The following is a 57,099-nucleotide window of genomic DNA, read 5'->3' as shown; positions in this document are numbered from 1 at the left end:
AATATTTCAAATGTTTTATGGTTCGCTACATCGTCATGTAAGGCACGTACTAGTGTTTGTGCCACATCATCTCTACTGATGTTTCCCTCTTGAGATAAATGTTCTGAAAGTACTATTTTACCTATACCTTTATTGTCTGTAAGGCTTCCTGGGCGTACTATAGCAAAGTTAAGTCCACTATTTTTTAAATGCATATCAGCATTATGCTTTGCTTGTAAATAATCTTTTAATTTTTCAGCCTTTTCTGGCTGATCAGCGCCCATAGAGCTTAGCATTACAAACTTCTTTACGTTGCTAGCTTTAGAAGCATCTACCAGTTTCTTAGCGCCCTCTTGATCTACCTCTACTACTTTTTTACCACCAGATCCGGCTGCAAATATTACTTTATCAATATTATTGGTGCTATTGCTTATATCTTGTTCTAAATCTCCTAAAATTACTTCAATATTTTTTGCTTTAAATTGTTCCATTTGAGATTCTTTACGAACCATGGCTACAGGATTAAAGTATTGAGATTGTGCTAATAAGTTTACTATTTTTTTTCCAGTGGTACCGTTGGCACCAGCTACTAATATATTTTCCATAACGTTATTTTAGAAGGTAAAAGTACAGGATGTATGGAAAGGAGCTTGCCGTAAACAAATACTTGTTTAATGCATTTAAGAGAATGTATTGCTTAGGGATTAAGCTAATTTAGCTTTGCTAGCTTTAGTTACAAAAGAAAGTTCTTTCTTGATCTTATGATTCTTATCTAAATAAATACCTGCAGTTGAAGTTTTGAAGGTATTGAAAGTAACTACAGTTTTAGTGATTGTAGTTGCTTTAACATCTTTTTTGTTGCTCGTGTTAGCTTGTGCGCTAAATCCGATAAATACAAATAATAAAGTTGTTAAAATAGATTTCATTTCATTCGATTTGGGATTACAAGAACGGGATTATCCTTCCTTATGTAGTTATCATTCGGTTAAAGGGTCTTTTTTTCGGTCACTGACAAAATGATAGATAAAGGGTGTAAAATGCTCGTTAACTGACATTTACATCGAAAACTCTTTATCGGGAGAATACGTCGTTTATCGGAAGCTTTTGACCTTGTTTACGACTAAGAATTTTTTCTGTTTTTTTAAGAACTAAAAAAGCAACTATTGCGTTAATCTTGTATCTAGTAGAAAACTAAATAAAAGTAAGAAGAAGAAAGATGAAGAATTTATTGAATTTATGTTTAGATGTTGTAGATGGTAATCCTATGGTTTTTATAGTATTGAGCGCTATAGTAGCATCGGTGTTATTGTATATAGAAATTAAAAATAACTACAAAAAAAGAGTAATCAATAAGAAACAATAACTAAAACGAGTCTTTACCATAAAGTATAAGGGTTCTAAACATTTTGTTTGGAACCTTTTTTTATGCGCCTACATTGGTCTGTTTTTGGTAATGCTTAAAGAAGTTAATCCAAATATTTCTAGATAATCGTAGTATTATCGGCAGCATAACTAGCATGACAGCGCAAATAATAAAGAAGGTGGGTAAAATAGCAATCCCAAATACTATATAAGATAGCACAAATGCTACGGAGGCAAAAGCGATGCCTACAGGGTAACTCACATACATTGCTCCAAAGAAAAACGAAGGCTCCATTTTATACTTTGTACTGCAATGACTGCAACGTTCATGCATTTTTAGTGTAGACATCACTTTAAACGGATTAGCTTCTTTGTACATGCTTTCTTCTTGGCATACAGGGCAGCTGCCTGTTAAGATGCTATATATTTTCGTTCCTTTTAAAATATTCATAGTAGTTATGATTTTTATGATAATAAAAAAGACATTTTTATTAATCAACTATTTAAAGCCTGTACATCCTAATTATTATACAAAATTAGTATATTTATCTTCTTTTTAAGTTAACTAAAATTACATATACTAGCACAATAAAGACATTTTTTGAAAACGTACCCTGTTTATGATATTCAGAATTTCAAGCGGAATTTAATTCAGGAAGGTCTTTACGTCAATACCTTTAGTAATCATTTAATTAATAATAGTTTTATAGAGCGCTCACATGGGCATAATTTTTATCTGCTCGTACTTTTTACCAAAGGTTCTGGAATTCATAAAATAGATTTTAATACGTTCACCATTACTCCAGGATGTATATATCTTATCCAACCGGGTCAAGTACATAGTTGGAAGTTGTCTAAGGACATAGAGGGCTACATCTTATTTTACACAAAGGATTTGTATAATCTGTATTTTGGAGCCAAGAGGATAGAAGAGTATCCATTTTATCAAGCCTCAAAAAATATCTCAGAGGTACGTTTAAACGAACCTGAAGTGCGTTCTCTTGAAGTCTATTTTAAACTTTTAGTCAAAGAGAATCTAGCATCGAATACCCGGAAATTAGATAAGCTTTTAAATCTAATTGATATTATCCATATTGAAATTTCCCGAAAGCATTTTCAGGAGAACAATGTAGACTTGCATTCTTACAATCATAAACTAGAACAATTTAATACGTTGTTAGAGCATTATTATAAAACAGAAAAAGCACCTTCTTTTTATGCTTCTAAAATGAATATGAGTCTAAAGCATTTAAATCGGATTTGTAACTATGTTTTAAATAAAACCGTCACTATTCTTATTGCTGAGAAAGTGGTTATTGAAAGCAAGCGTATGTTAACTTTTAGTACAAAATCTGTTGGAGAGATAGCCCAAGAGCTAGGCTTTGAAAATTATTCTTATTTCTCAAGATTATTTAAAAAATATACCCAAACCGTTCCTTCAAAATTTAGAGCACGCCTTAAGGCAGAAAACTAGTGGAATTATTTTTCTGCTGTTGTTTGCAGCGAATAATGTATCCAGTGGTATGCTGAGTCAAAAGTAGGTAATCGATCTTTAGAGTGCGTTTCAATTGCAGCAAGCGTATATGTTATATCATAAAAGAGGCGCATATTAGCTTTAAAACCCCAAGTTGAAATTGCTTTTCTCTACGTTATATTCTATTTGTTGTAATGCTCCGGGTACAGAAGTAACTGGCAGTTTGCAGCTGTTGTTGAGGCAGAAATAGATATAAGTTTTATCATTTTCAAAACGGTCTTTATAAATAGCAATATTCGATACTGTTTCAGAACCGATAACTAAAGTATTTACTAAAAATTTAGAATTTAACTCTTGGGTCAAACTAAGCGCATTAGAACCCACCACAGCAATTTCATAATAGGTAGCAAATAAGTGTAGGGCAAGGGAGCTCCATTTGGTATATCCTTCAAGATTTTCTTGTAAAAAATATAATAAGAAGCAATAGCAGTGCAGATGAGGTATTCTTGAATCTAAGTCAAAGGCATCAAAAATTATATAGAATGACCGATTTTTGCTATTCTACACCTCGCAGCAGTACTTTTTAGAAGTAAGATGCATCTCTTTTCTTAAGAATTGGTGGACTTAATTAGTAAGAAGAGGAACAGAAGCATGTGATAAGAGAGTCATCTAAGTACTTATATAAGTCCTAGACTAGAGGCTACATAAACCAAATGCGTGGTGTTTGTCGCATTAAAATAATCTTTCAATTTACTAATGTTTGCTTCAATAGAGCGCACACTATTTGGAGAAATGTCTTGTTCTTTTAATAGTGCACTTATTTCATGTTGGGTATATCCTTTGGCCAAATATGCTAAGAGTTGCTGCTCATAGCCATCCAAAGCTAAAACATTTTTCTGTTGCAATACGGCAGTAGCTATGGGGCAGGTATATTGTTCATGATTGGTGATGGCCTTAATACTTTTTTGAAGTTCACTAAGACCATTTAATCCTTTACAGACATAGGCATCAATTTGTTGGTCGGAGAATAAGGTAGTGATGGTATGATGATCATCTTCCACAGAAAAAACAACCACTTTTAAAGTAGGCTGTATGGCTTTTATGGCGGTAACAAGCTCTTGTCCGTTTTGGATGTTTTTCTTCGCCCTAGGATTTTCAAAAGACAAATCGGTAATCAAAAGATCATAAGGAGTCCCATCATTTAGTGCCTTTTTGAGCTTTAGAAGCGCATCATCGCAATATTGAGAATGGCCAATTTGGGCATAGCCCATATTTTGTAGGGTAGTGGTAACCCCTAAGTTATTACTGTCAATATCTTCAGAAACAAAAATTCTATCCAATTGCATATCCTTTTATTAAATAGCAAACGTCAGGGTTACGGTAACCCCTTCCTTTGGTTTGGATTCGAAATTAATACTTCCTTTTATACTAGCTATGCGGTTTTCCACATTCTTAAGGCCATTTCCTGAAATTTTTTCATTTTTATCAAATCCTATCCCATTATCTACATACTTTATTAATATCTCTTTGGCATTTTTTACACAGGTAATTGCTACAAAAGTAGCTTCACTATGTTTTTTCATATTTACGAGTAGTTCTTGCAATACTCTATAGAGTTCAATTTTTGTTTTAGGGGCTATATCATCCCAAAAACTCAAGGGTAATTCTTTGGTGATTAATTTTGTGCTGGCGGAACTGTAGGAATTTAGAAGTGCAAAAAATTCTTTTCCAAAATTTTTCCCGGTATCAATCGCCGTAAATTCTTTAGAAATATCTCTTACTCTTTGGTAAATACTATCTAGTCCATTTAAAATAAGAGCATTTTTAGTATCGGTAGGAGTAGGTGTGTCTTGTTGCACCTGCGTCATTAAATAGAAAATATCATTTCCTAGTTCATCATGTAATTTTTTAGATAGGCGTAGCTCCGTTTTGTATGATATTTCTAGCTGCTCTTTTTGTTTTTGATGGTTTTTGTAATAGATTACAAAACCAATAACACCTAAAAGAAATACGGCAGCAGCCAGCGCCAAAATTTTTTGTTTTTCTTTGATTGCTACTTGCGTTAGCAGCTTAAGATTTTCCTTCTCTAAGGCATCGTTATCATATTTGGTGGCCGCATAGATGGCGCGAATAGTTTGTCTAGATTTTTCTAATTGGTTTTGTAGTTGGGAATAGGTAATTGCTTCGTTAGAAATAGCTTGGCGCAAATCTCTTTTTAAAGGCAGAATTAGATCTAGAGCTTCTAGACTAGCTACCGGATTCTTTAATTTTTCAGCGTACGTATAGGCTTGTTGAGCATACCGCAAAGCTTTAGCTTTTTTAGTATCAAAATAAAATTCGGCTAAATGAATGTAGCTAGAGAACAAGCCGCTAGCGGAATTCAAAGAAGTCCGGATTCTTAAAGATTCTAAAAGCAGGGTTTCACTTTCGAGGTTATTGGCCTCTTCTAGCCATTTAAAATGGCCCATATTACAAATAGCTCTAGAAAATTCAAAGAGGTTTTTATCCGCTGTTTCTTGGGCAATGCTATCTAAAATATGAATACTTGCGCTGTATTCTTTTTTTTCGGCTAAGATATTAGCTCTAGTAATAGTAATGATATGAATACTAGAGGGTAAAATTTCGGCCTTTGGGTTATTTTTTAGGATGTTAAAAGCTTTAGTATTCCAACGGAGGGCCTCTTCGGGGTGTCCTAATTCTTTTTGAGCCACGGCAATGGTTTGGTAAAGTCCAATCGTAGTTTCTAGCTCCTCAGTATTTTCTAAATAATTTAATCCGTCAATGGCTGTGATCATTGCACCCGTATAATCTCCTAAGCTTTTTTGAATGTTTGCCATACCCAGTAAACGATCTCCTGCAACGACGGTATCTTTTAAGGCTAAATTATAAGTGTAAGACTTATCATAATAAAAATAGGAAGAATCTAACTGGTTTAATTTGTCAAAATAAAAAGCTTGGCGCCAATACGCATTGTCAATAGTACTGGTATCAGACTTTGTTTTGGCCGCTTGTAATAATTTCTTTGAATATTGAATAGCATTGGCGTACTCTTTCTTTTTTGTAAAAGCGCCAATTTGTTTTTTGATAATTTTTAAAGAATCGGGAGTTGATTGTTTTTTATTCATAGAAGAATTCGCAGCAAAAACGGAGTGTTGACTCACGAATAGAAGCAGATAAAAAAGGGATACAATAAACTTGTAATTCATCTTTCGAAAATACAAAAAGTGTTTACATAGTAAGGCTCTTTTTAAGGAGGAAATAAATAATTGTACTTCTTACATTTCTCTGTGTTCTTAAATGCACTATTTTTTTAGTAGTAGGTATACTAAGCTGGTTCTGTTTTCGTTTTTTTTCTGAATGGGTTGGCGAGTATTTTCTGTCCATTGTTTTACATAAACCTAGAAACAACCAAAACAAATAATAAGTACATCAATTATGAGAAAAACATATTACATTTTAGGCCTTTTTTGTGCATCAATTTTAGCGGTAAGTTGTTCCGATGATTCGGTCAGCGAAGAGTTTGAGGAAGCCAATGGTGATGTGGTACAAAAGTTAATTAAAACAGTAAACCTAAATTCTAGTGAGAATATGGAAGATGAGGGAATGCTCGAATTTTCTTATACGGCAGACGGCGCTTTAAGTAGTGTATCTAATGGTGAAGGTTCTAGTGACTTTCTTTATGATGGTGATGAATTGGTAAATGTTACTGGCGAAGAAGATGTTAATTTATCTATAGAAAAGCTGTATGAATCTCCTTATGATGCTTTTGAAACTGGGAATGTTCTAGAGTATGACGCCAACGGAAATCCTAAAATCATTGAATTTTTTGAAGAGGATTACGATTGGGAGACCGATTCGTACCTTTCTTATGTATATACTGCTGAGATAACCTATGATGAGGCTCAAAATCCTTTCTTCTATACTTTAGAAGCTGGTGGTATAATTGATGTATTGGATGGTATACAATTAAACTTTAGTATGAGTCCTCAGTCTTCTGAGATTATAAAAGCAAGAATGCTTTTTCCTGTAAATAATCCGTCTAAGATTGTATATAAAAATGAAGACGGAGAAGTAGAATATACCATTACGGCCAGTTATGTATATGATGCAGATAACTATGCAACTTCAGGAGTTATTTCTTCTTCATCTGATAGAGAGCCTGATGCTTCTTATACTGTTCAGTTTACCTATGTTGAGTAGGTTTAACCAAAAGAAATAGGATAAAAAAAAAGAGCTGTATGACCTAGTCATCCAGCTCTTTTTTTATGAAAAATATAGAAAGCAGGATGAACTACCATTGCATTCATCCTACTTTCTTAGTTGGTTTATTATGTCCTAATTAGGGATACTGATTAATTATCACCATCCTCTTCTTCTGCATCCGGATCTTTTACAATAACCCCATCATCACCTTCTGTGGCGTTGAGGTTTTCATAGACCGTATCTTGGTCTGCAGTAGTTGTAGCATCACAAGAAATTAAAGATAGGTTGGCACTTAGTATTACGATTAAAAAAGTTATTTTTTTCATTTTATTAGTTTTAAAAATTTGACATAAGGGTGGCTGTTCGGAGTATTCCGAATGTTATTTGCACCACATTGTAAAAGGTGTTGGGAGTACTCCTCTTTTATTGGTTGGGAAGTGAAAAACACCTGTCGAAACTTTTAGTTACTTCCCAATAAACTATTGGTTTGTTCTAGGTGTTTTCCTAATGATGAAAGGGCGGTTATCATGAATAGCCTCTCAATCACAAGGCAAAGTAAGGGCTTAGGTTTTCTACGGAATGGAGAGAGGATGGAAAGTGTATGGAAAAGAATTTCCAGCAGGTTTTTTCCATATAATTTCCAAAAATGTAGTAGTTTTAGGGTACAACCAGACCAACCAAAATGTCCAAAAAATTAATAACCCTTGTATTTAAAAAAGTAGAGGTAGACTCATGCTCTTCAGTTAAAACTAGGATGGCCCAGTATCTCTCAAACGAACTTGATAAAGTCAATAAATTTCAAATTAGTGAAAGAACTCTTCGCGATAACTATACAAGATTTGTAGAAAAAGATGAGGAAAATCTTGAGCCTATCAAACCTCAAGTAATTGAATATTTATGTAACTATTTAGGTTATAAAAACTATGCGGAATTTGTTACGGCTCATCCGTCTGAACTTGATGAGCCAAAGGTTATAGAAGAGCCGATTATAACGAAAGACCCAGAGCCAGAAATATCCGATTCCGGAAGGAGTACTTCAGTTGGTTTTTTTAATCAGGGGAGTAACAAAATAGTTTCGTTACTATCGGTTGTTGTGATAAGTGCATTAACCTATTTCGGTTTTGTAAAAGAAGAGCAGAATTGTATGGTATGGCAAGAAGATCATTATGAGAAATCGGCATGTACAGGAGTAGCCCATGAGGAGCCATATCAGGAATTAGTATTTCTTAATTTTAGAAAAATAAATGATCTTCAAGAGGTAAAAAGTAGGCGTGAGAAACACCAAGAACTTTGGTATGTTAAAAAAGGAGGAGAAGTAGAATTTTTTACCTACTATCATGCACATCCTATTTATCATAAAGGATTGCATAAAGTAACAGACTACATGTATAAAACCCATGTTTTAGATAAGTTGAAGGAGTAAAGTTAGTTAGGCGTTCCACGAAGATTTCACTCGTAAAGCCAATAGGCTACGCCGCCATGATGAGAGCAAGCGCCTCTGCCTGTAGCTGTAGAAGAAGTACCATCATTACAAATAGCGCCTACTCTAATCGTTGTAGTCGCTGCCTTTTTATAACGTTTGGTTGTAACGGGTTGGGAGATTCCTAATTCGGCTTCTATACTATTACGAGAAGCCTTAAAGCGGTAGGTGGTGGGGACTTCAGGAGTAGAATACGTTTTGTTGGAGTAAATTTCTGTAGGAGCTGTACGTTGTTCCTCAACAGGATCTTGCTTTTGACTGTAGATGAGCAGGCCTAATAATGCTAGCGCAATACTAGTCTTAGGATATTTTCTAACAATACCAATCACAATGCCTAGAAATAAAAGTTTAAGAATCCATTCCATGTGCTGGTAGCGGTGTTAGAAAAGCTTGGTGCTTCAAAGTTCCTAACAAACATAGAATCATAAAACAAAATAACCTTGCGGTTTTCCGCAGGGCATAAAAATTAGGTGATTATATAATGCTATTTAGCTAGAATAGCTATTGACATTTGGTCTTGGGAATTAAAAATTCAACGGGAAGTCTACACGCTTTATTATTTTCTATCACTATTTATAATTTATGGTGTTGATCCATTTAGGTAGGTTGTATTAATAGCGCAAGCAAGCACGTGGCTCTGATTAATGGTTTGCTGCATTGCACTGTGTTCGTCATTGCGAGGCACTTTTGCCGAAGCAATCTGTTGCTTGTTTGATGAGATCTTCCCAATCAGGATTTTCTTTTTCTATCAAGGCTATTTTTTTTGCTCTACTGCCTGCTTTTAATTGTTTCTCTCTAGCAATGGCTGCTCCTATGTCTTGAAAGGCTTCATAGTACACCAATTTGTTTGTGTTATATCGCGCTGAAAACGACTTTGAATAAAACTTTGTTTTATGCCGTTCTATACGCTGTAGCAAATTACTAGTTACCCCAACGTACAGTGTGGTATTGTTTTTATTAGCGAGTATGTATACAAAACCTGGTTTCATAAGGTCATTGCGAAGGGGGACGACACGGCAATTTACGGAAGCAATCTGCCTAATTCATATTCTTAAATAACAGCTTGATTTATTCCATTGTATTGCGCTAGCATAAACCTATCTTCTGAATATTCGTTAATCATAGACGTCGTAATTTATTTAACCGGGTTTGGTAGGCTTGTCTGTAATTTCGCTTCGTTTTTTCATCTAAAAAAGAAGCTTCAATTAATTTTAATACCGCATCACTTTTAGCCGTTAAAGACTTAAATACGTTATCTATTTGTTTTTTTGAAATCCCTGCTTGTTCGCCTAAGACATAAAACTGTTCTGTAACTTTACCTTGTTTTAAATTAGGTGGTAATAAATCATCTTCTAAAGCAAAATCTTTATCGTCTATATGCAATCTACTGTTTAGTAAATCGTAAGCCGGACTTAATTTAAAATCGCCTAAAGGTGTTTCTATCAGTGAGAAGTTTTTAAAATGCGCATCGCCATTAGAAAACAAATAATTAAAAAGAATAAGCTTAAATAGTTTAATAGATTCTACAGCATAGGCCGGAACGTACTTTTTTAAAATAGTAAACAGCTCTAAATAATTACCTCTATATTTAAAATCTTCGCCATGTGTTTGTGGTGTTCGTTGTGCTAAAGATGCAAAATCTTCTTGTGCCCATTTACGACCATCTTCTTTTACATCAAACCGTTTTGTAATATATGCAGGGTTACCATTTTTAAAGAAGATGAGTGCATTTTCGGCAGTTTCTATATTAAATACTTGTCTTGCTATTTGCATAGTTAGATGCTCGTTTGCGGGCATTTGATTGGCGTTTTTACCAACGTTTGGTATTGGTTTTAATATGTATTGTCCTTGTTCGTTTTCTTCGACTAAACGTAACTTGTTTTTTTCTAATAGGACCGAAAATTTTTCTTGCACACCAGAAATAGACATGCGTTTTCTGTTTTCTGTAAACAGCGCATCTGTAATGTCGTTGCTTGTTGGGGAATCGTAAGGTAAAAGAGGACTTACTTTTTTACCATTAAATACACGTCTTAAAGCGGTGTTACTATAAGAATTACTCTCTTTAGCAAGGGTACTTGGGCAAACTGTAATTTGTGGTATTGCCATTATTTGTCTAGTTTTTTAATAGTTACTGCACCAATAGTATCTTGTTTTGCTGTCGTTAACAAGATGCCAAAATGATCTTTGGTATCTATACGGTTTTGAAAACAAACCGTTTGCTTGTTAGAGCCTTCTGGTAACATATTATAAAAAAAAGAAAACAAATGTTTAGACGTATATTCTTGTTGTGTTTTAGGTAAGGTTAAACTAATTGCTGGTTTATTAATATCGTTAAACCAACTATCTTGATACGTAAATACAAAACTGGCATCGTCTAACTGTGTCAACATGCCTGCCTTTTCTTTTTTATATAGAACCTCAGCTTGTCTCATTATTTAAGTTCTTTAATCGTAAATGTTAATTCCATACCTAATGCATTACCCAATTTTTGTAACGTTTCTAGGGTTGGATTTCCTTTACCGCTTTCAAATTGTTTAAGCGTACGCAAACCTACTCCAGAAAGGTCTGCAAGCATTTCTTGTGTTACATCTAGATTGTCTCTACGTGTTTTTATAGCTTCTATTAAATCTTTTGAGTGCATTATATGGCTCTTTTTATATAAAAATATGCCTTTTTATAATTCAAACCTAGGGTAAGTGCTTTTTAACGCACTATTTGTGGTTTTTTGAATTTTTAGAATAATTAATTTGTTAAAAGTGCTTTTTATTGCACTATTATGTGTTTGAATATTTAAGAAATTTTTACTAAATGCTTAACAAACAATTCTATCATTTTTCTTCTATGCTGCTTACAATTACTCCAAATTCATTTATCATTATCAAAAATCTTTCACAAACGCTACCCTGATATCCTTATAAAGTTTAAGAATTTCAGTTAATAGCGACTAAAGTTCGGCTTCTGTTTTATATTTTGGAAGATTAAAATTTTCTCGAAAGCCAGTATGTAACTTTTCTGAAATAAAATCAAATCTATTGTAAAGTATCCAATCCTCATTACGGATTACATATAGACTAGGCTCAACAAGACCGTCATTTATAACTAATCCTAGATTTAGTTCAAATGCTTCATATTCATATTTTAAGGTAAAGAATTTATCTTTTGATACATATGAGAAATTTTCATCCAATTTTTTTAGAATAGCGAGATACCGCTTTGTATTCCTACCACGGAGTCTATTTTCATAATCATTATGATCCAGACAGATTTCTTTATATCTACTAACAAAGTTTATCTTATTTAAGATTAAATTTATATCCAATTTGCAAGGCTTTTCATTTAGATGATCTGATACTACTGTTTTCTGGAAGGTTATAGACGATAGCGCTAATTTTATTACCCCGTCATACCTTCTATAAAAACTTGTACATACTCTTTCATTTTAGATAAAATGCGTTCACCTATTTCACGTGCTTTTAAAATACTTGGTCTATTGTCTAAGCATTTAAAAACGTCATCTTTGATAGGTTCTTGTCCGCTATAGATATACGTGTCAATTAAGGCTTTAAACTGTGCTTTATCTAAATTCTCTTCGTCACAAAGTTTACCCAGTGCAAGTACTTTTTGCTCTTGCCAATCAGGATTTTCTTTTTCTATCAAGGCTATTTTTTTTGCTCTACTGCCGGCTTTTAATTGTTTCTCTCTGGCAATGGCAGCTCCTATGTCTTGAAAGGCTTCATAGTACACCAATTTGTTTGTGTTATACCGGGCAGAAAATGATTTTGGATAAAACTTTGATTTATGCCGTTCTATACGCTGTAGCAAATTACTAGTTACCCCAACATAGAGTGTGGTATTGTTTTTATTAGCGAGTATGTATATAAAACCTGGTTTCATAGTGTTATTGTGTTACGCTCACTATAAAGTTATACAAAAAATCCTTACTGCAATGGCTGTAAAATCTTCTGCGATTTTGGAGTTGCATCTTTTAGGGTATAAAATAAATTATAAACGCATCACCACTTTTACCTTATTAAACCCCCAATCACAATTTGTTGTTAATGTCTTGTAAACCTGATTTTTATCAGGTTTTAGGCTTGTTAGCCGTGCTACCTTTATGCTATATTATAGTTGAATTAAAACGTGTAAAAATGTCAAAAGAAACAATTAAAGCGTATTGTTTAGGAGGAGGACTAGGTTCATTGGCTGCTGCAGCTTTTATGATTAGAGATGGTGGAATGTTAGGTTCTCAAATTACAATTTTTGAAAAGCTCCCTTCCTTAGGTGGGTGTTTAGATGGGGCAAGGTTAGAAGATGGGAGTTATTCGCTTCGTGGGGGAAGAATGCTTACCACAGATGCCTACGAATGTTTTTGGGGCTTGTTTCAAGATATCCCTTCTATACATAATAAAGGCATATCTGTAAATGAGGAAACTATAGCCTTTAACAAAAAACATATAGCGCATTCTCAAGCGCGTTTGGTAGATAAGAACCGTCATATTGTAGATACGGCTACCATGAATTTTACCATGCATGACAGGTTGGAGTTTCTTACCTTATTAGAAGCATCCGAAGAAAAACTGGGAACATCGAAAATTACGGATTGGTTGTCTCCAGAATTTTTCACCACTAATTTTTGGTACATGTGGCAAACAACCTTTGCTTTTGAACCTTGGCATAGCGCGGTAGAGTTTAAGCGTTACTTACATCGGTTTATGAATGAGTTTCCAAGAATTAATACTTTGGCTGGCGTAAAAAGAACAGAATACAATCAGTATGACTCTTTGGTGCGCCCATTACAAGCATGGCTGCAAGAAAAAGGGGTTAATTTTGAATTAGCGACTACTGTTGATGATATAGCTGTTGAAGAAATAGATGGAAAAGTAACGGTGATATCAGTTAGCGTAATTGGGCCAAAAGGAGCCAAACAGGTAGCTGTTGCTCCAGATGATCTTGTTATTTTTCAAAATGGCTCTATGGTTGATGCTTCTAGTATTGGTTCTATGGAACAGGCTCCAGCGAAAATAACAAAAGCAGATAGTAAGGGGTGGACGCTTTGGGAGAAATTAGCGAAGGGGAGACCGGATTTTGGAAACCCAGCACCTTTTAATACGAGTATTCCAGAATCTTTCTGGGAATCATTTACTGTTACGTTTAAGACATCGGAGTTTTTTGATAAATTAGAAAAAATGTCAGGCAACAAAGCTGGTACCGGTGGTTTGGTAACGTTCAAAGATTCTAGTTGGTTAATGTCTGTGGTGTTATATAACCAGCCACATTTTATAGGGCAGCCAGATGATGTCTTTATCTTATGGGGGTATGCGCTATATGGAAACCGAGTAGGAGATTTTGTTCCTAAAACCATGATTGAATGCAATGGGCAGGAAATACTAACAGAACTAGCAGGCCACTTAAATTTTGATGACAGTGTCTTTGAAGGTGCTATTTGTGTGCCTTGTAGAATGCCATATATTACGTCTATGTTTATGCCACGAGCTACTAGTGATAGACCAAAACCAGTGCCAGCAAGTTCTAAAAATTTAGCTTTTGTAAGTCAGTTTGTAGAAATTCCGGATGATGTGGTCTTTACGGTAGAGTATTCGGTAAGAGCTGCACAAACGGCCGTATATCAACTATTAAATATTGATCGTGAAATTCCTAAAATCACGAAACATGATAAATCACCTAAAGTACTTTTAGATTCTGTGATCAAATCATTTGCATAGCGCTGTAGTAAATGAAGCGTTTAGGAAAACAAAAAAGCCACTTCTCATGAAGTGGCTTTTTTTAGTATAGAAACAAAACATAAAACTCATCCCAAAGCTTGTGCAGATGCTAAGTTCCTTTAAACATGTATTTTTCTACATAAACAATTTTTTTAGGATTGTAACTATTTGATATCCAGTTACACATGATTTTTAGCCAAGGATACAATTAATCGTTGAGGTATTATTCTATTGACATACCTTGTAGGAAAGTTAGATAAATAAGTACGTATTATTTGTTAGGAAAACTATTTGATATCAAAAGCGATTACAACAAAAACTAAAATTTTAATCCTTAAAAACACTTATTATGAAAGATTTGCAAGACGATGTGGTATTTACTGCATCATTAGACGGAATTAAATTATCTACAGATCAAATTAAACGTATTGATGATGGCATTAAAAATGTGATCATGACGGAATTAGCTCAAATAGATCATGGAGGAGATATAGTTATTAATAAAAAAATTGCTCTTAATCCTAAATTGAAAGGATTTAACGACCTGTTTAAGTATGGAATTTGGTTGGAAGATTTTGATAGATTTAGATCCAGAATTCAGAAATTCTAAATCTTAATTTTTTTTTAGCTCTAGGGGTAAATAGATGAATTATGAAAAAATCTAAAAATACTAAAGAAGAGAACTTATTATGTCCTAGTTATTTGGCAAAGCCAGGAGCACAGCTGTATGGTATTATAAACTCTGATGGATATATCGATTTTCTTAAACAACCAATAGCGGTCAATCAAACTTTTATAGCACAAGCAAATGAAGGTAGAAATCCTGAAAACCGGTTTCGTTTTGCTGGAAATTGCGCAAAATCTGGATGTAAACAGTGGACCGGTAAGGACTGCGGATTGGTTGGCAATATCATATCAATAGTAGCCAATGAAGTATCTAAAGAGTTGCAATTTTGTCCCATTAGAACAAAATGCCGATGGTATGCGCAAGAAGGTGAGCAGGCATGTGCCCAATGTAATGAAGTAGTAAGGAATATTGAAACTAAGCTTGTTTTAGAAGGAAGTTAAGATTCCACCATAAAAAGACACATTGAATTTTTAAAAGATCTAATTTTTAAAAACTTCGTCCAAAAACAGGTGTAAAATAAAAAACCACTTCATTTGAAGTGGTTTTTTCTAGTAGCGGGAACTGGACTCGAACCAGTGACCTTCGGGTTATGAGCCCGACGAGCTACCTACTGCTCTATCCCGCGATATGGGTTTCTGAAACGATCATTTTAGCTTTTAACTTTCAACTCATAACTGCTGACTGACGTATTTCAGGCTGCAAATATAGTTACTTTTTACGATTCACCAAACTTTATTTGAAATAAATATTAAAAATTTTAGATAGCCACTTTAAATAGGGTATTTGTGAGCTCCTTACTTAAAATCTTACTATTTTGTACGGGTTTTAAAAACCATTGGATTACAAAACATTTATTTATGGAAAACTACGGCTTACTCTCAATTTTACCACCCGTTATTGCAATTGTTTTAGCGCTCAAAACAAAACAAATATATATAGTTTTGCTTTTTGGTATTTGGTTTTCTTGGTTGATCATGAGCGATTGGAATGTGCTAACAGGAACATTGGCAACCATAGAGGGTATGGTAAATGTTTTTAAATCTGAAGGCAATACCAGAACCATAATGTTTAGTGCCCTTGTAGGGGCATTACTCTTATTTATTCAGTACTCCAAAGGGGTAGAAGGTTTTATAAACCAGTTGAATAAAGTGATTCATTTCTTTGAAAAAAAGCAAAAAGGCTATAGTAGAGTAGTAGTGCAGTTATTAGCATTGCTTACAGGCTTATTATTATTTGTAGAAACAAGCATTAGCTCATTAACGGTAGGAACACTGTACAGACCCGTTTTCGATAAACTAAAAATACCAAGAGAGAAGTTGGCATATATTGCCGATTCTAGTTCTGCCCCTTCCTCCATTTTAATTCCTTTTAATGCTTGGGGTGCTTTTATTATGGGTTTACTAGTGACGCAAGGTTTAGACAATCCTTTTGGTTTATTGCTCTCTTCTATAGCCTATAATTTTTATCCAATATTGGCTATTGCCATTGTCTTTGTGGTGATTTTAACCAAAAAAGATATTGGCCCGATGGCTAAGGCGGAGAAAAGAACAAGGGAAACAGGAAAGTTATTGAATGATAATTCTAAACCTATGCTTTCTAGTGAGGTAACTTCATTGGCGCCAAAAGAAGGTATAAAGGCAAGAGCGTATAATATGATTGTGCCCTTGGCAACCATGGTTTTTATGATGCCAATTAATTTAGTCTATACGGGTTGGAGTGCGGTAGAGAATGCTACTTCATTTTCCGATCATGTTTTCCAGGCCATTGGGAAAGGCTCAGGGTCATCGTCTGTGTTATATGCGGTACTTACGGCTATTCTAGTGGCTATGATCATGTATAGATCTCAAAAAATAATGAAGACAAAAGAAATGATTGACTTGGTCTTAAAAGGTATAAGTGAATTAATGCCCTTAGCATTACTAATGTTATTAGCCTTTGCTATTGGCGATGCCTGTAATCAATTAGGGACAGGAGCTTTTGTGGCAGATTGGTCAAAAGATTGGTTGTCACCAGAGTTTTTACCAGCAATTATTTTTGTAATTAGTTCATTTATAGCATTCTCTACAGGCACTTCATGGGGTACTTTTGCTATCATGATGGCTATTGCAGTGCCTATGGCAGAGGTACATGGTGCGCCATTAACGCTGGTAATAGCAGCAACTTTAGGAGGGGGTATTTTTGGAGACCACTGTTCTCCGATATCAGATACGTCTATTATTTCGTCTATGGCATCGGCCAGTGATCATATAGATCATGTGAATACGCAGTTGCCTTATGCCTTAATTGGTGGTGGAATTACCGTAGTTATGTACTTAATTTTAGGTTTTGTTATGAATTAAAGGCCTACAATAAGCTACCTTTGTACTTTTAAATGTTAAAATAGTAAGATGGCAGATCATAAAGCTGGTTTTGTAAATATTATTGGAAATCCTAATGTGGGGAAATCTACCTTGATGAATGCTTTTGTGGGCGAGAAATTATCCATTATCACCTCCAAAGCACAAACAACGAGACACCGTATTTTAGGGATAGTTAATGGGGATGATTTTCAAATGATTTTATCAGATACTCCGGGGATTATCAAACCTGCTTACGAGTTACAATCTTCTATGATGGATTTTGTAAAGTCGGCTTTCGAAGATGCAGATATTCTAATCTACATGGTAGAAATAGGGGAAAAGGCATTAAAAGATGAGCGTTTCTTTGATAAATTGAAGAATAGCAAAATTCCGGTACTTTTATTATTAAATAAGATTGATGTTTCTGAGCAAGGTATTTTAGAGGAGCAAGTGCAATATTGGCATGAGCAATTACCAACGGCAGAAATACACCCGATAAGTGCGTTACAGAATTTTAATGTCAAAGAAGTATTCCTTCGTATTTTAGAATTGCTACCGGTTTCTCCGGCGTTTTATCCTAAAGATCAATTAACAGATAAGCCAGAACGTTTCTTTGTCAACGAAACTATTAGAGAGAAAATATTACAGAACTACAAAAAAGAAATTCCATATTCAGTAGAAATAGATACAGAAGAATTTTTTGAGGATGATAAAATTATTAGAATGCGATCTGTTATTATGGTAGAGCGCGATTCTCAAAAAGGAATTATTATAGGTCATAAAGGTGCAGCCTTAAAAAGAGTGGGTGTGGAGTCTAGAAAAGATTTAGAGATTTTCTTTGATAAGCAAGTGCATTTAGAACTGTATGTAAAAGTAAATAAGAACTGGAGAAGCAATGCTAATCAGTTAAAACGTTTTGGTTACAATCAAGGCTAGGTTCTTAACCTTTGTTTGTTCTTTAGTTTACGCCTAAGTTACACAAAAGTTGCATTTTTGGTTGTTATACATAAACAACCAAAACAATGAAAAATTTTACTTTAATTGCTCTTTTTGGAGGGCTTTTACTAACTTCTTGTATTAAAGACCACGTAGGACATGGTGGTGATGCTGATATAGATGTATCTGCATTACAATTTACAAAAATTGGAGGATTCTCAAATGGCTCTGGAGACGAAGGGTTTTCGGAGATCAGTGCTTTTGATCCTAGCACTAAAAAATTATTTGTTGTAAATCCTGTGCAATCAGAAGTGTCCGTTTGGGATATATCGGTACCTTCTTCTGCGGTTAAATTAACATCAATTATCCTTACAGGAGTTCCAAATAGCGTTGCGGTTCATGATGGCGTGGTTGCGGTAGCGGTAGAAAATACTAATAAGCAATCCAATGGGACTATTCAAACCTATGATACTACTTCTCAAAACTTAATAACATCTTATACCGTTGGCGCGTTACCAGATATGGTAGCCTTTTCTCCTGATGGCGCCTATTTAATTTCTGCTAATGAAGGAGAGCCTAATGATGACTATACAGTAGACCCAGAAGGTTCTGTCTCTATCATTAATATTGAAAGAAATGAAATTAACACCTTATTTTTTACCTCCTTTAGTGCATCTGCAATAGGGAAAAATTTTCGAGTTTTCGGCCCTAATGCGAGTATCGCTCAAGATGTAGAGCCTGAGTATATCGCGGTGTCTGATGATAGCAAATACGCATACATTACCTTACAAGAAAATAACGGAATTGCGGTAGTAAATTTAGCAGCAAAAACAATTACCGATGTATTTGGATTAGGGACGAAAGATTTTTCTCTTCCAGAAAATACTATGGATGCGAGTAATAAAGATGATGTTTTGGGGAATTTTAAAAACTGGCCTGTATGGAGCTTCTATATGCCAGATGCCATTGCATTTGCAACCATTGATGAAATGGAATATATCATTACTGCTAATGAAGGAGACTCTAGAGATTATGATGGTTATTCTGAAGAAGAACGCGTAAAGGATTTGACCTTAGATCCAACAGCTTTTCCTAATGCTGCAGAATTACAATTAGATGAAAATTTAGGGCGATTAAAAATTACTACTGCCAATGGTGATCTTGATGGTGATGGCGATTTTGATGAAATTTATGGATATGGCGCTAGATCCTTTTCAATTTGGAATACATCAGGAACTTTGGTGTATGATAGTGCAGATGATATAGGACGTACTACATTGGATATCAACCCATCATTTTTCAATGCAGATGAAGGTGAAGCTGATGGCAGAAGTGATGATAAAGGTGCTGAGCCAGAATCGGTAACTACTTTAAAAATTGGAAATGCAACCTTGTTATTTGTTGGGTTAGAGAGATCTGGAGGTGTTATGGTTTATGATATTTCTAATCCTACGAGTCCGCAGTTTCTAGAATGGTTATTAGATACAAATGATATAGCTCCGGAAGGCTTGTTAGCTATAGCGGCAAAAGATAGCCCAACGGGCGAAAATCTATTAGTGGTAACCAATGAAGTTTCTAATACTGTTGCTATTTATGAGATTAAATAGAAGTAGATAAAATTTGTGTTATAATCCCTAAGTTCTAAAAAGCTTGGGGATTATTTATTTAGAGTCTCTTCCATTAGGTTATACAACTCCTGCATTTGTGGTCTTCCTTTTTGTTTGCCAATACGCCCAAAAGCATAAAAAGAAAACCATAGAACAATCATTAGTACCATTAAACCTACTTGAACTCCGTAGGGTTTGTGCAAGGCAAAACTAGAATAAGCCCAAATAGATATGGCTATAAATAGGAGTGCAATCCCAAAATGTAGGAACATAAAAAAAGTCCATAAGGTTGGGTTAGGACCAAAAACGCCATAGACCGTACAAGAGTTGTCTTTCTCGTTAGCGACAATTTCTAGATGGAGTTGTGGCGACCAGAAATGATGTTCCTTGGCTTTAAACTTCAGAAATAGGTGTTCATCTAAACGTTTGCATTGTATAGCGTGATGTTCTAAAGGACTGAAATTAGAAAGTAGCTGTTCTTTTTCTGAGTTCAATACCAATTGAAAACGAGGTCTTAAGACGATAGTGTTTGGAAGCGTTTTCACAGGTGCCTAGTTAATTTTTAAACGAGTTTGGGGCTAAATATATCTCAAATTTTCTAAGATCGTTACATTTTTCTTTTCCCTAATTTCACAGTAACAGCTATTTAGGTAGAGAAGATATCATTTTTCTTCAATAAATAATAGTACTTTTGCAGCAAAATTACGAAGTATGAGTGCTATTGTAGCCATTGTAGGAAGACCTAACGTAGGGAAATCAACTTTTTTTAACCGATTAATAAAGCGTAGAGAGGCTATTGTTGATGCGGTTAGTGGAGTTACACGTGACCGTCATTACGGCAAGAGTGACTGGAATGGAAGAGAATTCTCAGTAATAGATACTGGAGGATATGTAAAAGGAAGTGATGATGTTTTTGAAGCAGAAATTGATAAACAAGTAGAATTGGCTATCGATGAAGCAGATGTAATCATTTTTATGGTAGACGTAGAAACCGGAATTACCGGGATGGATGAAGACGTTGCTAATTTACTTCGTAAAGTTAAAAAGCCGGTTTTATTAGCGGTAAATAAAGTAGATAATAACAAACGTGCAGAAGATGCTGTAGAGTTTTATTCTCTTGGTTTAGGAGATTATTTTACTATTGCAAGTACTAATGGATCGGGAACAGGAGATTTATTAGATGCTTTAGTAGAAGTGCTTCCAGAAAAGGAACCAAACAGGGATGAAGATTTACCGAGATTTGCAGTAGTAGGGAGACCTAATGCAGGAAAATCATCTTTCATTAATGCATTAATTGGCGAAGAGCGGTATATTGTTACTGATGTTGCTGGTACGACTAGAGATAGTATTGATACTAAATACAACCGTTTTGGTTTTGAATTTAATCTTGTTGATACAGCAGGTATCCGTAGAAAGTCTAAGGTACATGAAGACCTAGAGTTTTACTCGGTAATGCGTTCTGTAAGAGCTATTGAGCATTCAGATGTGTGTATTCTAATTTTAGATGCAACACGTGGTTTTGATGGTCAGGTTCAGAATATTTTCTGGTTGGCACAACGTAACAATAAAGGAATTGTTGTTCTTGTGAATAAGTGGGATTTGGTAGAAGAGAAAGAGACCAATACCATGAAGCAATATACGCAAAAGATCAAAGAGGCTATGGAGCCTTTTGTAGATGTGCCTATTATTTTTATGTCGGTATTGACGAAGCAGCGTATTTTTAAAGCGATTGAAACGGCAGTACAAGTCTATGAAAATAGAAGCCGTAAGATTCAAACACGTAAGTTTAATGATATAATGCTACCGTTGATAGAAAACTATCCTCCGCCAGCATACAAAGGTAAATATGTGAAAATTAAGTTCTGTACGCAGTTACCGACACCATATCCGCAATTTGCATTTTTCTGCAACTTGCCACAATACGTTAGGGATCCGTACAAACGTTTCTTAGAGAATAAGCTTAGAGAAAGTTTTGATTTCTCTGGAGTGCCTATCTCTGTATTTATGCGTAAAAAGTAAGACACACAAAAGGATATAATATTAAAGAGGGCTAAATTCTATCATAGAATTTAGCCCTCTTTTTTAGGATTTAAAGCGTATTGCTATAGTATAAATAGCGTAATCGTTTTATTTTCAAGATCTATTTCACTAGTTGCACCACTTACAGAAATACTATCTATTTCGGTGTCTATTCCGCAGCACTCACTGCCCTCTCCGGTCTTTTCTATATCCATATTCATTGTGAAAAAAGCATCAGTCTTTAAATTAACGGTATAGCTTTTTTCTTGACTTTCTAAAATATCTATTGATAAATAGATACCTGGAGTTTCTTCAGTAGTAGTTACTGAAAAAGCGGCATTCATACTAGCTTCGTCAAAAATGGTAATATTAGAAGCGGTATAGGTCCCGTTGGCAATTAAATTAGCGCCAGATGCTTCGTCAATGATGATCATCTTAAAGTTGTTAGAAAAACAGCTTACGATACTGCAGTCTGTTGTAGTTGTCTCGCTACTGCTTTCACATTGCACAAGAAATAGGGATAAGAAAAGTACTGTTATTGATTTATACATAGTAGGGTTTTTAAAAAGATACAAATTATAAAGAATGGTTGCGTTTGTTAGGGAGGTTACCAACCACCAGAAGCGCCGCCTCCGCCAAAGCCTCCGCCACCGAAGCCTCCGCCAAAACCACCTCCGCCGCCAAAGCCACCACCGCCACCGAAACCTCCTCCGGAGCTATGGCCACCGCGACCCATATTACTCAGAATAATAGCATCCCAAATATCAAAACCTCCAGACCTTTTGCCGCCATTTCTGCCGCCGCCGTTTCCTTTACTTTTGTTAGAAAAGATGATAATGATAATGATGAATATTAAAAATGGGAATAAACTTTTAAAAGGAAAAGAGTTGGTGCTAAAGGTGCGGTCTTCTTGAAATTCTCCCGTAAGGATACCAAAAATAGCATCGGCACCTTTGTTAATGCCTCCGTAGTAATCGCCTGTTTTAAATTCAGGGATGATCACTTGTTCTATAATTCGTTTAGACATGGCGTCGGTAAGAGAGCCTTCTACGCCATAACCGGTGTTTATAGCCACCTTTCGGTCGTCTTTAGCGAGAATTAGTAATAGTCCATTATCTGTATCACCCTGACCAATACCCCATTTTTGCCCCCATTGTGCGCCCAGGTAATTAATATCTTCGCCTTTAGTGCTTCCAATAATTACCACTACAATCTGTGTAGAGGTACTGTCAGCATAACTTTTTAATTTGTGGGTAAGTGTGTTTTTCTGCGAAGCAGATAACAAATTTATATAATCATAAACCCCTTTTTGCTCGCTAGGCTTTTCTGGAATCGTAAACTGACCAAAAGCAAAGGAAGTTAGGAATAGAACTAAAATTAATATGTTACCCTTTAGAAACTTCATTGCTAAGTTCATTTGTGTCGTTGTGTTGCCATGGAAAATGAGTGTGAAGTTCTTTTCCGGCTTTTAAGATGCCATCAATGATACCTTGTTTGAAGTTTCCTTCTTTAAATTGTTGTTGAATGACATTTTTAGTGGAGTCCCAAAAATCTTCAGGCACTACCTTGTCAATTCCTTTATCTCCGCAAATGACAAACTTTTTATCATGCACGGCCACATAGATCAAAACGCCGTTAGCGTCTTTCGTATTGTCCATCTTTAAAACATGGAAAACTTCTTCGGCACGTTTAAAGTGATCTAAGGTAGTATGTGCTTCAATATGAACTCTAATCTCACCAGAAGTATTTTTTTCAGCTGCTATAATAGCCTGAACAATCTCTTGCTCTTCTTTTTCGGATAAAAATGCTTCTACTTTAGACATATTAGGTTCTAGTTAAAATCAAAATTTACATCTGGAGCATTTTCTGCACCTCTATTTGCTGAGAATAAGGATAGTTGTTGAAACCCTGCTAAAGAAGCAATAATATTTGTTGGTATTTTTGCAATCTTTATATTATACTCACCAGCTAAATCATTGAAGCGGTTACGCTCTACATTGATTCTATTTTCAGTACCCTCTATTTGTGATTGTAAGTCTAAGAAATTTTGGTTCGCTTTTAGTTCAGGGTAGCGCTCTACTACGACCATTAATTTACTTAAAGCACCTGTTAAACCACTTTGTGCTTGTTGAAAAGCGGCCATCTTATCAGGAGTCAAGTTATTCGCATCAATAGTTGTAGACGTGGCTTTAGATCTAGCTTCTATAACGTCTGTTAAGGTTCCTCTCTCAAAATCTGCAGCACCCTGCACCGTTTTAACTAGATTGCCAATTAGGTCACTACGTCTCTGATATGAGCTTTCTACGTTTGCCCATTGCTTGGTAGCTTGTCCTTTCATTTCTACAAGGGTATTGTTAGCGCTAACATACCACATTCCAAAAAGGGCAATTACAGCTACAATAACAATAATCCCGATCAGTCCTTTTTTCATCTTTACTATTTTTTGGTAAGTGTTATAATTGATTTTTTATTTTGACTAGTTCAGCTTTTATGCCTTCTAATTTACTAATGATGTCAAACGTTGATAGGGTCTGACTCTTGTTTTCTTTTAAATGAGTTTTGGCACCCTCTAAAGTAAAACCGCGTTCTTTTACCAAGTGATAAATTAACTGCAAATTTTTTACATCTTGTGGGGTGAATTTTCTGTTGCCCTTTGCATTTTTTTTAGGTTGAAGTACATCAAACTCTTTTTCCCAAAACCGAATCAACGATGTGTTGACATCAAAGGCCTTTGCAATTTCGCCAATACCGTAATATCTTTTTTCAGGAAGTTCTATATGCATTAGTCTAATGATTGGTTTTCTTGTGATGCTGTTCTCAACATGTTTGCGAATTCTTCCGCAGTTAAACTTCCGTAGTAGAAGTTAATGGGGTTAATACGTTGGTCATCTTTAAAAACTTCATAATGAAGGTGAGGCGCTTCTGAACGTCCTGTACTCCCAACAAAGCCAATAAGATCTCCGCGTTTTACCGTTTTACCTGCAGTAACATTGTATTTACTCATGTGCGCATATAAACTTACATACCCAAAACCATGATCAATACGAATATGGTTTCCGTATCCAGAAGAATTACTATCGGCACGGATCACTTTACCATCTCCAGTGGCATAGATAGGGGTTCCTTTAGGAGACGTAAAATCCATTCCCCAGTGCATTTTTCTTGCTTTTGTAAACGGATCCGAACGCCAACCGTATCCTGAGGCCATTCTTTTTAAATCTTCATTATTAATGGGTTGTATCGCAGGAATTGCCGCAAGCAGCTTTTCTTTCTCTTCCGCAAGTTTTGTAATCTCATCTAAAGATTTAGATTGGATGACCATTTGCTTTTGAATTATATCCATTCGTTTTGTAGAAGCAATAATCATTTCAGAATTATTAAACCCTTCTAATGATTTATATCGGTTTACCCCACCAAAACCAGCTCTTCGTTGCTCATCAGGGATAGGGTTAGCTTCAAAATAAACGCGGTAAATATTGTTGTCTCTATCTTCTATATTGGCCAACACCTGTTCTACCTGCTCCATTTTCTTATCTAAAAGCTCAAATTGCAAATCATAATTCCGCAACTCGCGCTGTAAAGACAATTCTTTAGGCGTATTGATAAAATTGGTATTCAATAATATGGTAAGGCCTAGCAGACCGAACAAAAAAGAACCTAGTAAAAACAGGCCTATATTCCTGTATCTTCTAGATTTTTTTGCTTCTATTTTGCGATACGATAAAGTATCTGGATCGTAATAATATTTTACTTTAGACATAAATGGATTTTATCCTATTTTTGTGCTTTCAATTTAACGTAACAAACAAATATAAAAATAGTTTTGTAGATTCCCTTAAATTTATCAAAAGCTTAAGTTTTTGTCATCATTTTCTTCTTTTTTAAAGGGAATTTAGGCAACTATGGGGTTAGATTTATAAGAATGTGCTAAAAGCATTAAACAATTACAGATGAAATCTCAAGAGATACGATCAAAATTTTTAGAATTTTTTAAGGACAAAGAACATAAAATAGTTGATTCTGCTCCTATGGTCATTAAAGATGACCCTACTTTAATGTTTACAAATGCTGGTATGAACCAGTTTAAAGAATTCTTTTTAGGAAATACAGTCCCTAAAGATACCCGTGTTACAGATACTCAAAAATGTTTGCGCGTTAGTGGTAAGCATAATGATTTGGAGGAAGTAGGGAAAGATACCTACCACCATACGATGTTTGAGATGTTGGGGAACTGGAGTTTTGGTGATTATTTTAAAGAAGAAGCCATTACGTGGGCTTGGGAATTTTTGACAGATGTTTGTAAGATTGATAAAACAAGTCTTTATGTAACCGTTTTTGAGGGGAGTAAAGATGCTGATAATTTAGAGGAAGATGCGGAAGCATTAGCGCTTTGGAAAAATATTGTACCAGAATCTCAAATTCTTTTTGGAAATAAAAAGGATAATTTTTGGGAAATGGGAGATCAAGGCCCTTGCGGACCTTGTTCAGAAATTCATGTAGATATTAGATCTGCTGAAGAAAAAGCTAAAGTTTCTGGTGCATCATTAGTAAATAATGATCACCCACAAGTAGTAGAGATTTGGAATTTGGTATTTATGCAATACAACCGTAGAGCAAATGGCCAATTAGAATCATTACCAGCAAAGCATGTAGATACAGGAATGGGCTTTGAACGTTTGTGCATGGTGATGCAAAACGTGCAATCTAACTATGATACCGATGTTTTTACACCAATCATCAGAGAGATAGAAGCTATTACCAATAATACTTACGGTAAGGATGAGAAGCTAGATATAGCAATACGTGTGATAGCAGATCATATCCGTGCGGTATCTTTTTCAATATCTGACGGGCAATTGCCAAGTAATACAGGAGCGGGGTACGTAATTCGTAGAATTTTACGTAGAGCTATTCGGTATGGCTTTACGTTCTTAGATACTAAAGAACCATTTATGTACCGTTTGGTAAATGTTCTTTGTGATAGTATGGGAGCTGCCTTTCCTGAACTTAAAAGTCAGAAACAACTTATTGAAAATGTTATTAAAGAAGAAGAACATTCTTTCTTGAAAACTTTAGATCAAGGGCTGGTACTTTTAGATTCTATTATTGCAAGCGCCGCAAGCGATACTATTGATGGTAGAAAAGCTTTTGAATTGTATGATACTTTTGGATTCCCAATAGATTTAACCGCATTAATTTTAAGTGAAAGAGGACTTCATTTAGATGAAAAAGGGTTTGAAGTTGCTATGGGAGAGCAGAAGAAGCGTTCGCGTTCTGCATCAGAAATATCGAAAGAAGATTGGACGGTGCTTTCTTCAGACTTAGAACAAGAGTTTATTGGATATGATGTCTTACAATCTAACGTAAAACTAGTAAAATATAGAAAGGTTACCTCTAAAAAAGATGGGGAGCAATATCAAATTGTATTTAACTTAACTCCTTTCTACGCAGAAGGTGGTGGACAAGTAGGAGATAAAGGATATTTAGAAGCGGCAAACGGAGACGTAATCTATATCCTAGATACAAAGAAAGAGAATAACGAAATTATTCACTTTGCTAAGAACCTTCCGAAAGATGTCAAAGAAACGTTTAAAGCGGTGGTTGATGAAAAGCAACGAAGAAGAACGGAAGCAAACCATACCGCAACACATTTATTACATCAAGCATTGCGTGAAATTTTAGGAACACATGTAGAACAAAAAGGTTCTGCGGTACATTCTAAATATTTACGCTTTGATTTTTCGCATTTCTCTAAAGTGACTGCCGAGGAGTTAACGGAAGTAGAGAATTTTGTGAATGCACGTATTGAAGGGAATTTACCATTGGAAGAAAGTAGAAATGTACCTATGCAAACGGCAGTGGAGCAAGGTGCTATGGCCTTGTTCGGAGAAAAATATGGTGATGCAGTAAGAACCATTCGCTTTGGAAAATCTATTGAGCTTTGCGGCGGTACGCATGTAAAAACTACAGCAGATATTTGGCATTTTAAAATTAAATCAGAAGGAGCTGTAGCCTCTGGGATTCGTAGAATTGAAGCGATAACTTCTGATGCGGTTAAAGATTTTTATACGGATAATAACAATACACTTTCTGAGGTTAAAGTTTTACTAAACAATAGTAAAGATCCTGTAAAGGCAGTGACTAGCTTACAAGAAGAAAATGCCAAACTAAAGAAAGAAGTAGAAGGTTTGTTGCGGGATAAGGCTAAGAATTTGAAAGGCGATTTGCTTACAGAAATTCAGAGCCTAGACGGAATTGATTTTCTGGCGAAGAAAGTAGATTTAGATGCTGCTGGAATCAAAGATTTGTCCTTTGAGCTAGGAAGCAACAAAGACAATTTATTCTTATTGTTAGCTGCTGAAAATGAGGGTAAAGCTTTATTATCTTGCTATATTTCAAAAGAGCTAGTAGAAAAGAAAGGCTTAAGTGCGGTAACTGTAGTACGTGAATTAGGGAAACTTATTCAAGGTGGTGGCGGTGGCCAAGCATTTTTTGCAACTGCTGGAGGCAAAAACCCAGGAGGGATTGCAGAAGCATTAGAGAAGGCAAAGAATTACGTAGCGTAATAGCGCATTCCGTTTTAACGTTCACTTAGAAACGAATATTGATAACAATAAAAGGCTTAGTGGTGTACCTTTGGGTAGGTACTAAGCCTTTTTTGATTTTTAAAAATGAAACTCCAAACTCAAATTCCCTTAACGAAAGCCAAGCATCAAATTGATTATAATAGTCAGTTGCTATTGTTAGGGTCTTGTTTTGTTGAAAATATTGGAGAAAAATTAACGTACTTTAAATATCGATCTGTTCAAAATCCTTTCGGTATCCTATTTCATCCATTAGCTATTGAAAAATTAATTTCTAGGGCGATAACGTATACAGCCTATACAGAAGATGAGGTATTTTATTTAAATGAGCGCTGGCAGTGTTATGATGCACATTCCGAATTATCAGCACCTACCAAAGAGGCCTTGTTGGCTAATTTAAATAATAACTTGGTTATCGTTAGGCAACAACTAGAAAAAGCATCGCACTTGATCATTACTTTAGGTACAGCTTGGGTGTACCGTGAGTTGCTTACAGATCGCGTAGTGGCGAACTGTCATAAAGTTCCTCAGGCATCGTTTCATAAAGAACTACTCTCAGTAATTGCTATTCAAGAAAGTCTAGAGCGTATTGTAGCGCTTGTAGCCAAAGTAAATAGTAAAGTTCAAGTCGTATTTACGGTATCACCGGTACGTCATTTAAAAGATGGCTTTGTAGCAAATCAGCAAAGTAAAGCGCACTTGATAACGGCTATTCATCAAGTAATACATACTTCAGGAGAAAAGAACGCTTATTTTCCTAGTTATGAACTCATGATGGATGAGCTTCGGGATTATCGTTTTTATGCCGAAGATATGATACACCCTAATGCTGTGGCAATACGTTATATTTGGGAGAAGTTTAATGAAGTTTGGGTTTCTGATGTAGCAAGCTCTGGGATGAAAGCGGTAGAAGCTATACAGAGAGGTTTAGTGCATAGACCTTTTAATCCGGAGTCAGAACAACATCAAAAGTTTTTAAAAGCCTTAGAAGGTAAAATTGCGCGTGTTCAGAAACAATATCCATTTATGAAATTTAGTCTATGAAAAACATCATTATAGGAGCTGTGGTTACATTGGCCTTGGTATTTATTTTTCGTTCTTGTTCCGATAGTTCAAAAGAAAAGTCTATTCTAAAAGAAAACTCCATGCTTATCCAGGAGTCTATCAAAAATGTATCAAAATTAGTGGTGACCGAGGGGCATTTTGCTGAGGTTTATAACTATAAAGATTCGCAACAACTTTTTGGACCCTTAATTACGGCGGAGAAAAAAGCATTGGTAGTGGTAAATGCAGATGTTACGGTTGCTTATGATTTAAGTAAGATAGATTTTGAAGTACAGGAAGAAACAAAAACGCTACTGATAAAAAGTATCCCTGAGCCAGAAATAAAGCTAAATCCAGATTTTGAGTATTATGATGTTACGGCAGATTATTTGAATCAGTTTAATGCCAATGATTATAATAAGATCAAGAAGAATGTACGTGCCTCTTTAATGAAAAAAGTAGAGAATTCTGCTTTAAAAACTAATGCGCAAAACAGGTTGTTAAGCGAACTCTCTAATTTCTATATCCTAACTAATTCGTTAGGGTGGACTTTAGAATATAAAGGAGAAACTGTAAATGGTAATTTACCAGATTTGATAAAAGGATAAATTATATCACCAAACTTTGATTCACCAATAATAGTCCGTCGTCTATTAAACGACCCACGCTAGGATTATTTTGTTTCACTTTTTCTAAATGCGCTAAAATTTCTGAGGCAAATTTCACGTCGTTATTAGATTTTGCTAATTCATACAGTTCTACAGAAAGTAACCAGTCCTTAGGGAAGTTATGTTTCACTTCTTGAAAAACTTTATTCCTAGAAATTGTTGTGTTTTTGCCTTCTCTAAATTCTCTAATTTGTTGGTAGTATGTCTCTAGTAAGATGCTTTTGTCGTTTTTAGTAGGCTTTATAGTGGTGTTGGTCACCTTGTGGGTAATCAAATCAAAACTAGCTAAATCTGCAGGGCCATTAAATGCAGAAGCAATATTTTCTCCTATGGCCATATGGTATAAGCCGAAATTAGGAGTAAACAAAATAGTATCACCGTAGGTCACGGTACAATTGTCAAAGGTGATTAGTATAATTTCTCCTCGTAAATTACGTGTCCCTGTGATAATTTCTCCTTGAACCTTTATGCCGCCTTCAAATTCTAGATGGATGGTTTGCCCTTCAAAAATGTTATAGGCTTTTAAATCCCTAGGACTCATATCTTCAATAGCAAGGTTAATACCTTTAAGTTTCCCTATAGGAGACCCAAAACCTTGAGCATGGTGTTTGGTGCTATGACCCACGAGTTCTTTTTCGCGGTACGACAGTGCTGTTTTGCCTTTGGTTTGAAAATAAACGGGTTTGTTTTCAAACTCAATAACCTGTTCAAAATTACCAGAAATCTGAATCCCGGTACTCAACTCAATAGTCCCTAAATCTTTTGAATTGATTAGTTTTTTAATTCCTGATAAACCTCCTTTTCGCAGCGCCATAGTATTAGCAAATTCTTCTAACACTTGACTTAGAAAGGCAAAATCTGGAGTCACAAAAAGTTGAGGTTGTGGTTTTGTGATATCAAAAGAAGTATGTGCTGCCTCTATAGAATAGGGAATTTTTTTAACATCATCTGTCATACACCAAGCACTTTCTCCGATAGAAGAAAGTAAGCCTGCCCCGTAAATTTTAGGATTGTCAACAGTACCAATTAAGCCATACTCCACCGTCCACCAGTGTAAATTACGGATCAGCGCAATCTCACTAGGTTCTCCCATGTTTTGTTGTAAGTCTTCAATTAGTTTTTCAGCAACATCAATCTCATTTTGTGGTGTGCCATGAGCTTCTTTGATAATAGAAAGATGGCGCACAGCTTCATACAATTCATAATCTTTAGCGCTAGAGATTGCTTTACAACCAATCTCTCCAAATCTTCTTAAGTATTCTGCGTATTCAGGATTAGCAATAATAGGCGCATGACCTGCTCCTTCATGGATAATATCTGGTGCAGGAGTGTATTCAATATGTTCTAACTGCCGAATATCTGAAGCAATGACAAGCACATTATATGCTTGAAACTCCATAAATGCAGAAGGCGGTATGAATCCGTCTACCGCAACGGCAGCCCAACCAATTTCCTGTAGAATACGGTTCATCCCATACATGTTAGGAATGTCATCAATAGAAATCCCTGTTTTGTTGAGTCCGTCTAAATAGGATTTATGGGCAACCTTACTTAAATAATCTACATTTTTTCGCATTACATAACGCCATACAGCCTGATTGATAGCGGTGTAGTCACTATAATCCTGTGGCTTTATAAATTGCCTTAAATGCACTGGTAGTTTATCTAAAATAGGGTTACTCTCGTAAGACATAATTCGTATTTATTTCGGATTAAAGATACAAAATATAGTACAGATAAGTAGGTGTGATTTTACTGTGGTTAGGGCATAAAAAAAAAGCAGAACATAGGTTCTGCTTTCACGGTAATTTATAAGGATAACTATTTTTTAATTAGAAGCCATTGGCGGGTAAGCTTTTAATATCTCAGTAACAAACTTCTGAATGCGTTCTTCTTTCTTTTCTATATTTTTGGTTTGGTATAATGCACCAACACCTTTTCCTTGCCATACCAATTGCTTGTCTTTGGCGTCAATAAGATCAATATATAAAGAGCCCTCTGTACGGGTACTTACTTGGTTGCCATACATATTTTGTCCTCCCCAGAAATAAGGATTCCAACCCCATCCAAAGCCACCGCCCCAGTAATTATTGTAAATATCTACTTGTTCTCTTTCTTTTGTAAAAATGCTTACCAATATATCTGGGTTCTCAGATTTAGAAAAACCTCTAGCAGTCATTTCAGCTTCAATAGCATATAGAATTCTTTTTTTATCTAAATCCGAAATCTGAGCTTTATCAACACTCGTTTTATAAAATGCGTATGTTTTATAGGTGTTAAAATCTGCTTTTTTATCATAATCTGCCATTACACGGACGGAACTGCAGGAACTTAGAATAAGAAGCGCAAAAATAGGCAGGGCTAAAATTTTAAATGTTTTCATAACAAATTTTATTATAGGGTTATTATTATATTCTGATTAGCATAAATATCAATAATCATGCCGAAAGATCCTGATTTAGTTATACTTATTGGTTTTAGAACTATAGCCATAAGGACAATGTCTGCAACCACTTTCGCAACAGTATCCTCGTTTTAAATGGTACTGGGCGGTAAAAACTTTGTATCCTTGCTCCGAAAGGTAAAAGTCACCTTCTTCTATGGGGATAATTTTTTTCATCATAATACATCCGATTCCTGTAAATTTAATTCTTCTTTGCGGATTATAGAATTTAAAATAATTTTTAACGTTAATTTTAATAGTAGCCTAAAAATAAGATTCAGTTCTGCTGCAACACACCTAAAAATAGTTGTGGCACGTTTTTAGCTTTGGTAAGGTATAGATTGTAATATTTAAGAATGATTTTAGTTTCAAGACTTTTTTTTGTGAAGAATTACGTAGGTTTAACACTTTGGCCTTTTATTATTCTAAAGGATGATGCGTTAAAGAAAGATGTAATTCTTATTAACCATGAAAAAATTCACCTAAAGCAGCAAACAGAATTATTGGTGGTATTTTTCTATGTGCTGTATCTCATGGAATGGAGCATCCGGTGTATCTGTTATCTTAACTCGTACAAGGCCTATAAGAATATAAGTTTTGAACGAGAGGCGTATGCCAATGAACGAAATTTAAATTATCCTACAGAACGCAAAGCATTCAGCTTTATTAAATATCTTTGAGTTTCTTAAAAATGAGTGGTGGTAAGTAGAAATCAAAAGGTAGAACTTCCAATTCTAAAGGACAAAAAAGTTACTCTTTACATGAAAAGGGAAGATCAACTCCATCCATTTATCTCGGGGAATAAATTTAGAAAACTTAAGTATAATATAGAAGCAGCTAAGAAGGCCGGATTAAAAACGATACTTACTTATGGGGGCGCCTATAGCAACCATATTGCCGCAACTGCATTTGCAGGGAAAGAATATGGCTTTAATACAATAGGGATTATCAGAGGAGAGGAACTAGCACAGAAATGGCAAGAGAATCCTACCTTAAGATTTGCCCATGCTAACGGTATGCAATTTAAATTTGTCACCAGAGAAGCTTATAGAGTTAAAGAAGAGGCGGGGGCTATTGGCTCTTTAGAAAAAGAGTTTGGACTATTTTATCGCATTCCCGAAGGTGGTACCAACCAATTTGCGGTGCAAGGCTGTGAAGAAATAGTACGTGCTGGCGATTCAGATTTTGATGTGGTCATCACTTGTGTAGGAACTGGAGGTACAATTTCAGGAATTATCAATTCTTCTAAGGATCATCAGGTTATAATAGGTTTTCCTGCCTTAAAAGGCGATTTTCTAAAAAAAGATATTTGTAAATTTACAGCGAAATCTAATTGGGATTTAGAAACAAATTATAATTTTGGAGGATATGGCAAGATTTCAAAAGAGTTAATTGTTTTTATTAATGATTTTAAAAAGAACACAGCCATCCCATTAGATCCTATTTATACAGGAAAAATGATGTTCGGAGTGGTGGATATGATTGCCAAGAACCACTTTAAAGAAGGCACTAAAATATTAGCCATCCATACGGGTGGTCTACAAGGTATTACCGGGATGAATAAAGTATTAAAGAATAAAAATTTACCATTACTAGAATTATGATAAAAAAGATAACACTTATCTTAGTACTCGTTTTTTTTGCAGCCTGTAAGTCACACAAAAGAACAGTCGCTACCACTAAAAAGCAAGGAGCATATACGAGCACAACAGACACGAAGGCGGCAGATGCTGCAGAAGCGGATAAGGATATCTACCTTCTTCCAGAAGATTCCGGAAAGTTTATAGACTTCCCTATTAGTTCTGTTCAAGAATATATTAATACATTTTCTGAAATAGCGCAATTTGAAATGAAGGCTTACGGAATTCCGGCTAGTATTACACTTGCTCAGGGTATTCTAGAAAGTGGTTATGGACGTAGTACTTTGGTGAAAAAGACCAATAACCATTTTGGAATTAAATGCCATACGGGCTGGGAAGGCGATTTTGATTATCATGATGATGATGAGAAAGGAGAATGCTTTAGAAAGTACAACCATCCTATGTATTCTTTTAGAGATCATAGTATATTCTTAACTTCTAGAGCGCGTTATTCCTTTCTTTTTGACTTAGATAATGATGATTATAGAGGTTGGGCACACGGATTAAAACAGGCTGGTTATGCTACAGATAGAAAGTATCCTAGTAAACTAATTTCATTTATTGAGCAATATGATTTGCACCAGTATGATAAGTTAGTTAATAATCAAGGATACGCCAGCAAGAAAGAACCAAAGACCTACGACTATAAAACACACGTAGTTCAGAAAGGCGATACCTTATATTCTATTTCTAGAAAGTATTTTGTATCCGTAGAAGAACTAATGAAAATAAATAAAATGAACTCTAGCAATTTAGCTATTGGTCAGCAACTGGTTGTAAAATCAGTAAAAAAATAAAGAACAACATGCTATATAAAAGAAGTAGTGAACTTTTTAATGAAGCCCAAGAATATATTCCTGGCGGTGTAAACTCTCCGGTAAGAGCTTTTAAAGCGGTAGGCGGAACACCAATTTTTGTAAAAGAAGCTAAAGGAGCTTATTTTACAGATGAAGATGGTAATAAATTTATAGATTACATCGCATCATGGGGTCCGTTAATATTAGGCCACGCTTATGAGCCTGTTATTAATGCAGTCATTGAAAAAGCTAAAAAAGGAACCTCTTTTGGGATGCCAACAGAAATAGAAACGGAATTGGCAAAATTAGCAGTTTCTATGGTGCCTAATATTGATAAAATTAGATTTGTAAATAGCGGTACAGAAGCATGTATGAGTGCGGTACGTTTGGCTAGAGGATATACAGGAAAAGATAAAATCATTAAATTTTCTGGTTGTTACCACGGGCATTCAGACTCTTTCTTAATTCAAGCGGGTAGTGGAGCCGTTACTTTTGGTAGTCCTAATAGTCCAGGGGTAACAGAAGGCACAGCAAAAGATACCTTATTGGCTAATTACAATGATCTAGAAAGTGTCCAAGCTTTAGTGGATGCTAATAAACGAGAAATTGCAGCGATAATTATTGAACCAATTGCGGGGAATATGGGATGCATTATTCCTCAAGAAGACTTTATGAAAGGCTTGAGAGCGCTGTGTACAAAAGAAGGTATTCTTTTAATTTTTGATGAGGTCATGACCGGCTTTAGATTGGCGAAAGGTGGTGCTCAAGAAGTGTTGGGGATTAATGCAGATATTGTAACCTTTGGAAAAGTTATTGGAGGTGGGCTTCCTGTAGGAGCTTTTGCTGCACGTAATGAAATTATGGCAAAATTAGCGCCAGACGGACCTGTATATCAAGCAGGAACATTAAGTGGTAATCCTTTAGCAATGAGTGCTGGTTTGGCAATGCTAACAGCTTTAAATACCAATCCTAATATCTTTAGAAGTCTTGCCGATAAAACAGCATACTTACACAAAGGATTAGAAAAGGTATTAAAAGATAACGGTATTAAACATCAGATCAATAGATTTGGTAGTATGATTTCTGTGCACTTTACTGCGACTCCTGTAGTAGATTTTGCTTCATCTGCAGAAGGCAATAATGAGACGTTCAAAAAATATTTTCATGGCATGTTACGTAACGGCATCTATTTACCGCCAAGTGCTTTTGAGAGTTATTTTTTAAATGACGCCTTATCTTATGAAGATTTAGATGCAACGATAAAAGCTTTAGAGAGTATCGTAGACGAATTGAAATAGAATACATACTATTTAGAATATAAAAAAAGAGAGGCAATTTGCCTCTCTTTTTTGTTTACAATCAGATAACTTATTCTTAAACTATAGTACCATTCTACTTCAGATTTATTTATAATCTTTGAATGTCTTGATGACGCGCTATTTAAATGCAACTATAGAAAATAATTGGATAAAAAAGTAACTACAATTTTTTTATCCGTTCACTATAGTTAATTTGGTTGGGATCAATTAAACCCAAAAATGAATGAAAGTATTATATGCAATTCAAGGAACCGGAAATGGCCATTTAAGTAGAGCTCGCGATATTATTCCAATTTTATTAAAGAAAGATATAGAGCTAGATCTTTTGTTGAGTGGTACACAGGCCGATATTGATATTCCGTATCCTGTTAAATACCAATTCCAAGGTTTAAGTTTTATTTTTGGAAAGAAGGGAGGGGTAGACCTATGGAAAACCTACATTAGAGCCAATTCAAGAAGACTTCAAAAAGAAATTAAGAGTTTGCCCATTGAAGACTATGATCTTATTATAAACGATTTTGAACCAGTTTCTGCTTGGGCATGCAAGCTAAAGAATAAACCCTGTATCAGTGTCAGTCATCAGGCCGCAGTTTTAATGAAGGGCAGTCCTAAGCCTCACAAGCCAGATCCGTTAGGGCATTTGATATTAAGACGCTATGCACCTACCACAAAACAATACGGGTTTCATTTTAGCAATTTTAATCCGAGTATTTATACGCCTGTTATTCGTCAAGATATTCGTAATGCTAAAGTTGAAGTAAGGAATCACTATACAGTGTACTTACCTTCCTATAGCGATGAAAAAATATTAAAAATGCTTTCAAAAGTGCCTGATGCTACTTGGGAAGTGTTTTCAAAACATAATAAGGAATTGGTAACTCGTGGGAATGTGACAATTAAGCCTATTACAAACGAGGCATTTATAGCAAGTATGGCTACGAGTTTAGGTGTATTGTGTGGAGCTGGCTTTGAAACGCCTGCAGAAGCACTATTCTTACGTAAAAAGCTTTTGGTAATCCCTATGAAAGGGCAATACGAACAACAGTGCAACGCTGCGGCTCTTAAAAAAATGGGAGTTCCTGTAATGCGTTCTTTAAAGACAAAACATTTAAGACGCATAAAAAAATGGATTGCCAATGACACGAGAGTAGTAGTTAACTATCCTGATCTCACAGAAGAAATAATAGATACTGTATTATCAGAGAATTTGAAGCCACGCTAATGAAGACTAAGAACAACACTTCAAAAAAAACTAAGTTCACAAGTAAAAAGTTCGGAGAAGATTTTGTTTGGGGAGTTTCTGTGGCGGCATATCAGATTGAAGGTGCTCATGATAAGCATGATAAAAGTCCTTCTATCTGGGATAGTTTTACAGATCAAATAGGCGTAATTCATAAAGGGGAAAACGGCAATACCGCCTGCGATTTTTATCATAAGTATAAGGAAGATATTTTGCTGATGAAAGCCATGAATATTCCTAATTTCAGATTTTCGCTCTCATGGTCTAGGTTATTGCCAATGGGTACCGGAGAAGTAAGTGAAAAAGGAATACAGTTTTATAATGAGGTGATAGATTTTTGCTTGGAGCAAAAGATTACTCCTTGGGTGACGCTTTATCATTGGGACCTTCCTCAGGTTTTACAAGACCAAGGAGGTTGGACTAATAGAGAAATAGTTTCATGGTTTGAGAATTTCACGAAGGTCTGTGCCACTCATTTTGGAGACCGTGTAAAACACTGGATGGTGTTGAATGAGCCGATGGTATTTACAGGGGCAGGTCATTTTCTAGGGGTGCATGCACCCGGACTTAAAGGCTTAAAAAATTTTTTGCCAGCTATTCATCATGCGGTATTGTGCCAAGCGGCAGGAGGTAAACTGCTAAAAGCATTGGTGCCCAATGCTGTAATTGGCACTACATTTAGCTGTTCTTATATTACTCCTATTGATAAGAAAAAGAAAAATGTTTTAGCAGCAGAAAAAGCAGATGCTTTACTAAATAGATTATTTATAGAGCCTTCACTAGGTTTAGGATATCCTTCAGCAGCGGCACCTGTTCTAAAAAAGCTAAATAAATACATACAGCCAGGAGATCTTGAGGATGCTGTTTTTGAGTTTGATTTTATCGGAATTCAGAACTACACCAGAGAGGTGGTAAAGCATAGTTATTTTGTGCCTTATTTAAGTGCAAAAATAATTGAAGCGAATAAGCGAAATGTACAGACTACCGTAATGAATTGGGAGGTTTATCCTAAGAGTATCTATAAAATGATTAAGAAGTTTAATGGATATGAAGGAGTGAAAAAAATTATTATAACAGAAAATGGGGCCGCCTTTGAAGATAATGTGGCCAATGGTTTTGTAAATGATATAGAACGAAGAAATTTTTTTAAGCAGTATTTGAGGCAAGTTTATAAAGCCAAGGAAAAAGGATTAAAGATAGATGGTTACTTTGTGTGGACTTTGATGGATAATTTTGAATGGGCAGAAGGATATAAACCGCGATTTGGACTTGTTCATATTGATTTCGATACTCAAAAAAGAATTATAAAATCTTCTGGAAAATGGTTTGCTAAGTTCCTAAAATCCTAAAAAATAAAAAGTCGATATTGCTATCGACTTTTACACTTAACTAAACGTACAAAAACGGCCTAATCATTATGTCTATCTTCATTGTTTTTGTGCCCTTTTTTTTCACCTTTTTGGTGTTTACCTTTTCTACCTTCTCTGTTACGATGATGAGCCATTTTTTCCCATTTCTCAAATTGCTCTTTGGTTAAAACAGATTTCATTTTCTTTTTTTGCTCAATTCTTTGGTCAAGCATTTTAGATTGCATTTCATAACGCTGATCAGAACTTAGGTTTTTAGTAGTCCCATTTTCTCTAGCTTTTTTACGTGCTTCCATCTTTTCTAGACGCTGCGTAGCATGCTCTAATTCTAATACATACACTTTTGCTTGCTGACTCTCAGTTAAATCTAAAGCTAATGTCATTTTTTTAGTAGACAATGTAGCCATTTGATCTGGAGTCATCTCACTCTTCATTTCTCTTTTCTGTGCAAAGGCATTTAATCCTATAAATAGCACAAGAACTCCTATTACTTTTTTCATATTTAAAAATTTAAATTACTTTACCTTTTGACTGATGCATTGTTAAATGGTTTAATAATTTACTTTTTTTTAACACAAAAGCCAATACTTTACGTATTGGCGGTCGTTTTTAATAGCTAATCTTTAGTTGGTTACATTTCAATTATCAGTTTGCTCTAGATCATCTGTATTTTTCATATCAGATAATTGCATAGTAGCAAAGTTATCATCACTAGACAATGAGTTGTTTTTGTTTTGTTCTTCTAGACTATAATATAGAATAGAACATAAGACAAATGCTAAAAAGAAAAGTAGGCTTTTAAGTTTCGGGGTCATAGTATCATTCGTTTATAGAATACAAATGTAAGAAAATACATACATATATTAAAAATATGTTGTGAGAACTGGTGTAATTGTAGGTCTAACTATCAATAGTTGTAGACAACTATGTATGGAGGTTAATTTAAGATCAAAAAAAAGGTGTGAATTTTAATTCACACCTTTTGTAATATTATCCATCAGTATTGGTTTTAATACTTATTCAAGGAAACTGTATTTTTTTGAGATATTTCTGTTTTAGAACTAGAGAAATCAGTACTTGTGCTTGATGAGCTGTCTGTTACTGTATAGACCAAACATGCAATGATTAATAGTGCGAAATATACGATGCTTTGAATTCTTTTTGTCATAATCTGGGGGTTTAAAGCGATACTCAAAACTAAGAAATTGTTCCCTTTATCGTTTTATCAATGTTGTCAAATGCAGATTTGTATAGGTCAAATCCGCATTTGAGTAGTTTAACATTTTTATTTAGGGTCTAAAATCTGATCAATACGTACTACAGCATCTTGTAAATGATATTTACTCATACTATCAGACGTTCTACCAATAGCCGCTTTTATAGCACGTTTTAAAATATTTAATTCGGCTCTAGCTACAGAACGTACATCTGATTGGCTTGTATTAAGCGGTGTAGATTTTACATACGGACTAGATCTTCGGCTTTGCGTTTGAGATTCAGCAGTCATTAAATACGCTAAACGATCAATATGTGCTTTCTGCAAGTTTCTGCGGTACGTATCAATTTTACTCCCTCTTGATAATTCTGACCAGATCCCTGTTCTAAGATCTTTCATCATAGTAGTTAAGGCATAAGCCTCTTTACGATTTATAGTTTCATTTTCTATGATGCGGGCAATTTTTCCAAGACTTAAAATGTTATCTAAAGTTCTAACCTGTATAGATCGTAAGCGTTCAATAGAACCAGAGTATTCTATTTTATTAAATATGTCTTGATCCAATAACCATTCTGGGGTGGTAAATAATTCTTTTTGAACAAATGCTAAACTATTTTTTTGACGCTCTTTAGCAACAGGCGTGTATACTGCTCCTTCTTGATCAAAAGTTTTATAATTCTCATAAACACCTCCTATATTATTAGAAACATGGCCCATATAACGGTTGTACTGTGAAAGTACTTGCTCATAAAGCGTACCTAAATCGTCATATTTTTTACCGTCTTCGGCAATCCAAGTGGCTAAATTTGGAACGATACGCTTTAAATTCGCAATACCATAGGTGCTCGCTTTAACAGCATCGTCTCCTAAATCTTCTGTTTGAGAACTTGGATCTACCACATCACCTGCTTGTTGGTGACCAAATCTATATAAAGGATCTCCTGCATGCGCTAAAATCCACTGATCTAGAACAGGCTTTTCTTCTTCAGCATTTTTATCTGAAATTGGTCGGTATCCCCAGCTAATTGCGTATTTATCATAAATACCTATCTCTGGCATTAATGCAACACCTTCATCGCCTGGTTGTGCTACATAATTAAAACGTGCATAATCCATAATAGAAGGTGCCGTGCCGTATTTTTTGGTAAATGTTGCAGAACGAAGAGAATCTACGGGGTATGCAACACTACTTCCCATGTTATGAGGTAACCCTAAAGTGTGTCCTACTTCATGAGAGGATACAAAACGAATTAATCTACCCATAACGTCATTCTTAAACCTAACGCTTCTAGCGTCTTCGTTAATGGCCGCAGTTTGTACAAAATACCAGTTACGTAATAAAGTCATTACATTATGATACCAATTGATGTCAGATTCTAAGATCTCGCCAGTTCTAGGATCACTCACGTGAGGACCGTTAGCATTAGGAATTGGAGAAGCTAAATACCGAACTACAGAATACCGAACATCTTCAGGAGACCATTCAGGATCTTCTTCTTTACTCGGTGGATCTTTAGCAATAATAGCATTTTTAAAACCTGCAGCTTCAAATGCTACTTGCCAATCTTCAATACCTTGCTTGATAAAAGGTACCCATTCTTTTGGTGTAGCACGGTCTATATAATATACAATTTGTTTTTTTGGTTCAACAAGTTCCCCATTTTTAAACTTTTCAAGATCTTCATCTTTTACTTCAAGTCTCCAACGGTCTAAGAAGGTTACAGTTTTACTTTCTTGAGCATCTAAACCATAATCTACTTGACCACGAGCAAACCAACCTACACGTTCGTCATAGTAACGTTTTTTCATAGGCTCTGCAGGTAGTAATATCATGGAGTTATTAATCTCAATAGAAATAGAACCTAAATCACCATTAGAAGGGGCAGCACTTGCTAAATATGTTTTTACATGTCTAGCTTCAATATTTAAAGGGTAACTTTTAACAGATTCTACATAACTTCTGTCATTATCTAAACGAGAAACTTTAAACCTTTTTCTGTAAATGTCAGGCATCCCTAAAGCATTTACATCTTTTTCAAATAAATCTCCTACTTCAATTACAGTAGCAGGGTTTATAGAATCTTTTTTAAGTGCTTTTATGTCAAAAGCGTATAATACGGGCTCAAAATTAGAGTTTACAACAGCCTCATGTACCGGTAAAGAATCTGCTGCAATAACATCATAAGAAACGACACGTAGTAATACTTTTTTATCATTCTTTTCCCAACGTAATACTTGAGTGTTAATTTTTCCGCCACCAAAACCAAGTCCATTGGCTGTTTTGGAGATGCGGCTCACCATTAACATTTCTTTGTTAAAAAGAGAATCTGGAATTTCATAAAAGAATTTACTATCAACTTCATGAACATCAAAAAGTCCTTTGTCAGTTTTAGCTTCTTTTGTGATTACTTTTTCATAAGCTTCAATGCCTCCTTTTTTAGGTTTGCCTTGATCGCTTTTTTGCTCTGATTTATTTTTTTTCTTTTTGAAAATTTGAGCTTCGGTTGTAGAGAAACAACCTACGAGAGCGAGAACAAGGAGTGCCCGCTTCATGAGAGTTTTGTACATTTTATATGATAGTTTAATTAGTCTTTCCCAAATAACGAAAATAAAAATTAAATTTTCGTTAACGATATCTTAATCTGATGAACCTAAATGTTAACAATAAACCACGTTATTATTTGACTTCTTGTCAATTAATTTAACTTGTTGTTGTTATATTGTTAATTATTCATGAAATGTGTAACATTTTAAGAATTAAAGCGTCTCTTTGGTATATTCAATAATATTTGCAAACAGCGTAAAAAGTTAGTTATTGGAATTAGTCGATTCAAAGCCCTTGATGTATCAGGGGCTTTGTTTCGTTTTAAAACCTATGGGAGTGGTTTCAGAGCAAAAAAAAAGGAAAGAGCCTTTTACGGTCTTTCCCTTTACTTATAAATAAAACTGAATTGTTATTCTTTTAGAGCAGCAATTAAATCAGTTTCTGTTTTGGTAACCTTTAATACGCCCATTTTTCCTAAAGCTTTTATGCTTTTATCCCAAGCTTTATTACTTAAATCTGCTTCAGCTTTGAGATTAGCTAACGGCATTTCTTGCTTCTTTTTTAAGATTTCGAAAATTATTTTTTCATTATCAGAAAGTTCCAAAGCTTTTTTCTCAGGTCTCATTTGTGGGAAGAATAAAACCTCTTGTATTGATGAATTATTAGTCATCAGCATTACCAAGCGGTCAATACCAATACCAATACCAGCTGTAGGAGGCATACCATATTCCAAGGCGCGAATAAAATCTTGATCTATAAACATAGCTTCATCATCTCCTTTAGCAGATAATTTCAATTGCTCTTCAAAACGTTCTCTTTGATCTATAGCATCGTTTAACTCTGAATAGCAATTTGCTAATTCTTTTCCATTTACCATTAACTCAAAACGCTCCGTAAGTGCAGGATTATCTCTATGCTGTTTGGTAAGCGGACTCATTTCCTTAGGGTAATCCGTGATAAATGTTGGTTGAATATATAAGTGCTCACATTTTTCTCCGAAGATTTCATCAATAAGTTTTCCTACCCCCATTGTTTCATCTACTTCCAATCCTAATTTTTTACCAACTTCTCTTAATTCTACTTCATCCATACCGGCAACATCATAGCCTGTATGCTCTTTTATAGCTTCAAGAATGGGTACTCTTGGGTACGGAGCTTTAAATTCTATTTCATTTTTACCCACAGTTACTTTTGAAGTATCATTAGCGTCTATAGCTACTTTCTCTAAAAGTTGCTCTGTCATATCCATCATCCAATTGTAATCTTTGTAAGCAACATAAAGTTCCATTACTGTAAATTCTGGATTATGGGTACGGTCCATACCTTCATTTCTAAAATCTTTAGAAAATTCATAGACCCCATCAAAACCACCAACAATTAGTCTTTTTAAATAAAGCTCATTCGCAATACGCAAGTATAACGGAATGTTTAACGCATTGTGGTGTGTTAAAAACGGGCGCGCAGATGCACCACCGGGAATGGGTTGTAGGATAGGTGTTTCTACTTCTAAATATTCACGGTCATTAAAAAACTGACGAATACTATTCGTGATTTTAGTTCTTTTAATGAAAGTTTGTTTTACAGACGGATTTACGATTAAATCTACGTAGCGCTGACGGTAACGTAATTCCGGATCATTAAATTCATCATGCACTTTACCATCAGGATCAACTTTAGGTAAAGGTAGCGGGCGTAAAGATTTACAAAGAATGGTAAAGTCTTTTACGAGTACCGTTTTTTCTCCAACTTGAGTGGTGAAAAGCTCTCCTTCGACACCAATGATATCACCTAAATCTGTTAATTTTTTAAAGATATCGTTGTATTTAGAATGATCATCTTCAGGGCAAATTTCATCTCTATTAAAATACAATTGCACGCGCCCTTCACTATCTTGTAAAGCGGCAAAAGAAGCTTTTCCTTGTATTTTTTTACGCATTAAACGACCGGCAACGATAACCTTTTTACCTTCTTTATAGTCAGTTTTAATACTTTTTGAAGTTGTATCTACTGGGTATAAAGCAGCAGGATAAGGATCAATACCTAATTCTCTTAATTTGGTTAATTTCTCTCTTCGGATTACCTCTTGTTCTGTGAGTTGCATTTTTCTACTTATTAAGGCTGCAAATATAGGTACAATGCTCCAATTCATCAATCTGAAAAAAAGTAAATGTTGCTAAATATCATTTTTATTAAAATACTGTAACATATATTTAGCTTTATCGTCTAATAGGTACATTCATCAATCAAAATCAATCAAAATGAGTATTTGGAGAGTTCTTTTAGCTATTTTTTTTCCACCCTTAGCTGTAATTGGTAAAGGCTGCGGTTCTATTATTATCGTTTTTTTATTAACCCTTTGTGGTTGGGTGCCAGGCGTTATTGCAGCTTTGGTGATCTTAAATAACCCTGATAATTAGTTTCGTATAATATAGGTCTTTGTATCTTTGTAGGCATGAATAAGCTTGTTATATATATAGATCTAGGGCTAAAAGATTATAAAGAAACTTGGGACTACCAAGAGATGCTTTTTAAGTCTATTATAGCGACTAAAATTAGAAATAGAAGAGAAGAATTAACACTTGAGACTACAAATTACCTTCTTTTTGTAGAGCATCCTCATGTCTATACTTTAGGAAAAAGTGGTGATATGGGTAATCTTCTTATTGATGAAGCTCAACTAGAAGCAAAAGGTGCTACCTTTTACAAGATAAATAGAGGAGGGGATATTACTTATCATGGTCCAGGACAAATTGTAGGGTATCCGATTTTAGACTTAGATAATTTTTTTACGGACATTCACAAGTACCTTCGTTTTCTAGAAGAAGTAGTTATTCTAACCTTGCAGGAGTATGGTCTCAAAGCGGAACGCTCTGAAGGAGAAACAGGGGTTTGGCTCGATGTAGGCACCCCTTTCGCACGTAAAATATGTGCTATGGGAGTTAGAGCTAGTAGGTGGGTAACCATGCATGGTTTTGCACTAAATGTAAATGCAGATTTAGGGTATTTTGATTTAATGATACCTTGTGGAATAAAAGATAAAGCAGTGACTTCTTTAAATGTAGAATTAGGGAAGAAAGAAGTAGCTATGGACGAGGTTAAAGAAAAGCTGTTAAAGCATTTTTCTGTTTTATTCGAGGCAGAATTTATAAAAGAAAAAACCGAGGCCTAGACCTCGGTTTTTTACTTCGTAATCACTTGTTAAACTTGGTTAATGTTGTAGTACTTATTAAATCTCCATTGCTCTTATAGCTTTCCTGTTTTACCATTCCTATACCTTCAGTAAGCCATAGTCTAGAGGGGTAGGTTCTTTTTATTCCCATTACTTGTGATTCATTCTCACTATAGATAACAAAGCATTCATAAGAACCAGAAATGGTAGTAATGTTTTCCTTTTTTTCAACTTTCCTGTTTATCATATTTACTATAGTTTTCATGTTCATTCCGGCCATGCTTATGTTCATAGTAACATTGGCATTGGTCAGTTCTTGACCAATACTCAATTCATTAGGGAGTTCTATGTCTGTACCCGTGAGTGCTACATCGATATCCATTTCGTGATATTGTTTTATCATATCTCCTGCCATTAGAGATTGGAAATCAATTTTAACTCCAGATCCTGTACACGTAATGTTATAGCTAGACTGTATAATTTCTTTACCTTTTTTATCACTTAAATTAATCGTCATTTCTGCTACAGTAGTATTTGCGCTGTTGCTTACTTTTGAAACCATATAATTGGCAGTACTTTCTATTTTACCTTTTTTATTGGTAGAAGTGTATTCAAAACTAGTACCTTCTTCTAGAGGGTAGTACCTACTACAGTTTATTTGGCTCACTACCTTCGGAATGTATAGAAGGCTAATAATTAGTACGATAAATAGATTTCTCATGATTTTCTATTCTAGTGTTTCTTTGAACAAGATAGAGCATGAAGTACGTAATAATGAGGTGATTTGTGTAGATGGAAGTAGAACTTGTGTAACTAGCTTCTTTTAAAAGATTAATTGATGCGATAAACAATTATAGAGTTTTCTTGATCTTTAGCGACAAATTCTAATTTTTTATCGTTATCCATATCTAATAAATCAATGGAAGAATTGCCAAATACAGGAAAGTTTTGAATAGAGTTTAGGTTGCTATCAAATAAATATATTTTTTGATTTTGCAAATCCGTTACACTCACATATAATTTCTTATTATTAAAAAATAGTTTGGGCTTTGAATATAAACCCAGTTCCAGCTCAATTTTTTTACCTTTTACCATTAATGTATTTTCATTCATTACGGCTAGGGTATTTGTAGAAGCGTCAATAGTATGGTCCTTAGAGAGTTTTAGATCTTTTTTATCAACATTTCCTTTCTCATCAATTTGGAGAAGTGTGCCTTTATCATCGGTAACTGTAAATTGATTTTCAAAATTATAAACCTCATTATCGGAGAAAGTTATTTTTTCCTTTACCGTAATTCGGTCTGCTCCCACGCGGCTAAGTATTCGTAGTGTCCCATCTTCTTGGGGAAATGTTATGTAATCCTTTTTGTTAAATCTAAAATGTTTAGGAGCTTTAGTAATGGTTTTTCCGGTGTCTTTAAAATAGAAGCCATCTACGCGTTTTCCAGAATTGTCGAACATGGCTATGTTGGATTTATTGGTAACGAGAAAGCGATAATTTCTAGTATTATCATAGTCAAAAACAGAAAGACTAGTTAATTGTGCATCTTCAAAAGTCATTGTGAAAGGGGCGACAGCTTCTCCGTTTCTATCTAGAATAAGGAATTGGTTATCTGTAGTAAAGGCAAATTGTAGGCGTCCGTTTTTATATAAATCTACTTGAGAAATTTCCCCTCTAATTTTACCTTCCAATTGTTTTTTCCATAAGACCTTTCCTTCTGTAGAAATCAAGTAAAGAATATTATTAACATCTTGAACTATAATTTCGTGTTTTTTGGTAAGATGGTTTTCTACAAATTGTGGTTCCGATTCGATGTTATGATCTAGTTGAACAGTGAACAATGGTGCTGTTAGGTTACTTTCAGTCTGTGTGGTTATTTTTTTTAATAAAATACTGGTATGAAAAAAATCTTTGTCAGAAACTAATTGACCTATGACAACATGATCATTGAAATCTATATTAGAAAGCTGTTCTGAGACATCTTCCTTTATATCATTTTGATGAAAATTAGAGAGTCCTTCGGATGAAGAGATGAATAGGATGTTAGACTCATCTGCAATCGTGTTTTTTACGCTATGGTACACTTCAGATTTATCAAATGTAGCTTCATTCTTATAGTTGCTAATCGTATTTTGTAAGGGCTCTAAGTTTTCTGAAAATATAATAATCTCTTCTAAAATAGTAGCATAGTTAGTTTCAAATTTAGGCAGAATTGCTTTAAAGCTTTCTAGGAACGATGTGTTGGTAAGCTTCAGGATTTCATTTCCTTGGTAATTTATAGTGTTGTTAGAGTTTTTGGTAAGAATCTCTACGAGATATTCGGCGTCTAGGGTTTGTAGTAATATTACCTTATCATTTGATAAACCAATGATCCCTAGTTCTTGTACGGCTTGAAATGTAGTATCTTTTTTAGGTAATGCCTCTAAATATTTTTGTTGATTTTTATAGTAGTTGTCAAAATTTTTGAAAGTGTAAGAGGTAATGTATTGTGCATTTATCGGGGCGTAGAATTGCGTGCTATTTAAAGCGGGACTAACATTAGCAAATAAAGATGCAAATTTAGTGTGGTTGCCTTCATTGCAGGTGCTAATTCCTGTTAGTTTTAACTCGTTTTGTTTAAGTATTGCATCTAGAGAAATCCAATCAGAGAAATCAGCTAAATCAAAAGTGCTCGTTTCCTTTAAAGAGGCTGTTAGGTTTTGGCAGTATTTAGTATTCAAAAATAAAACTGCAGCTTTACGATTACTACTAGAATCGTAAAGTTTTTTTAGTTTTGGATCCGTTTCTGGAAATTCTTTGGTCCTTATTAAGTTCTCAATCAATAATTGTGAAGAAGAAATAAAGGTATATTCTTCTACCTTATATATATAGGCAATTTGGTCTTCAAGGGTTGCTTTGGTGAAGGTGTAGTTCTCGTATGTTATTTCTTCTATTGTTTTATTGGGAATACTCTTTAGATCTAATAATGCTGAAGAGGTTTTGGTTTTAAAAAAATAATCTAGTTTTCCTTTTCCAACCTCAATGAAGCTAAGAATGCTTTCATTGCTAGGTTTTAGGTGCGATAAGAGTTGTAGGTAATCAAAACTTTCTGAAAAATGGGTTGTCTGTTGGTACTCCTTTAAAAAGGAGTTATTTTTTAATTCGCTTACAAAAAGATCGTAATCATTGATTTTAATAAGTATAGCTGCATCTTGAGGAATACGCTCCAGAAGAGTAGAAGGGATGTTTACTTCTTTCTTACAACTAATAAATAGGATGAAAATGAAAATGCAAACTCTAAATTTCATGAAGGCAGCTTTTTTGCAAATTTAAAATTAAAACGATGATATTCTTAAATGTACAGCTATATCTTTAATTCTAGTTGCTCGGGTAGTTGTTTAAAGCTTTTTCTGTGGTATTTTGTAATGCCGTATTTTCTAATAGCGGCTCGGTGTTCTTTGGTAGGGTATCCTTTGTTTTGTTTCCAATTATACATGGGAAATTCCTCGTGAAGTAGGTTCATAACTTCATCGCGATACGTTTTGGCTAATATAGAAGCAGCTGCAATACTCATATATTTACTATCACCTTTAATAATGCAATCATAAGTGTAGTTCTCCATAGGTTTAAACCTATTGCCATCAACGATAATATGTTTAGCTGCGGTATCTAGTTTTAGTACAGATTTTTGCATGGCCAGTATCGATGCATTTAAAATATTAATATCGTCAATAATCAAGGGTTCAATGTGGGTGACAGCGTAACACAGTGCTAAATCTTCTATAATTGGTTTTAGTGTAAATCGTTTAATTTCAGATAATTTTTTTGAGTCATTTAACAAACTGTTTTTAAATTTCTCGGGAAGCACCACTGCAGCTGCAGTAACAGGTCCTGCAAGACAGCCACGACCGGCTTCATCAGTGCCTATTTCATTTTTAGAGAGATGGAATTTTTTGAGCATTTGTGGTAATTATAGATTTAAAATATAGCAGCGGCAAAATTACTATAATGAAGAGTATATTCTCTATGTTTTCAATAAAAAATAAATAATTCGTAATTACTCGTAATATATTGGCTAATTTTTTGATTAATAATATTGCATTTTGTTAATTTTTGAAAATAATTGATAATTTTGGTCTCTGTCATTAAAAATATCACAATTAATAACATTTTTTTAACATTAAGGGTGCTAATATGGTATGTTTTTTTGTGTTATTAACTTTTAATTATCATTTTTGTAATTGACTAATTCAAAAATTTATTTAAATGAAATCGAAATTAACATGGATTTTAACGCCCTTGTTGGCGTTAATGATGAGTTTTTCTTTTGCGCAAGAGAAAACGATTACGGGTACGGTAACCGATGAGTCGGGATTACCTTTGCCTGGTGTATCTGTATTAGTAGTGGGAACTACAAAAGGATCACAGACAGATTTTGACGGTAACTATGCTATTGTAGCCAGCCAAGGGCAACAACTAAGATTTAGTTATGTTGGGCAAAAAACAGTAGAAAAACTTGTTGGTTCTTCGGCTGTTGTTAATGTTCAACTGTTAGAGGATGCTCAGGCTTTAGAAGAGGTTATTGTATTAGGTTACAGTTCTAAAGGTGTAGATGAAGTTACAGGTTCTTCTGTTCAGGTTGCTGGAGATAAGATTGCTGGAGTTCAATTACCTTCTATTGAGCAGGCGTTGCAGGGTAAAGTTGCAGGTTTGCAGATGTCTAATGCATCAGGTACTCCTGGTTCTGCTCAGGATATCAGAATTCGTGGTGTTGGTTCTATTAATGCAAGTAATCAACCTTTGTTTGTTATTGATGGAGTGCCTATCATTAACGATAACTTTTCAGGAAGTGATAATGCAAGTACCTTTAATCCAATGTCGGCTTTTAATAGTCAGGATATTGAGACAATGACAGTGTTGAAAGATGCAGGAGCAACGGCGGCATATGGAGCTAGAGGTTCTAATGGTGTAATTGTGATTACAACTAAGCGTGGTGCTAATAACAAGAAGACTGTTTTTAATTTTACTTCTAATGTAGGGTTTCAGAATGAAGCTTATAACGAAGCAGCACCGTTAACTGGAGCTCAGCGTTTAGAATTATTGGCGGAATCTCTTGTTAATAGTGAAGGGTATGCTAGAGAAACTGCTATTCAGTCAGGTGTGAATGATGGTCTTGTGGCTTCAAATGTTCTTGATTATGACGGTACTGATTATAAGTGGGATGCTCTTTTAAAAAATAAAGATGCCATGCTTAAAAACTATACATTATCGGCCTCTGGGGGTGATGAAAGTAGTTCTTTTTATGCGTCTTTAGGATATAATAAAACTGAGGCGGTTGTTGTTGGTGCTAATTTTGAAAGATTAAATGGTATCTTAAATTACAATAAGAAAATGAGAGATAATGTGGATTTTTCATCATCTATTAATGTTTCCAATACAAAACAGAATCCTATTTTAGAAGGTGGAAGTTTTTTTGCGAATCCTTTTATTACTAGAGCTTTGATTAATCCTTTTAACAATCCTTTCAACGAGGACGGTAGCTATAATACGGATCTTCAGTATGGTAGTTTGCCAAATGTTTTGTATTTATTGGATAACAATATAACAAGAAATGAATTAACAAGAGCTTTGGCTAATACTAAAATTGATTGGGAATTGGTGAATGATCTTGTTTTTTCAACTAGATTTAGTATTGATTTAGCTTTAACTGATTATAAAAATTATGGTAACCAAGTTGAAGGTGATTCTGAGGATGTTGGAGGAAGTGTTGTAGTTTCTGCGGAAAAGAATTATAACTATGTATTGCAAAACTCTTTGAATTATAAATTTAAGTTAGGGGAGAATCATAACTTTAATACTACTGCTTTATTTGAGTATCAAAGAAATCAGAATTCTTACTTATTTGGTAGTGGAGAAAACTTTCCAACTGCAGGTTTAACTAATTTGGACTCTGCGGGTTCTAATATTGACGCAGGCTCTTCATTTGTAGATTGGTATAATGTTTCGTATTTAGGTTTGTTGAGCTATAATTTTGCAGGTAAGTATGTGGTTGATGCTACTTACAGAAGGGAAGGGTCTTCTAGATTCTCTGAAGGTTTAAGATACGGGGATTTTGGTTCTGTAGGTGTGGCTTGGAATTTACATAGAGAAGATTTTGTTAATAATAACATTTTTAACGAATTAAGATTAAGAGGGTCTTACGGTATCACCGGTAATAATGCTATTGATGAAAACAGCTACCAGGCTTTATTGTCTTATAGCGCTGATTATGCTGGTAGTGGTGCGGCATTTGCTTCGCAATTTGGTAACCCTGTATTGACTTGGGAGAAAGGTAAAACTTTAGATGTAGGTTTAGATTTTGGAATTTATGATAATAGATTGTCTGGTTCTTTTGCGTATTACAATAGAACAACATCTGATTTATTACAGGAAGTTCCACTTTCATTAACTTCAGGTTTTGATAATCAGCAGCAGAATATTGGTGAGATTGTGAATAAGGGTTACGAATTAGAGTTGAATTATAATGTAATTCAATCGGATAATTTCTTATGGAGTATTTCAGGAAACATCGGTACTGTTGATAATGAAGTGACTAAACTGGCAATTGATGGTAATGGAGAAGAGATAGATCCTAGTGCTGGTAGTGTGTATACTACAACTCAGGTGGGTATTCCTGTTCGTTCTTGGTACATGAGAACTTGGGCTGGGGTAAATGAGACTACTGGTGATCCTGAATGGTATTTGAATGGCGTTGATGGAGAAGTTACTTCAGATTACAACGCTGCTGAAAGAATTGTTCAAGGTTCAGCGGTTCCTGATTATACTGCAGGCTTATCTACGCATTTAGAATATAAAGGTATTTTTATGGATTTAGATTTTTATGCAGCTGGTGGGCACCAAGTTTATGAGCAATTTGCTCAATTCTACTTAAGAACAAATAGCTTTACTTTAGGTTCATTTAATGGTGATCAAAGGTTATTAGATAGATGGCAAGAGCCTGGGGATGTAACAGATGTTCCTAGATTGTCTTATAATGAAAATAACAATTTCCATGCAACAAGTTCTAGACATCTTTATGATGGAGATTTTATTAGATTAAGAAATGCGGCTATAGGTTATAATGTGCCTTCTAGATTTTTGAATAAAATAGCATTCATTGATGGTTTATCTTTTACGTTGAGAGGTACGAACCTTGCTACATGGGTTAAAGATGATGGCCTTAAATTGGATCCAGAGGTTAGAGCAGATGGTTTTACGAGGTTAACAACTCCTCCTACTAAATCATATACATTTGGTGTTAATGTTAAATTTTAAAAGATGAAAAAATTGATAAAAAATATATTTATTGCTGCAGTTTTAGTTTTTGCAGCATCTTGTTCGGAGGAAGATTTGAACCCTACTTTAGCGCAGGATAAGGATGTTGACTCTAGTATTTCTACTGTTGATGATTTAAGTGCAGTATTAAGTGGTGCATACAACAGAATTTCTTTAAATGATTATTATGGTAGAAATATTATAATATACAAAGAATTAATGGCTGATAACGCATATTCCAATGCAAACTCAAACCGTTTTGTAAACGCCGCTGCAATGGATTTTACAATTGAATCTGCAGATCCGGAAGATACTTGGGCAAGGATTTACTCTGTTATTGCTTCTGCTAATATATTAATCGCAGCTGAGGATATTGAAGGAAGTTCGTCTGAAATTAACCATATAAAAGGTCAAGCTTATGCGATACGTGCTCTTGGGCACTTTGATTTGTTGAAGGTTTTTGGTCAGCAACATGTTAATGGAGGTTCTGAATCATCTTTAGGTGTGCCTTATGTTACTGAATTTAGAGATCCAGAGGCATTGTTTCCTTCTAGAAATACAGTAGGTGAGGTAAAGTCTAAAGTTTATGAAGATTTAAATATGGCGAAGTCATTGATGACTGCTTCTTTAAATGATGGTAGTAGTCAATTCATAACAACTTATGCTGTAGATGCTTTGCTTTCTAGGGCAGCTATATATTTCGGTGATTTTGCAATTGCTCGTGATGCAGCTAAATCAGTTATTGATTCAGGTGAGTTTTCAATTTTAGAGGCTTCTGATTTTGTAGGTAGTTTTAATGTTGATTCGTCTTCAAATTCTATTTTTGAAATAGCAAATTCTGATGTAGATAACCAAGGTATTAATGGTTTAGCTAATATTTATCAAGATACAAACTATGGGGATGTAGTAGTATTGGAGGATTTGGTAAACACTTATGAAGCTACTGATGTTAGAGGTTTAAATGGTGTTATTACTCAAGATGCAGGTGGTAGATACCGTAATACTGGCAAATATCCTACTTTAGCTAGTTTTGAAGATAATATTCCAGTTATTCGTTACGAAGAAGTTGTTTTAAATTATGCTGAAGCACTTTTAGAAACTAGTGATGCGGCAACGGCATTGACGTTTTTAAATATGATTCCTGCTAAAAGAAATGCAAGTGCTTATGCGAGTGCTACTAAGGAGAATATACTCTTGGAAAGAAGAAAAGAGTTGGCATTTGAAGGTTTTAGATTTGATGATTTGGCTAGAACAGGTCAGGATATTCCTTTAGTTAATTCTGTTTTACAAACACATGATGGTCCAATTTATGGTAGCTTTAATTATGCATTCCCTATTCCTTCAGCGGAGGTTTTAGCGAATTCTAATGTTGCTCAAAATGCAGGTTACTAAGTAGTTATTTTATTTAAAGTAAATTAATATTAATAAGCCTTTGAATTTACATTCAAAGGCTTATTTGCGTTTTGTAATTAAATATTATTTTTTAGTTCTCTTGCATTCGTAAAACTTTCACATTTTATTAAAACTTAAAAAATTACCTTTGCTATTATAAGTGTTTTTCAATGAGATATATTATACTGGTATTTATTATTTTAAGTTCAGCTGCTGTTTTTGGTCAACAAGATTCAATTCCTAATCGTAAAGAGCTTGCTGCGATTCCTAAAACAAGTAAGGAGTTAGGGAGGAAAAAAGATACTGTAGCAGGTGCAGAGGAGTATAAGCCAATTGTAAGTGATTATAAGATAGTCTCATTTTATAGAGATACTACGTTTGTAGATACTACGCTATCTATCAAGAAAGAGTATCAATATAATTACCTGAGAAAAGATGATTTTGAATTACTTCCCTTTGCTAATATGGGGCAGACCTATAATAAATTAGCATATAATTTTGAGCCTAATTTTTTCTATCCAAAACTTGGTGCCATAGCTAAGAATCATAATTATATGGAGATGGAAGATATTGATTATTACAATGTTCCTACGCCTATGACCGATGTGATGTTTAAAACCGTATTTGAGGAAGGGCAATTTCTAGATATCTTATTAACTTTTAATGTATCCAAGAAATTTAATTATGCTATTGCTTATAAGGGGTTTAGATCTTATGGGAAGTATAACAATAGTCAGGCAGAAGCTGGTAATTTTAGAACCAGCGCTAATTATTTAAGTGAGAATAAAAGATATTCTTTCAGGGGGCATATTGCTGCGCAAGATTTGATAAATGAAGAAAATGGGGGATTGAGTGATTTGGAGGATCAATTTATTTCTGGAGATTCTGACTTTTCAGATAGATCAAGGATAGATGTTAATTTGACCGATGCTGAAAGTAAAATTTTAGGTAAAAGGTATTTTTTTGAAAATCAATACAAGTTGATAAAGAAGGACAATGATTCTAGTGTGGTGGAAAAAACATCGTTGTCGCTAGGTCATTTGTTTAATTATGAAACCAAGTACTATCAGTTCACTCAAGATAGTCAGAATGATTTTTTTGGAGAAGCATTCGTTGCTACAGATCTTTCGGATCAAGCGCGACTAAGAGCTTTTTATAATCAATTTAGTGCAGAGTTTTATAATACCACTTTAGGCAGGCTTAAGGCTAACTTAAATGTATATAATTATAATTACTCTTTCAATAGTGTCCTTATTACAGATACGGAGACTTTAAGGTCGCAGCTCAAAGGTGATGAGATCTCTATTGGGGCTAATTATCAAAAAAGAATTAAAGGTTTTAATGTCAAAGGAGATTTTGCGTATAATCTTACTGGAGATTTAACGGGATCTATTCTCAATGCAGAAGCTAGTTATGTTTTAGGGGATGTATTGTCTTTAGGGGCAAAGCTACATTCTTCTTCTAGAATGCCCAATTTCAACTATCTATTGTATCAAAGTGATTATAGTAATTACAATTGGGATAATTTAGGCGCGTTTGATAAGATAAAGACCAATAGTCTAGAGTTTAATTTGGATGCTAAATTTTTAGGAAGTCTGTCTGCGAAATTTACAACCTTGGATAATTACACTTATTTTGCGGTAGATCCTTCTGTAACAGTTTTGGAAACGGAAAGTGAAAATCAATTTATTAAGCCCTTTCAGGAGACGAGTAGCGTTAACTATATAAAGGTGAAGTATACTAAAGAATTTAAGTTAGGTAATTTTGCTTTGGATAATACCGTCATGTATCAAACCGTATCTCAAAGTAGTGATGTGCTTAATGTTCCGCAATTCACCACTAGAAATTCATTGTATTATTCCAAAGAGGTGTTTAAGAAAGCTATGTACTTGCAAACAGGGGTAATCTTTAAATATTTCTCTTCCTATAATATGAATGCTTATAACCCTTTATTAGGAGAGCTCTATATACAGAACAATCAAAGCTTGGGAGGTTTCCCTTTGTTAGACTTTTTTATTAATGCTAAAGTGCAGCAAACACGTATCTATTTAAAGGCAGAGCATTTTAATTCTTCTTTTAGAGAGAAAGATTATGACTATTTTTCTGCGCCAGACAATCCGTATCGAGATTTTATTGTGCGTTTTGGTGTTGTTTGGAACTTTTTTAGTTAGTAGTGATGTCCTTCTATGTATTCATTTTTTGAATGATGAAACCATTTTTCGCGTTTATTTCATATTAGCTATTAATTATTTTTCATTATAAAACCTTGTAATAGTGGTTATTGCGAAGTGTGTGTAATTTTTTTTAAAAAAACTTTCCAAAAACGCTTGTGGGTTTTAAAAGAGGGTGTATATTTGCAGCCGCTTAGGGAAACAACGATACTTAATTAGGCGGAGAGTAAAAGAGATAAAAAGTTCATTGACATATTGTAAGACAGCGTTTAATTACTGGAAACGGTAATTAAATAAATTGAATTAACATAATAGCTTAAAGAATATAGAGGGCTAGGATTCGGATGATTTATTAGTTGGTTAATAGATGTTATATAATATTTACAAAACAACGATGAAGAGTTTGATCCTGGCTCAGGATGAACGCTAGCGGCAGGCCTAACACATGCAAGTCGAGGGG

The 57,099-nt window shown here is 34.7% G+C and carries 57 protein-coding genes, 1 tRNA gene and 1 rRNA gene (1 of these 59 only partly in view); 26 read left to right on the top strand and 33 right to left on the bottom strand.

Annotated elements, in window-relative coordinates; all coding sequences use genetic code 11:
* Both BLQ19_RS09885 and BLQ19_RS09880 read right to left on the bottom strand, forming a co-directional pair.
* Positions 1–584 carry the 5' portion of an SDR family oxidoreductase gene (locus BLQ19_RS09885; RefSeq protein WP_074538247.1) on the bottom strand. Its footprint begins 46 nt before the window's first position, so 584 of the gene's 630 nt are visible here — the first part of the coding sequence; its start codon is at positions 582–584; its stop codon lies beyond the left edge, outside the window.
* Between the two features lie 99 nt (positions 585–683).
* Positions 684–905, bottom strand: a complete 222-nt coding sequence (locus tag BLQ19_RS09880; RefSeq protein ID WP_024478948.1) for a hypothetical protein — start codon at positions 903–905, stop codon at positions 684–686.
* A gap of 290 nt (positions 906–1,195) precedes the next feature.
* Here BLQ19_RS09880 and BLQ19_RS21295 point away from each other — a divergent pair, with 290 nt between their 5' ends.
* Positions 1,196–1,342: a hypothetical protein gene (locus tag BLQ19_RS21295; protein WP_161785742.1), complete on the top strand. Its 147-nt coding sequence runs from the start codon at positions 1,196–1,198 to the stop codon at positions 1,340–1,342.
* A 60-nt stretch (positions 1,343–1,402) separates the two neighbouring features.
* On the opposite strand, the gene BLQ19_RS09875 is transcribed toward BLQ19_RS21295, so the two are convergent.
* Positions 1,403–1,792, bottom strand: coding sequence for a DUF983 domain-containing protein (locus tag BLQ19_RS09875; RefSeq protein WP_074538246.1), 390 nt, complete (start codon positions 1,790–1,792; stop codon positions 1,403–1,405).
* Between the two features lie 150 nt (positions 1,793–1,942).
* Here BLQ19_RS09875 and BLQ19_RS09870 point away from each other — a divergent pair, with 150 nt between their 5' ends.
* Positions 1,943–2,815: an AraC family transcriptional regulator gene (locus BLQ19_RS09870; RefSeq protein ID WP_074538245.1), complete on the top strand. Its 873-nt coding sequence runs from the start codon at positions 1,943–1,945 to the stop codon at positions 2,813–2,815.
* 141 nt (positions 2,816–2,956) lie between these two features.
* Here BLQ19_RS09870 and BLQ19_RS09865 read toward each other — a convergent pair whose 3' ends face one another.
* The 3 genes from BLQ19_RS09865 to BLQ19_RS09855 all read right to left on the bottom strand — a co-directional run bounded on the left by BLQ19_RS09865 (position 2,957) and on the right by BLQ19_RS09855 (position 5,940).
* Positions 2,957–3,178, bottom strand: a complete 222-nt coding sequence (locus BLQ19_RS09865; RefSeq protein WP_175444427.1) for a hypothetical protein — start codon at positions 3,176–3,178, stop codon at positions 2,957–2,959.
* 314 nt (positions 3,179–3,492) lie between these two features.
* The gene (locus tag BLQ19_RS09860; protein ID WP_217637580.1) at positions 3,493–4,155 is read right to left on the bottom strand and encodes a DNA-binding response regulator; all 663 of its coding nucleotides are present in this window, start codon (positions 4,153–4,155) and stop codon (positions 3,493–3,495) included.
* Between the two features lie 15 nt (positions 4,156–4,170).
* Positions 4,171–5,940 (bottom strand): sensor histidine kinase, encoded by a 1,770-nt coding sequence (locus BLQ19_RS09855; protein WP_074538243.1) that lies wholly within the window; start codon positions 5,938–5,940, stop codon positions 4,171–4,173.
* 310 nt (positions 5,941–6,250) lie between these two features.
* Here BLQ19_RS09855 and BLQ19_RS09850 point away from each other — a divergent pair, with 310 nt between their 5' ends.
* The gene (locus tag BLQ19_RS09850) at positions 6,251–7,015 is read left to right on the top strand and encodes a hypothetical protein (protein ID WP_074538242.1); all 765 of its coding nucleotides are present in this window, start codon (positions 6,251–6,253) and stop codon (positions 7,013–7,015) included.
* A 152-nt stretch (positions 7,016–7,167) separates the two neighbouring features.
* On the opposite strand, the gene BLQ19_RS21290 is transcribed toward BLQ19_RS09850, so the two are convergent.
* Positions 7,168–7,344, bottom strand: coding sequence for a hypothetical protein (locus BLQ19_RS21290; RefSeq protein WP_175444426.1), 177 nt, complete (start codon positions 7,342–7,344; stop codon positions 7,168–7,170).
* 428 nt (positions 7,345–7,772) lie between these two features.
* Between BLQ19_RS21290 and BLQ19_RS09845 the strand changes: the two genes are divergently transcribed.
* Positions 7,773–8,441 carry a hypothetical protein gene (locus tag BLQ19_RS09845; protein WP_074538241.1) on the top strand — a complete coding sequence of 223 codons (669 nt, stop codon included), beginning with the start codon at positions 7,773–7,775 and terminating at the stop codon, positions 8,439–8,441.
* Between the two features lie 26 nt (positions 8,442–8,467).
* Here the strand turns inward: BLQ19_RS09845 and BLQ19_RS09840 are convergent, their stop codons facing one another.
* The 7 genes from BLQ19_RS09840 to BLQ19_RS21790 form a co-directional block, all read right to left on the bottom strand.
* The gene (locus tag BLQ19_RS09840) at positions 8,468–8,863 is read right to left on the bottom strand and encodes a DUF3761 domain-containing protein (RefSeq protein WP_074538240.1); all 396 of its coding nucleotides are present in this window, start codon (positions 8,861–8,863) and stop codon (positions 8,468–8,470) included.
* 306 nt (positions 8,864–9,169) lie between these two features.
* Positions 9,170–9,487: a GIY-YIG nuclease family protein gene (locus BLQ19_RS09835; RefSeq protein WP_074538239.1), complete on the bottom strand. Its 318-nt coding sequence runs from the start codon at positions 9,485–9,487 to the stop codon at positions 9,170–9,172.
* 130 nt (positions 9,488–9,617) lie between these two features.
* Positions 9,618–10,604, bottom strand: coding sequence for a type II toxin-antitoxin system HipA family toxin (locus tag BLQ19_RS09830; protein ID WP_074538238.1), 987 nt, complete (start codon positions 10,602–10,604; stop codon positions 9,618–9,620).
* Entirely contained in the window at positions 10,604–10,930 is a 327-nt protein-coding gene (locus BLQ19_RS09825) for a HipA N-terminal domain-containing protein (RefSeq protein WP_024478937.1), read from the bottom strand. The genes BLQ19_RS09830 and BLQ19_RS09825 overlap by 1 nt, the downstream gene beginning before the upstream one ends.
* Entirely contained in the window at positions 10,930–11,139 is a 210-nt protein-coding gene (locus BLQ19_RS09820; RefSeq protein ID WP_024478936.1) for a helix-turn-helix domain-containing protein, read from the bottom strand. Before BLQ19_RS09820 ends, BLQ19_RS09825 begins: the two co-directional genes overlap by 1 nt.
* 303 nt (positions 11,140–11,442) lie before the next feature.
* Complete coding sequence (locus tag BLQ19_RS09815; protein ID WP_074538237.1) at positions 11,443–11,817, bottom strand: hypothetical protein; 375 nt, start codon at positions 11,815–11,817, stop codon at positions 11,443–11,445.
* 74 nt (positions 11,818–11,891) lie between these two features.
* Complete coding sequence (locus BLQ19_RS21790; RefSeq protein ID WP_074538236.1) at positions 11,892–12,392, bottom strand: GIY-YIG nuclease family protein; 501 nt, start codon at positions 12,390–12,392, stop codon at positions 11,892–11,894.
* Positions 12,393–12,646: 254 nt separating this feature from the next.
* On the opposite strand from BLQ19_RS21790, the gene BLQ19_RS09805 reads away from it, so the two are divergent.
* The 3 genes from BLQ19_RS09805 to BLQ19_RS09795 all read left to right on the top strand — a co-directional run bounded on the left by BLQ19_RS09805 (position 12,647) and on the right by BLQ19_RS09795 (position 15,289).
* On the top strand, positions 12,647–14,221 hold the full coding sequence (locus tag BLQ19_RS09805; protein ID WP_139150235.1) for an oleate hydratase: 1,575 nt from the start codon (positions 12,647–12,649) through the stop codon (positions 14,219–14,221).
* 349 nt (positions 14,222–14,570) lie between these two features.
* Entirely contained in the window at positions 14,571–14,831 is a 261-nt protein-coding gene (locus tag BLQ19_RS09800; protein WP_024478925.1) for a hypothetical protein, read from the top strand.
* 41 nt (positions 14,832–14,872) lie between these two features.
* Positions 14,873–15,289, top strand: a complete 417-nt coding sequence (locus BLQ19_RS09795) for a hypothetical protein (RefSeq protein WP_025613717.1) — start codon at positions 14,873–14,875, stop codon at positions 15,287–15,289.
* Positions 15,290–15,401: 112 nt separating this feature from the next.
* Here the strand turns inward: BLQ19_RS09795 and BLQ19_RS09790 are convergent.
* A tRNA-Met gene (locus tag BLQ19_RS09790) sits at positions 15,402–15,474 on the bottom strand.
* Between the two features lie 232 nt (positions 15,475–15,706).
* Here BLQ19_RS09790 and BLQ19_RS09785 point away from each other — a divergent pair.
* From BLQ19_RS09785 to BLQ19_RS09775, 3 genes are all read left to right on the top strand, one after another.
* Entirely contained in the window at positions 15,707–17,188 is a 1,482-nt protein-coding gene (locus tag BLQ19_RS09785) for a Na+/H+ antiporter NhaC family protein (protein ID WP_074538235.1), read from the top strand.
* Positions 17,189–17,236: 48 nt separating this feature from the next.
* On the top strand, positions 17,237–18,124 hold the full coding sequence (era, locus tag BLQ19_RS09780) for a GTPase Era (protein WP_024478922.1): 888 nt from the start codon (positions 17,237–17,239) through the stop codon (positions 18,122–18,124).
* Between the two features lie 86 nt (positions 18,125–18,210).
* Positions 18,211–19,731 carry a choice-of-anchor I family protein gene (locus BLQ19_RS09775; RefSeq protein WP_074538234.1) on the top strand — a complete coding sequence of 507 codons (1,521 nt, stop codon included), beginning with the start codon at positions 18,211–18,213 and terminating at the stop codon, positions 19,729–19,731.
* Between the two features lie 50 nt (positions 19,732–19,781).
* Here the strand turns inward: BLQ19_RS09775 and BLQ19_RS09770 are convergent, their stop codons facing one another.
* Entirely contained in the window at positions 19,782–20,276 is a 495-nt protein-coding gene (locus BLQ19_RS09770) for a hypothetical protein (RefSeq protein ID WP_025613680.1), read from the bottom strand.
* A gap of 166 nt (positions 20,277–20,442) precedes the next feature.
* Between BLQ19_RS09770 and der the strand changes: the two genes are divergently transcribed.
* On the top strand, positions 20,443–21,750 hold the full coding sequence (der, locus tag BLQ19_RS09765; protein ID WP_024478919.1) for a ribosome biogenesis GTPase Der: 1,308 nt from the start codon (positions 20,443–20,445) through the stop codon (positions 21,748–21,750).
* 83 nt (positions 21,751–21,833) lie between these two features.
* Here the strand turns inward: der and BLQ19_RS09760 are convergent, their stop codons facing one another.
* From BLQ19_RS09760 to BLQ19_RS09735, 6 genes are read right to left on the bottom strand one after another with little or no spacing between them, the layout of a single operon-like run.
* Positions 21,834–22,301 (bottom strand): hypothetical protein, encoded by a 468-nt coding sequence (locus tag BLQ19_RS09760; protein ID WP_139150234.1) that lies wholly within the window; start codon positions 22,299–22,301, stop codon positions 21,834–21,836.
* A gap of 56 nt (positions 22,302–22,357) precedes the next feature.
* Complete coding sequence (locus tag BLQ19_RS09755; RefSeq protein ID WP_074538232.1) at positions 22,358–23,155, bottom strand: TPM domain-containing protein; 798 nt, start codon at positions 23,153–23,155, stop codon at positions 22,358–22,360.
* A complete protein-coding gene (locus BLQ19_RS09750; RefSeq protein WP_074538231.1) occupies positions 23,136–23,573 on the bottom strand; it encodes a TPM domain-containing protein in 438 nt (145 codons plus the stop codon). Before BLQ19_RS09750 ends, BLQ19_RS09755 begins: the two co-directional genes overlap by 20 nt.
* Before the next feature lie 8 nt (positions 23,574–23,581).
* Positions 23,582–24,181, bottom strand: a complete 600-nt coding sequence (locus BLQ19_RS09745) for a LemA family protein (RefSeq protein WP_024478915.1) — start codon at positions 24,179–24,181, stop codon at positions 23,582–23,584.
* Positions 24,182–24,203: 22 nt separating this feature from the next.
* Complete coding sequence (locus tag BLQ19_RS09740; RefSeq protein ID WP_024478914.1) at positions 24,204–24,533, bottom strand: MerR family transcriptional regulator; 330 nt, start codon at positions 24,531–24,533, stop codon at positions 24,204–24,206.
* Positions 24,533–25,510, bottom strand: a complete 978-nt coding sequence (locus BLQ19_RS09735; protein WP_024478913.1) for a M23 family metallopeptidase — start codon at positions 25,508–25,510, stop codon at positions 24,533–24,535. The genes BLQ19_RS09740 and BLQ19_RS09735 overlap by 1 nt, the downstream gene beginning before the upstream one ends.
* Positions 25,511–25,700: 190 nt before the next feature.
* On the opposite strand from BLQ19_RS09735, the gene alaS reads away from it, so the two are divergent.
* The 3 genes from alaS (at position 25,701) to BLQ19_RS09720 (ending at position 29,986) form a co-directional block, all read left to right on the top strand.
* On the top strand, positions 25,701–28,316 hold the full coding sequence (alaS, locus tag BLQ19_RS09730; RefSeq protein WP_074538230.1) for an alanine--tRNA ligase: 2,616 nt from the start codon (positions 25,701–25,703) through the stop codon (positions 28,314–28,316).
* 105 nt (positions 28,317–28,421) lie between these two features.
* Positions 28,422–29,378, top strand: a complete 957-nt coding sequence (locus tag BLQ19_RS09725) for a GSCFA domain-containing protein (RefSeq protein ID WP_074538229.1) — start codon at positions 28,422–28,424, stop codon at positions 29,376–29,378.
* The gene (locus BLQ19_RS09720) at positions 29,375–29,986 is read left to right on the top strand and encodes a DUF4230 domain-containing protein (protein WP_024478910.1); all 612 of its coding nucleotides are present in this window, start codon (positions 29,375–29,377) and stop codon (positions 29,984–29,986) included. Before BLQ19_RS09725 ends, BLQ19_RS09720 begins: the two co-directional genes overlap by 4 nt.
* A gap of 1 nt (position 29,987) precedes the next feature.
* On the opposite strand, the gene BLQ19_RS09715 is transcribed toward BLQ19_RS09720, so the two are convergent.
* From BLQ19_RS09715 to BLQ19_RS21275, 3 genes are all read right to left on the bottom strand, one after another.
* A complete protein-coding gene (locus BLQ19_RS09715) occupies positions 29,988–31,739 on the bottom strand; it encodes an aromatic amino acid hydroxylase (protein WP_074538228.1) in 1,752 nt (583 codons plus the stop codon).
* A 135-nt stretch (positions 31,740–31,874) separates the two neighbouring features.
* Positions 31,875–32,429: a DUF4136 domain-containing protein gene (locus BLQ19_RS09710; protein ID WP_074538227.1), complete on the bottom strand. Its 555-nt coding sequence runs from the start codon at positions 32,427–32,429 to the stop codon at positions 31,875–31,877.
* 75 nt (positions 32,430–32,504) lie between these two features.
* A complete protein-coding gene (locus BLQ19_RS21275; protein ID WP_158399903.1) occupies positions 32,505–32,666 on the bottom strand; it encodes a C1orf53 family protein in 162 nt (53 codons plus the stop codon).
* Between the two features lie 179 nt (positions 32,667–32,845).
* On the opposite strand from BLQ19_RS21275, the gene BLQ19_RS09705 reads away from it, so the two are divergent.
* The 6 genes from BLQ19_RS09705 (at position 32,846) to BLQ19_RS09680 (ending at position 38,834) form a co-directional block, all read left to right on the top strand.
* Positions 32,846–33,169 (top strand): hypothetical protein, encoded by a 324-nt coding sequence (locus BLQ19_RS09705; protein ID WP_024478907.1) that lies wholly within the window; start codon positions 32,846–32,848, stop codon positions 33,167–33,169.
* Between the two features lie 81 nt (positions 33,170–33,250).
* Positions 33,251–34,093 carry a 1-aminocyclopropane-1-carboxylate deaminase/D-cysteine desulfhydrase gene (locus BLQ19_RS09700; protein WP_220466907.1) on the top strand — a complete coding sequence of 281 codons (843 nt, stop codon included), beginning with the start codon at positions 33,251–33,253 and terminating at the stop codon, positions 34,091–34,093.
* Positions 34,090–34,926 carry a glucosaminidase domain-containing protein gene (locus tag BLQ19_RS09695; protein ID WP_074538226.1) on the top strand — a complete coding sequence of 279 codons (837 nt, stop codon included), beginning with the start codon at positions 34,090–34,092 and terminating at the stop codon, positions 34,924–34,926. The genes BLQ19_RS09700 and BLQ19_RS09695 overlap by 4 nt, the downstream gene beginning before the upstream one ends.
* Positions 34,927–34,934: 8 nt before the next feature.
* Positions 34,935–36,224 (top strand): glutamate-1-semialdehyde 2,1-aminomutase, encoded by a 1,290-nt coding sequence (gene hemL, locus BLQ19_RS09690; RefSeq protein ID WP_074538225.1) that lies wholly within the window; start codon positions 34,935–34,937, stop codon positions 36,222–36,224.
* Between the two features lie 244 nt (positions 36,225–36,468).
* Positions 36,469–37,467, top strand: coding sequence for a glycosyltransferase family protein (locus BLQ19_RS09685; RefSeq protein WP_074538224.1), 999 nt, complete (start codon positions 36,469–36,471; stop codon positions 37,465–37,467).
* Positions 37,467–38,834, top strand: coding sequence for a GH1 family beta-glucosidase (locus BLQ19_RS09680; RefSeq protein ID WP_074538223.1), 1,368 nt, complete (start codon positions 37,467–37,469; stop codon positions 38,832–38,834). Before BLQ19_RS09685 ends, BLQ19_RS09680 begins: the two co-directional genes overlap by 1 nt.
* Before the next feature lie 59 nt (positions 38,835–38,893).
* On the opposite strand, the gene BLQ19_RS09675 is transcribed toward BLQ19_RS09680, so the two are convergent.
* The 5 genes from BLQ19_RS09675 to lysS all read right to left on the bottom strand — a co-directional run bounded on the left by BLQ19_RS09675 (position 38,894) and on the right by lysS (position 44,714).
* Positions 38,894–39,352, bottom strand: coding sequence for a DUF4890 domain-containing protein (locus BLQ19_RS09675; RefSeq protein ID WP_074538222.1), 459 nt, complete (start codon positions 39,350–39,352; stop codon positions 38,894–38,896).
* A gap of 138 nt (positions 39,353–39,490) precedes the next feature.
* Positions 39,491–39,667: a hypothetical protein gene (locus BLQ19_RS21270; RefSeq protein WP_175444425.1), complete on the bottom strand. Its 177-nt coding sequence runs from the start codon at positions 39,665–39,667 to the stop codon at positions 39,491–39,493.
* Positions 39,668–39,861: 194 nt separating this feature from the next.
* On the bottom strand, positions 39,862–40,020 hold the full coding sequence (locus BLQ19_RS21265) for a hypothetical protein (protein ID WP_155854876.1): 159 nt from the start codon (positions 40,018–40,020) through the stop codon (positions 39,862–39,864).
* 117 nt (positions 40,021–40,137) lie between these two features.
* Positions 40,138–42,621 carry a zinc-dependent metalloprotease gene (locus BLQ19_RS09670; RefSeq protein ID WP_437438134.1) on the bottom strand — a complete coding sequence of 828 codons (2,484 nt, stop codon included), beginning with the start codon at positions 42,619–42,621 and terminating at the stop codon, positions 40,138–40,140.
* A gap of 401 nt (positions 42,622–43,022) precedes the next feature.
* Positions 43,023–44,714: a lysine--tRNA ligase gene (lysS, locus tag BLQ19_RS09665; RefSeq protein ID WP_074538387.1), complete on the bottom strand. Its 1,692-nt coding sequence runs from the start codon at positions 44,712–44,714 to the stop codon at positions 43,023–43,025.
* Positions 44,715–44,871: 157 nt separating this feature from the next.
* Between lysS and BLQ19_RS09660 the strand changes: the two genes are divergently transcribed.
* Positions 44,872–45,030 (top strand): YqaE/Pmp3 family membrane protein, encoded by a 159-nt coding sequence (locus BLQ19_RS09660; RefSeq protein WP_074538220.1) that lies wholly within the window; start codon positions 44,872–44,874, stop codon positions 45,028–45,030.
* Positions 45,031–45,065: 35 nt separating this feature from the next.
* Positions 45,066–45,782, top strand: a complete 717-nt coding sequence (gene lipB / locus BLQ19_RS09655; RefSeq protein ID WP_074538219.1) for a lipoyl(octanoyl) transferase LipB — start codon at positions 45,066–45,068, stop codon at positions 45,780–45,782.
* Between the two features lie 22 nt (positions 45,783–45,804).
* Here lipB and BLQ19_RS09650 read toward each other — a convergent pair whose 3' ends face one another.
* The 3 genes from BLQ19_RS09650 to rnhB all read right to left on the bottom strand — a co-directional run bounded on the left by BLQ19_RS09650 (position 45,805) and on the right by rnhB (position 49,723).
* Entirely contained in the window at positions 45,805–46,503 is a 699-nt protein-coding gene (locus BLQ19_RS09650) for a TapB family protein (RefSeq protein ID WP_024478897.1), read from the bottom strand.
* A 110-nt stretch (positions 46,504–46,613) separates the two neighbouring features.
* Positions 46,614–49,070, bottom strand: a complete 2,457-nt coding sequence (locus BLQ19_RS09645) for a hypothetical protein (RefSeq protein WP_074538218.1) — start codon at positions 49,068–49,070, stop codon at positions 46,614–46,616.
* Between the two features lie 56 nt (positions 49,071–49,126).
* A complete protein-coding gene (rnhB, locus tag BLQ19_RS09640) occupies positions 49,127–49,723 on the bottom strand; it encodes a ribonuclease HII (RefSeq protein ID WP_024478895.1) in 597 nt (198 codons plus the stop codon).
* A gap of 305 nt (positions 49,724–50,028) precedes the next feature.
* Here rnhB and BLQ19_RS09635 point away from each other — a divergent pair, with 305 nt between their 5' ends.
* The 4 genes from BLQ19_RS09635 to BLQ19_RS09620 all read left to right on the top strand — a co-directional run.
* Positions 50,029–53,076 (top strand): SusC/RagA family TonB-linked outer membrane protein, encoded by a 3,048-nt coding sequence (locus BLQ19_RS09635; protein ID WP_025613664.1) that lies wholly within the window; start codon positions 50,029–50,031, stop codon positions 53,074–53,076.
* A 3-nt stretch (positions 53,077–53,079) separates the two neighbouring features.
* On the top strand, positions 53,080–54,468 hold the full coding sequence (locus BLQ19_RS09630; RefSeq protein WP_025613663.1) for a RagB/SusD family nutrient uptake outer membrane protein: 1,389 nt from the start codon (positions 53,080–53,082) through the stop codon (positions 54,466–54,468).
* Positions 54,469–54,638: 170 nt separating this feature from the next.
* Positions 54,639–56,639, top strand: a complete 2,001-nt coding sequence (locus tag BLQ19_RS09625) for a putative porin (protein WP_074538217.1) — start codon at positions 54,639–54,641, stop codon at positions 56,637–56,639.
* Between the two features lie 391 nt (positions 56,640–57,030).
* A 16S ribosomal RNA gene (locus BLQ19_RS09620) occupies positions 57,031–57,099 on the top strand; the annotation flags it as partial.

The sequence above is a fragment of the Cellulophaga baltica genome (genome assembly GCF_900102165.1).
Lineage (GTDB): Bacteria > Bacteroidota > Bacteroidia > Flavobacteriales > Flavobacteriaceae > Cellulophaga > Cellulophaga baltica.
This window is presented reverse-complemented; position numbering and strand designations above follow the sequence as displayed.

What these genes read in the sequence shown, in the direction of transcription:
- BLQ19_RS09880 (WP_024478948.1), bottom strand. Translation starts at nt 905, where the DNA reads ATGAAATCTATTTTAACAACTTTATTATTTGTATTTATCGGATTTAGC.
- BLQ19_RS21295 (WP_161785742.1), top strand. Translation starts at nt 1,196, where the DNA reads ATGAAGAATTTATTGAATTTATGTTTAGATGTTGTAGATGGTAATCCT.
- BLQ19_RS09875 (WP_074538246.1), bottom strand. Translation starts at nt 1,792, where the DNA reads ATGAATATTTTAAAAGGAACGAAAATATATAGCATCTTAACAGGCAGC.
- BLQ19_RS09855 (WP_074538243.1), bottom strand. Translation starts at nt 5,940, where the DNA reads ATGAATAAAAAACAATCAACTCCCGATTCTTTAAAAATTATCAAAAAA.
- BLQ19_RS09850 (WP_074538242.1), top strand. Translation starts at nt 6,251, where the DNA reads ATGAGAAAAACATATTACATTTTAGGCCTTTTTTGTGCATCAATTTTA.
- BLQ19_RS21290 (WP_175444426.1), bottom strand. Translation starts at nt 7,344, where the DNA reads ATGAAAAAAATAACTTTTTTAATCGTAATACTAAGTGCCAACCTATCT.
- BLQ19_RS09845 (WP_074538241.1), top strand. Translation starts at nt 7,773, where the DNA reads ATGGCCCAGTATCTCTCAAACGAACTTGATAAAGTCAATAAATTTCAA.
- BLQ19_RS09840 (WP_074538240.1), bottom strand. Translation starts at nt 8,863, where the DNA reads ATGGAATGGATTCTTAAACTTTTATTTCTAGGCATTGTGATTGGTATT.
- BLQ19_RS09835 (WP_074538239.1), bottom strand. Translation starts at nt 9,487, where the DNA reads ATGAAACCAGGTTTTGTATACATACTCGCTAATAAAAACAATACCACA.
- BLQ19_RS09830 (WP_074538238.1), bottom strand. Translation starts at nt 10,604, where the DNA reads ATGGCAATACCACAAATTACAGTTTGCCCAAGTACCCTTGCTAAAGAG.
- BLQ19_RS09825 (WP_024478937.1), bottom strand. Translation starts at nt 10,930, where the DNA reads ATGAGACAAGCTGAGGTTCTATATAAAAAAGAAAAGGCAGGCATGTTG.
- BLQ19_RS09820 (WP_024478936.1), bottom strand. Translation starts at nt 11,139, where the DNA reads ATGCACTCAAAAGATTTAATAGAAGCTATAAAAACACGTAGAGACAAT.
- BLQ19_RS21790 (WP_074538236.1), bottom strand. Translation starts at nt 12,392, where the DNA reads ATGAAACCAGGTTTTATATACATACTCGCTAATAAAAACAATACCACA.
- BLQ19_RS09805 (WP_139150235.1), top strand. Translation starts at nt 12,647, where the DNA reads ATGTCAAAAGAAACAATTAAAGCGTATTGTTTAGGAGGAGGACTAGGT.
- BLQ19_RS09800 (WP_024478925.1), top strand. Translation starts at nt 14,571, where the DNA reads ATGAAAGATTTGCAAGACGATGTGGTATTTACTGCATCATTAGACGGA.
- BLQ19_RS09795 (WP_025613717.1), top strand. Translation starts at nt 14,873, where the DNA reads ATGAAAAAATCTAAAAATACTAAAGAAGAGAACTTATTATGTCCTAGT.
- BLQ19_RS09785 (WP_074538235.1), top strand. Translation starts at nt 15,707, where the DNA reads ATGGAAAACTACGGCTTACTCTCAATTTTACCACCCGTTATTGCAATT.
- era (WP_024478922.1), top strand. Translation starts at nt 17,237, where the DNA reads ATGGCAGATCATAAAGCTGGTTTTGTAAATATTATTGGAAATCCTAAT.
- BLQ19_RS09775 (WP_074538234.1), top strand. Translation starts at nt 18,211, where the DNA reads ATGAAAAATTTTACTTTAATTGCTCTTTTTGGAGGGCTTTTACTAACT.
- der (WP_024478919.1), top strand. Translation starts at nt 20,443, where the DNA reads ATGAGTGCTATTGTAGCCATTGTAGGAAGACCTAACGTAGGGAAATCA.
- BLQ19_RS09760 (WP_139150234.1), bottom strand. Translation starts at nt 22,301, where the DNA reads ATGTATAAATCAATAACAGTACTTTTCTTATCCCTATTTCTTGTGCAA.
- BLQ19_RS09755 (WP_074538232.1), bottom strand. Translation starts at nt 23,155, where the DNA reads ATGAAGTTTCTAAAGGGTAACATATTAATTTTAGTTCTATTCCTAACT.
- BLQ19_RS09750 (WP_074538231.1), bottom strand. Translation starts at nt 23,573, where the DNA reads ATGTCTAAAGTAGAAGCATTTTTATCCGAAAAAGAAGAGCAAGAGATT.
- BLQ19_RS09745 (WP_024478915.1), bottom strand. Translation starts at nt 24,181, where the DNA reads ATGAAAAAAGGACTGATCGGGATTATTGTTATTGTAGCTGTAATTGCC.
- BLQ19_RS09740 (WP_024478914.1), bottom strand. Translation starts at nt 24,533, where the DNA reads ATGCATATAGAACTTCCTGAAAAAAGATATTACGGTATTGGCGAAATT.
- BLQ19_RS09735 (WP_024478913.1), bottom strand. Translation starts at nt 25,510, where the DNA reads ATGTCTAAAGTAAAATATTATTACGATCCAGATACTTTATCGTATCGC.
- alaS (WP_074538230.1), top strand. Translation starts at nt 25,701, where the DNA reads ATGAAATCTCAAGAGATACGATCAAAATTTTTAGAATTTTTTAAGGAC.
- BLQ19_RS09725 (WP_074538229.1), top strand. Translation starts at nt 28,422, where the DNA reads ATGAAACTCCAAACTCAAATTCCCTTAACGAAAGCCAAGCATCAAATT.
- BLQ19_RS09720 (WP_024478910.1), top strand. Translation starts at nt 29,375, where the DNA reads ATGAAAAACATCATTATAGGAGCTGTGGTTACATTGGCCTTGGTATTT.
- BLQ19_RS09715 (WP_074538228.1), bottom strand. Translation starts at nt 31,739, where the DNA reads ATGTCTTACGAGAGTAACCCTATTTTAGATAAACTACCAGTGCATTTA.
- BLQ19_RS09710 (WP_074538227.1), bottom strand. Translation starts at nt 32,429, where the DNA reads ATGAAAACATTTAAAATTTTAGCCCTGCCTATTTTTGCGCTTCTTATT.
- BLQ19_RS21275 (WP_158399903.1), bottom strand. Translation starts at nt 32,666, where the DNA reads ATGAAAAAAATTATCCCCATAGAAGAAGGTGACTTTTACCTTTCGGAG.
- BLQ19_RS09705 (WP_024478907.1), top strand. Translation starts at nt 32,846, where the DNA reads ATGATTTTAGTTTCAAGACTTTTTTTTGTGAAGAATTACGTAGGTTTA.
- BLQ19_RS09700 (WP_220466907.1), top strand. Translation starts at nt 33,251, where the DNA reads ATGAAAAGGGAAGATCAACTCCATCCATTTATCTCGGGGAATAAATTT.
- BLQ19_RS09695 (WP_074538226.1), top strand. Translation starts at nt 34,090, where the DNA reads ATGATAAAAAAGATAACACTTATCTTAGTACTCGTTTTTTTTGCAGCC.
- hemL (WP_074538225.1), top strand. Translation starts at nt 34,935, where the DNA reads ATGCTATATAAAAGAAGTAGTGAACTTTTTAATGAAGCCCAAGAATAT.
- BLQ19_RS09685 (WP_074538224.1), top strand. Translation starts at nt 36,469, where the DNA reads ATGAAAGTATTATATGCAATTCAAGGAACCGGAAATGGCCATTTAAGT.
- BLQ19_RS09680 (WP_074538223.1), top strand. Translation starts at nt 37,467, where the DNA reads ATGAAGACTAAGAACAACACTTCAAAAAAAACTAAGTTCACAAGTAAA.
- BLQ19_RS09675 (WP_074538222.1), bottom strand. Translation starts at nt 39,352, where the DNA reads ATGAAAAAAGTAATAGGAGTTCTTGTGCTATTTATAGGATTAAATGCC.
- BLQ19_RS21270 (WP_175444425.1), bottom strand. Translation starts at nt 39,667, where the DNA reads ATGACCCCGAAACTTAAAAGCCTACTTTTCTTTTTAGCATTTGTCTTA.
- BLQ19_RS21265 (WP_155854876.1), bottom strand. Translation starts at nt 40,020, where the DNA reads ATGACAAAAAGAATTCAAAGCATCGTATATTTCGCACTATTAATCATT.
- BLQ19_RS09670 (WP_437438134.1), bottom strand. Translation starts at nt 42,621, where the DNA reads ATGAAGCGGGCACTCCTTGTTCTCGCTCTCGTAGGTTGTTTCTCTACA.
- lysS (WP_074538387.1), bottom strand. Translation starts at nt 44,714, where the DNA reads ATGCAACTCACAGAACAAGAGGTAATCCGAAGAGAGAAATTAACCAAA.
- BLQ19_RS09660 (WP_074538220.1), top strand. Translation starts at nt 44,872, where the DNA reads ATGAGTATTTGGAGAGTTCTTTTAGCTATTTTTTTTCCACCCTTAGCT.
- lipB (WP_074538219.1), top strand. Translation starts at nt 45,066, where the DNA reads ATGAATAAGCTTGTTATATATATAGATCTAGGGCTAAAAGATTATAAA.
- BLQ19_RS09650 (WP_024478897.1), bottom strand. Translation starts at nt 46,503, where the DNA reads ATGAGAAATCTATTTATCGTACTAATTATTAGCCTTCTATACATTCCG.
- BLQ19_RS09645 (WP_074538218.1), bottom strand. Translation starts at nt 49,070, where the DNA reads ATGAAATTTAGAGTTTGCATTTTCATTTTCATCCTATTTATTAGTTGT.
- rnhB (WP_024478895.1), bottom strand. Translation starts at nt 49,723, where the DNA reads ATGCTCAAAAAATTCCATCTCTCTAAAAATGAAATAGGCACTGATGAA.
- BLQ19_RS09635 (WP_025613664.1), top strand. Translation starts at nt 50,029, where the DNA reads ATGAAATCGAAATTAACATGGATTTTAACGCCCTTGTTGGCGTTAATG.
- BLQ19_RS09630 (WP_025613663.1), top strand. Translation starts at nt 53,080, where the DNA reads ATGAAAAAATTGATAAAAAATATATTTATTGCTGCAGTTTTAGTTTTT.
- BLQ19_RS09625 (WP_074538217.1), top strand. Translation starts at nt 54,639, where the DNA reads ATGAGATATATTATACTGGTATTTATTATTTTAAGTTCAGCTGCTGTT.